Below are 56,302 nucleotides of genomic sequence, written 5' to 3' on the forward strand. Positions count from 1 at the left end.
CGCCGCAAATAAAGGGCGGACATTCACCCGTCGGGTCGGTCTGATTGACCGGATCATTCCCCACATACCCATAGAGGTTCATTCCCGCCTCATACCCCACGGGGTCGGTCTGCAGGAACCTTCCCAGGTCCGGCCGGTAGACTCGCGCCTTGTAGTGGTAGGCCGCAAAGTCCGGCATCCACATCTGGCCGGTGTACATCAGCCGGCCGCCGTTGCCGGGGCGGGGGTTGCCGTACTCGTCATAAGCCAGAGGCGTGGCGATTAGGGCACCCGACGCGTCGGTGATGGCGATTGAGGAGTTCTGGTGGTCTTGCAGGGTATAGTTCGGATTGGTCGTGCTCCCACCCACATACGCGGCCACAAGCTCGTCAGCCCAAGGGCCGCGCACCCAGCGCGTCAGGGCTGTCGCCCCGGTCGGAATGACGGTGACAATCTCCGACCCGCCGTCGTAGCCGTAGCGCGCGCCTTGCGTCCCGACCATCTGCGACAGCCGGTCTAGTGGGTCGTAGGTCAGGGTCGACGATCCCACGCCCGTCAGGCGATTGGCGGCGTCGTAGGCATAGGTGCGGGACCCGTCGCCAGTCAGGTTGCCCTGGGCGCTCCAGGTCAGGGTCGCGCCGCCCGCGGTGACCGACTGGTTCAGCCCGTTGTTCGCAAAGGTCGCCGAGCCCGTCGGACCGGCGTAGACATAGGCTGGGTTCGACCGGCCCAAGGACGTGATCTGGCTCGCCGGACTGTGGGAGTAGCCGAACGTCACGTCCGAGGCCGTGCCGGCCAAGTCTTGGCTGAGGCTCGTGAGGCGCGAGGCCGCGTCATAGCCGTAGAGGGTGGAGACCCCGTTGCCCCGACCGGTCGCGGTTCTCCGGCCCTGGTTGTCGTAGGCATAGGCGACGATGTCGGTGACCCCAGCCTGACGGATCAGGACCATCCGATCGTCGAGGTCGTAGCCGTAGGTGACGAAGAAGGCGTCGGGCCAGGTCAGCCGGGTCCGCCGGCCTGCCAGGTCGTAGCCGCTGGTCGTCGTCCCCAGCGACGCGGTCTCGGTCGTCTGGCGGCTCAGAGCGTCCCAGGTTGAGCAGACCGCCGTCGTCGAACAGCTGGGCACGCCCGATGCGTGTGATGCGGACAGGCGGCGGCCCAGGTTATCGTAGCGATACCAGACGTCGTTGGAGCCAGAGGGGGCGTCGATGCCGGTGATGCGGTTGAGGGTGTCGAACGCCGTCGTGAACAGAGTATTGGCGCGGGTCCGTTTCGATGTCGGATTGTCGTTGGCGTCGTAGCCGTACTCCTCGAAGTCGGAGCTGTTGGCGACGTGAGCGCCCACCGCCGTGACCGGGAAGTACAGACGATAGAGCCGGTCCATGCCGTCGTAGGCGTAAGCCGAACGGTTGCCGGCCCCATCCTCGATCCAGTCCGTCTTGGAGTTCGACGTCCAAGCCTGCACCCGCTCCGTTAGCACGGCCGGGGTGGCGTAGCCCGTCTGAACCTGAGCCAGACGAGCGGCGGCGTCATAGGTGTTGCGAACGATGCGATCCGGACCGTAAGCGCCGGCTGTCGTCAGAGAACAAGCGTTGGTGGCGGAAGTCCCGAAGTTGGCGGGATTCATCCGCTGCGCCGTGCAGATCAGGCGGCCAGCGGTGTCATAGGCGTAGTCTGTCAGGCTTGCGGCCGCCGTGCCGGGAGCGCCTTGCTCTCGCGACATGCGACCTTGGGCATCGTAGGTCGTGGTCGCCGTTTGCAAGGTGGAGAAGGCGGACCAATCGGGATCGGTCTGGCCGTTCGTCGTGCCCCGCTCGACAACAGTCGTCTGCCCATCGGCGTTGTAGGTGTTGCGGGTCGCCGGGAAGAGGCGACCGCCGCCCGCATCGGGGTCGGGACCGATGACCCCGACCGACTGGCGCATGACATCGTAGACGTAGCGGGTCGTGTCGGCGGTCCCGGCGAGAGGGCCGTTCACGCTCAGGACGTTGGAGGTCGCGTCGTAGGCCGTGGTGGTCGTGGCGGTGAGGGAGGCGTCCCCCGCCCCGCTCGACAGGGTCACCGGCAGCAGATTGGAGGCGGCGCCGCTGCCGCCTGCCTGGTAGCCGATGGTTGAAAGGATCTCATCGGCCGTCCCGTCGCACAGCGCCGGCGTCGATCCGACCTGACCCGGCAGCGTCGCGCACTGCGATTGTTCGACCCGAAGCCAGACCGGGCTGGTGTTCTGAGTGATCGAAGAGGAGCCGCCCTGTTTGTACCAGGCGTTCTGCTGTTGGTAGACGGATCGGGTCTGGGGCTGCACCGCGCCGGAGGTTGGCACCGGGCTTGTCTCGGTCAGGACGTTACCCGCTGCGTCATAAGTATAGGTCGTGACGTTGCCCCTCGCGTCGGAAACGCTGGTCGGGCGGCGGCACAGGATGGCGGTGGTCAGCCTGCAGTCCTGATAGTTGAACGTGGTCACGGCGTCTGCGATGCCCGAGCCCGGCTTCGCACTTTCAGTGATCGTTTCGACCGCGCTTGTGACGTAGCTGCGCGTGATCCTGACGCCATTGCCTTCCGGATAGGTCGCACCGACGAACCCTGAACCGTCGAAGCCCAACCCAGTGGTTTGACCGAGCTGATTGGTCACAGAAGCGAGGGACGACAGCACCTGCCCGTTGCTGAATTCGCCTTGGTAGTCCCAGCGGAAATTGTAGACGGTCGTCCCCGCGTTGGGATCGGTGATTGTCGTATCGAGATCGTAATTTTCCGTCGGGGGCGGGCAGGGGCCGGTTGGCGGACAGGGCCAGCCCTCGTAGCCATATGTCCACGTTCCTACGCCGTCCGAAGCGGCTGTCACGCGCCAGCCGAGTGGCGGCACGAAGATGTTGGTGTAGGTCACTGACGCGCCCGACGTCCGCGTAGGCCGCGCCATGCCGACAATCTTCGCCGTCGTTGGGGTAGTGCTGTCGAAGATAACGCGGGTGGTGCGGTTCAGGGCATCGGTGACCTGCTGTTCGACGCCGGACGTCGTGAAGGTCAGGCTTGGCCAGGCGACCGAGTAGGTGCAACTCGCGGCCGCCGGGTCGCAAGGATCGACAGCGTTGTTGAGCGCCGTGACCTTGGAGAGAACGCTACTGATATAGTCGAAATGGATCTGGTACCCGAGATTGTTAGAGACCGATTGCAGACCGCCAGAGGCGTAGGTGAAGGTGACGATCTCACCTGTCGGCTTGGCGATCGACACGATCTTGGTCTGATCTACCAGCGCACCTCCCACGACCACCCGGCTTGTGCCCTGATACGTCCCGATCGTTCCATCGGGCGCGGTGTATGTCCAAGTCCCGCTCGCCTCCGTCAGCGTCCCCAAGCCATCCATCAGGATGTAGGGGCCGGTGCAGGTGTCCCGCTGGAACTTGCTCGACTTCCCCATGAAGCTGACGGTGAGATAGTTGTAGCAATAGGGGTCTGAGCCGACCGGTTTGTTGACCGCGCCCCAGTTGCTGTAGCGCCAAGCGTGTACGCCCGTGTCCCACGTCGCGGCGAAGCTCAGCCCGCCGTCCGCAGGCCCCACGCTGATCGACGGCGAAGACACCTGAACCGTTCCGGACGACAACTCGACTCCGAACCGGTCAACCGCTTCGAAGGGCGCGGATGGTACAAGGCTCTCTTGGGCGACGGCGCCCGAAGAAGCCAAGCACACGCTGCTCAAAACAACCGACGCGGCCAGGGTATGCCCGAGCCGGCTATTATTCTGGCTACAATGCGAGAACGATAGAATCGCGCGCAAGGCCTTCGCCCAGAATGTCAGCATGATGGGTTCTCAGCAGTATACATAGGTGGCCCAGAGCGGCGTCGATCCGAGGTAGACGACGAGATTCCCGTCGTCCTGGAGACGCAGGAAGGCTCCCGCGTTGCCTGAGGTGGTGGTGTTGAACAGCGCGGTCGCCGGCGACATTACGGAGGTGTACAGGACCAGATTGCCGTCGCCCTGCATGACCAGCTGCGCGGCTTGGCCGTTGGCGCCCGCCAGGACGACGTGTGGAACGCCGTTGCAAGTCACGGTCAAAGAGCCGTCCTCGGCCAGCGCCAGACGGGAGCGCCCGTCCACCGACACCAGAGCCTGCTCGGGGATGATGAACTCGCCTGGATAGAGGATGCTGCTATCCATGCGAGGCGCGATCGGCGTCGATTGACGCTGGGTCCGATTATTAGCGCTGTCGTAAACGTATGTTGAGAGAGTCCTGTTTCCGCTGGCCGCCGCCGTTGCGTTGGCCAGCAGTCGCCCATGCTCGTCGTAGCGATAGGTGGACGTTTGCTGGGCTTCTGCAGAAGACGCCAACAGCCCGAAGGCAAAAAAAATCAGACCCACGACCCGCATGCATCCCCCACCCGCCAGCCAAGGTTGTAGTCGGCACGCAATAGGCGAGGAGGTCAACCCATCAAAGATCGCCGGATGGTAAAAGCCGAGGTGTAAAGCGGTGTGACCATCTGCTGACCGCCTCGAGCGTTTTACACGCCTGGTCCACTAAGTCGTCGATCCAGTATGCGCTCGGACCCGCCTACGAATCTGAGGCTCGACGTCCGTCGGCGCACATGTCCGACCTGGTCGCGAATAGCGATCGGAGCCCGCAGAAGCTGTCCGACTTCACCCGCGACTTATCCCAGAAGTCGGACCGGCCGTCTGGAAAAAGCCAAGGAAAATCAGGCGGCGTGATCACGCCATCACTAACAGCCCCTTAACCCCGAGCCTGCGACACTGGCCTGCAAGTCCGTCCGGAGCCCCTGCATGTCCGCAGCCCTCGCCATCAGCCAGCGCGCCATTCTGGGCGCTCTCATGATCTGGGAAGCCCCCTTCATGGTGCGGTTTCGCGGCGTGCTGCAGGCCCTGCTGGCGACTCTGCTGGTCGCCGCCCTGGTGTCCTGGAACCCCGCCGATCCCAGCCTGAACGCCGCGTCATCGATCGCCCCCACCAACTGGCTGGGAGCCAACGGCGCCCTGTTCGCCGATCTGTTCATGCAGTCGCTGGGCCTCGCCGCCTGGCCGGCCGCCGCCCTGACCGTCGCCTTCGGCCTGGCCTCCGCCATCGGCGACGCGATCCAGCAACGCCTCAAACCCACGCCGCTCAAGACTCTGGCCGCCTCGGGCGGGGTCCTCAGCCTGTCCGCCGCCCTGTCGGCCCTGGCCGCGCCGACCGCCTGGCCGCTGGCGGCGGGGCTCGGCGGGCTGTGGGGCGACGGGGTCATCGGCCTCGTCGATGCCGGCTTCCGCGCCCTCGGCGTTCCCGGCGGAGAGATCATCGGCGGCGTCGCCTTCGTCACCTTCGGCTTGTGGGCCTGCGGATACGCCGTGGGCCTGCGCCTGAACGATTTTGCCGAAGGGGCCGCCTGGGTCTCGGGCCTGCGCCGTTCCGCGGAGCCCGCGCCGCCTTCGCGCAGGCGTCCCGTCCGGCCCGCGCCGGACGCGGAGGCCGCGCCGGTCCGCGCCCCGCGCCGCGCGCCCAGGCTCGAGCTGCCCGACGACGACGAGGCTGAGACCGGGACGCCCCTGCCCTGGGACGAGCCGGTCCACGCGCCCGCCTCCGCCGCGCCGGCCTCGCGCACGTCCGGGAACGAGATCAAGGTCGCGGCGCCCAAGCCGGCCAAATCCTCGAAGAAGACCGTCGACGACGACCAGACCGCCTTCGACTTCGTCCGGCCCGAAGGCGACTTTTCCCTGCCCCCGCTCGGCATGCTGGCCAAGCCCCAGGCCCGCGCCGGCATGGTCGACGAGGACGCGCTGAAACAGAACGCCAAGATGCTGGAAGGCGTCCTGGCGGAGTTCGGGGTCAAGGGGGTGATCGATCAGATCCGCCCCGGCCCGGTGGTCACCCTGTACGAACTGGTCCCGGCGCCGGGCGTGAAGCACGGCCGCGTCGTGGCCCTGTCCGACGACATCGCCCGCAGCATGTCCGCCCGCGCCTGCCGCATCTCGGTCGTGCCGAACCGCAACGCCATCGGCATCGAACTGCCCAATCTGAAGCGCGAGACCGTCTATCTGAGGGACCTGCTGGCCTCGTCCGAATACGGCAAGCCGGCCCACATCCTGCCGCTGGCCCTGGGCGAGACCATCGGCGGCGACCCTTACGTGGCCGATCTGGCGCGCATGCCCCACCTGCTGATCGCGGGCACGACCGGCTCGGGCAAGTCGGTCGGGGTCAACGCCATGATCCTGTCGATCCTGTACCGGCTGTCGCCGGCCGAATGCCGCTTCATCATGATCGACCCCAAGATGCTGGAGCTGTCGGTCTATGACGGCATCCCGCACCTGCTGGCCCCTGTGGTCACCGATCCGAAGAAGGCCGTCGTCGCCCTGAAATGGACGGTGCGCGAGATGGAGGACCGCTATCGCCGCATGTCCAAGCTCGGCGTGCGCAACGTCGCGAGCTACAACGAGCGCGCCCGCGAGGCCCAGGCCAAGGGCGAGCATTTCGAACGCACGGTCCAGACCGGCTTCGACGATCAGGGTCGCCCGGTGTTCGAGAGCGAAAAGATCCGCCCCGAGCCCATGCCCTATCTGGTCGTGGTCATGGACGAGATGGCCGACCTGATGCTGGTCGCCGGCAAGGACGTGGAGGGCGCGGTCCAGCGTCTGGCCCAGATGGCCCGCGCCGCCGGCATCCATTTGATCATGGCGACACAGCGCCCGTCGGTCGACGTCATCACCGGCACGATCAAGGCCAACTTCCCGACCCGAATCTCCTTCCAGGTCACCTCCAAGATCGACAGCCGCACCATCCTGGGCGAGCAGGGCGCCGAACAGCTGCTAGGTCAGGGCGACATGCTCTACATGGCCGGCGGCGGCCGTATCACCCGTCTGCACGGGCCGTTCGTGACGGACCAGGAGGTCGAGGAAGTCTGCAAACACCTGCGCGCCCAGGCCGAGCCCGACTATCTCGACCTGATCACCGACGATCCCGACGGCGACGAGGACAACGCCATGGAGGACGGCGGCAATGCATCGTCGGGCGACGACCTTTACGACCGCGCCGTGGCCGTGGTCACCCGCGACCGCAAGGCCTCGACCTCCTACGTCCAGCGCCGGCTGCAGATCGGCTACAACCGCGCCGCCTCACTGATCGAGCGGATGGAGCAGGAGGGCGTCGTCAGCCAGGCCAACCACGCGGGCAAGCGCGACATCCTCGCCGGTCCGCCGCCGATGGCCTGATCGTGCTCTCTCCCCATAAAGGGGGCGGGAGACGGCTTTCGGGAACCTTTCGACCTGAACAGGGCTTCATCCCGCCGCCTGAATAAGGTCTAGCTGCCGTCATCGCCGCGCCGCGCTGGACCGGCACAACGGCAGCCTCGAAAACCATCCCGTCCTCCGGTCAAGCCGGGGGATGACGAAGGGAGAAAGACGACCATGACCCTGTCCCGCAGAGACCTCGGCTTCGGCCTCGCCGCCATCGCCAGCCTGTCCGGCATGGGGGCCGCCCTGCCCGCCAGCGCCCAGACGGCGCTGTCGGCGGAGGACCGCGCCACCCTGGCCACGGCCCAGACCTATCTGCAGAACCTGACCTCGGCCCAGGGCAACTTCGTCGAGACCGGCGCGGGAGGCCAGCGCCGCGAAGGCCGCTTCTATCTGCAGCGCCCCGGCAAGATGCGGTTCGAATACACCAATCCGGCGGGCCTGCTGGTCGTGTCGGACGGCGACAACGTCAAACGCTACGACCCTCGCCTGAACGTCTTCCGCCAGGTGCCTCTGGGCGTGACGCCGCTGTCGACCTTCCTCGCCCGCAACGTCCGTCTGGACCAGGGCGTGCGGATCGATCGCGTCACCCGGATGCAGTCCGGTGCCTTCGCCATCACCGCCCGCGATCAGAGGAACCCGAACGAGGGTTCGGTCATCCTGGCCTTCTCCGGCACGCCGCTGCGGCTGCAGGAATGGACCATCACGGATTCGCAGGGCGGGCGCACCCGGACCCAGTTGACCACTCTGACGCCCGCCCCGAACCTCGCTTCCAGCCTGTTCCGCCTGACCGATCCGACCCGCCGACCCGGTCGCAACTGACGGATCCACGAATCGTGGACCGTGTTCGGCAGAACACAGGCAATCGCCCTCTCTTTGGATTTGACTATTTCTATGAGGCGTGACACTTTGAGCACAGAGCGGCGGCGGCCGTTCTTGCGCCTTCGGACCTCATCCCCTCCCGATGGCGGCGAGAGAGAAACAACCTTCACCCCCGGCGTCCGCGCCGGGGGTTTTCTTTTCAGTGCCCGATCGCGAGCCCCCGGGTCGGATCTTCAATCTGCCCGAGGCTGAACTTTGCGGTCGCTCACGGCTTGAGCGCGGCCCGGCTTGCGCTAGACGGGGTCCATGCTTCGCGTCGCCACCTGGAACATCAACTCCGTCCGCCTGCGCATCGACCAGGTCGCGCGGTTCGTTGTTGAGGCAAACGTCGATGTCCTGTGCCTGCAGGAGATCAAATGCCTGGAGGACCAGTTCCCCCGGAACGCCTTCGTCGACATGGGGATGCCGCACCTGAAGATCGCGGGCCAGAAGGGCTGGCATGGCGTCGCCATCGCCTCGCGCCTGCCGATCGAACGTTCGGACACCTTCCAGGCCTGCAAACTGGGCCACGCCCGCTGCGTCTCAGCCAGGGTCGCCGGCGTCGACATCCAGAATTTCTACATCCCGGCCGGCGGCGACGTGCCGGACCGCGCGCTGAACCCGAAATTCGATCACAAGATGGACTTCTACGAACAGCTGACCGCGACGATCGCGGGTCAGGACCGTTCGTCGCGCCTGCTGATGTGCGGCGACTTCAACATCGCCCCGAGCGAGTTCGACGTCTGGAACCACCGCTATATGTCGAAGATCGTCAGCCACACCCCGCTGGAGGTCGAGACCCTGAACCGGCTGCAGTCGGCAGGCGGCTTCCACGACGTGGTCCGCGACGCCTGGCCGGAACCGCAGAAGCTGGCCTCATGGTGGAGCTATCGCGCCGAGGACTTCCGCAAGTCGGCGCGCGGCCTGCGCCTGGACCACATCTGGACCTCCCCGGGCCTGACGCCGTCGGTCGTAGCCGGCTCGGCGATCATCCACGAGCCCGTCCGTGCCTGGACCCAGCCCAGCGACCACTGCCCGATCACGGTCGATCTGGACGTCTAGCGCCGGCCTCCAGACTCTAGAACGGGAAGAAGATCGGGATGGCGACCATGGCCGCGACCCAGGTCACCAGGTTCAACGGCAAGCCGACGCGGACGAAGTCCATGTAGCTGTACCCGCCCATGTTGAAGACCAGCACATTGGTCTGATAGCCGAACGGCGTGGCGAAGGCGGCCGAAGCGGCCATCATGACGCAGACGAGGAAGGGGCGCGGATCCACGCCCAGGCTCTCCGCCAGCGCCACGGCGATCGGGGTGATCAGCACCGCCACCGTAGCGTTTGACAGCAGTTCGGTCGCGAACAGGGTCACGCCGTAGAGGACGATGAGGGCGCCCAGCGGCCCCATCGGACGAATCACATGGATCAGGGCGTCGGCCCCTGCGGCCGCCAGTCCGGTGACCTCGATGGCCGTGCCGACCACGACCATCCCCGCGATCAACAGCAGGATTTCCGGTCTCAGCCCGGCATAGGCCTCCTCGGGTGTGATGACCCGGCACAGGATCAGGGCGACCGCCCCGGCGAAGGCGGAGGCCGCGATGGGCGCCCATCCCAACGCCGCAGAAGCGATGACGAGGGCGAAGATCGCCAGCGAAATCATAGCCGGTCTCAGGCGAAACGGCTGGTCCGCCGCCCCGTACAGGGCCACGTCTCCCAGATGGGCGTCGCCCGAGCCGTCCGGCTGGTTGCGGGATTCCCCGAAGCGCGGCAGCCCGAAGGGCAGGAGCCGACGGCGCTGGCGGTTTCTCGCCTCAGCCTCGGCGCGCCGGCGGCTCTCCTCGATCATCGCGATCCGTGCAGCCTCGGCCTCGTCTTCGGCCACCGCACGGCCCAGCTGACGCGCGCCGACGAAATAGAGCCAGAGCCCCCCGGCCACGGCGATGACCAGCCCCACCGGCGTGATCTCGAACAGGCTGAAGACCGGCTGGCCCGCGTTCCGCGCCATGTCGTTGACCAGCAGGTTGGTCGATGTCCCGATCAGCGTCAGCAGCCCCCCAAGGACTGTCACATGGCTGAGGGGCATGAGGAATCGCTTGGGCGACAGATGCAGGCACTTGGCGACGTCGCGGATTACGGGCGCGGCCAGGACGACGACCGGGGTGTTGTTCAGAAAGCCGCCGACGGCGCCGCACAGGCCGATGACGATCCAGATTCCCGTCGCTCCGATCCTCGCCGCCAGTTGCGTCGCCTGGCGGATCAGCAAGCCCAGAAGCCCCGACAGCTCGATGGCGTAGGCGATGACGAACAGACCGGCGAGGGCGATGACCGCCGGGCTGGCGAAGGCGCCCTGCACCTCGACCGGCCGCACGACCCCGAACAACAGCAGGACGGCGGCGGCAGTCAGGGCGACGACGTCGGCGCGAACCTTGCCATGGATCAAGACGCCGACGACGCCGACAAGCACCGCGAGGGCGGCGATCTGATCGAAGGTCATGAGCCCGTGCAGATCGCTCCGGGGCGCTTGCGTCAACCTTTTTCAGGCGCCGGACCCCGAAACGCCCCGCGCGTGCTAGACTTGGTCATGCTCGAACCGACCGCGCTGCTTCGCCCGTCGGCCGTCGCGCTCGCGGCGACCGCTCTCCTTCTCTCGGGATGTCAGCGGGAGGCGGCCGTGACTGCTCCGCCGATCGCGCCCCCGCCGGCCGAAACGGCTGAACCGCCCGTGCCGCCCGCCCCGACCCTGAATCGCGCCGGATTGTTGCAGGCGATGGACGCAGCGGCCTCGGCCTATGCGGCGGGCCAGACCGCCGGGGGCTCGCTGACCGGACGTCGGTTCGTCGTCCGCCAGGCCTTCGGCTGCGCGGGTGGGAGCCCGCCCGTCGGGGCGGCGCCCGGCGACGGGCTGGCGGCCTGGTCGTGGGGACCCCGGCGCAAGAGCCTGAGACTGACCCTGACCCCCGGCGACTGGACGGATTCGCCGCTGCTGGCGGGGAGCGCCGACCGCTGGGAAGCGGCCGAGGGCTTCTGGATATCCCGGCCATGGCTGCGAGCCGACGGTTGTCCGGGCGTCGAGGGCCATCCCCTCGCGAGCGGCCCGGTGGCGGCGCCGTCGCCCCAGTCCGTCGGTCTTGCGGCGGTGTTCGAGGAAGACGGCTCCCGACTGGGTCGCCGCAACGGTCGCGCCTACGAATTCACCGTGCGCGGCGAGGGCGACCAGGCCCCGGCCGCGCCCGTCGGCGGCTATCGGCTGGTGCTGGAAGGTCGCCTGGCTGCATTCGCGGACGGGCGCGCGCTTCGTTGCCGAAGCGCTTCCTCCGACCAAAGGCCGGTCTGTATCGGCGCCGTTCACCTGGATCGGGTGGCTTTTGAGACCGCCGACGGCAGGATCCTGTCGGAGTGGCGGGTTGGAGGCTGACGCCTAGGGCTGCAGCCGGTACCCGCCCGCGTCGGTCAGCAGAAGGCGCGCCTGGCCGGGCTCGGGCTCGATCTTCTGGCGCAGGCGATAGATGTGGGTCTCCAGGGTGTGGGTCGTGACCCCGGCGTTGTAGCCCCAGACCTCGGTCAGCAGCTCCTCGCGCGACACCGGCTTGGCCCCGGCGCGATAGAGGTATTTCAGGATGTTGGTTTCCTTCTCCGTCAGCCGGATCTTCTTGCCCTTGGGATCGACCAGAATCTTGCCGGCGGGGCGGAAGGAATAGGGGCCGATCTGGAAGACGGCGTCCTCGGACTGTTCGTGGCTGCGCAGATGGGCGCGGATGCGGGCCAGAAGGACGGCGAAGCGGAAAGGCTTGGTCACATAGTCGTTGGCCCCGCTGTCGAGACCCAGAACCGTGTCGGCGTCCGAATCCTGCCCGGTCAGCATGATGACGGGGGTCGAGACGCCGTCCTTGCGCAACAGGCGGCAGGCCTCCCGGCCGTCCATGTCGGGCAGGTCGACGTCGAGCAGGATCAGGTCGGCGCGGATCTCTCGACCCAGGCGCAGACCCTCAGTGGCGGTCGAGGCCTGGACGGTCTTGAACTCCTCATGCAGCGCCAGTTGCTCGGCCAGGGCCTCGCGCAGGTCGTCGTCGTCGTCGATGATGAGCAGGGTCTTGGCTGGGGGCATCTGTCTAGAATGGCGAGGCTGGAGCCAAACGCCAAGGCGGCGGCTGAATTTGGCGTGGAATCAGCAACTAGAGGGCGCGAAAGCCGGGTTTCGTTCCCCGAACAACGCCGATCCGACCCGCACGTGAGTCGCACCCAGCCGGATCGCGGCCTCGTAATCGGCGCTCATCCCCATGGACAGGACGCCCAGGCCGTTGCGGCCGGCGATCCGGGCCAGCAATGCGAAATGCAGGATCGGTTCCTCGTCGGCGGGCGGAATGGCCATCAGTCCCTCGACGATCAATCCCTGGGCGCGGGCGGCGGCGATCAGGGCATCGGCGTCGCGGGGGGCCACTCCCGCCTTCTGGTCCTCCTCGCCGGTGTTGATCTGGACCAGCAGCCGGGGTGAGCGGCCGATCTTCTGCGAGGCCGAGGCCAGGGCGCAGATCAGTTTCGGCCGGTCCAGGGTCTCGATGACGTCGAACAGGGCGACGGCGTCGTCGGCCTTGTTGGACTGGAGGGGGCCGATCAGGCGAAGCTCAAGGTCGGGCCGAGCCGTCCGGCGATCGGTCCAGCGGCCCTGCGCCTCCTGCACCCGGTTCTCGCCGAAGACCCGCAGCCCCGAGTCGAGGGCGGCCTTGATGGCCTCGTCCGGCTGGGTCTTGGACACGGCGGTCAGGGTGATCGCGGCCGGATCGCGGCCCGCAGCGCTGGCGGCCGCCGCCATGCGCGCCCGGATCGTCGCCAGACGCGCGGCAAAGGTGTCGTCTGTAGACGGGGGCGTCGAAGCGGGGGATGAGGCGACCATGGACGTGCCGGATATGACGGAAGACGGAGCCCGATTGTGGGCCATGGCTCAGGCTCTAGCCCGCGACGCCGACATTGTCAGGAGCGGCGGGCGGTCGCGTGTCCCGCCGATGCTGCTGTTCACCGACCCGGAACGGACGCCGAGGCCCTGGGAGATCGCGGCGCGAATGCCGGCGGGATCGGGCGTCGTCTATCGGTCGTTCGGCGCGGCGGACGCGATCGCGACCGCGGAGCGGCTGCGCATCGCCACGCGGGAGCGCGGCATGAGCCTGCTGATCGGACTGGACGCCGGGCTGGCGGACCGGGTCGACGCCGACGGCCTGCATCTGCCGGAACGGGCGATCCCGGCGGCCTATCCCCTGTCGGGACGGCGGCCGGACTGGATTCTGACCGGTGCGGTGCATTCAGTCCAGGCGGCGCTGGCCGCGCGGGATCTGGACGCGGTGGTGCTGTCGCCGATCTTCCCGGCGGGCGGGGAGTCCTCTGCGAAACCCTCTCTCGGCAGGAATTCCCTGGCTCGCGCCTCGGAGGGCCGGACGCGCGTCATCGCGCTCGGCGGGATCACGGCCGGAAATGCAGGCGGATTGCAGGGATCGGGCGTCTTCGGACTGGCGGCGATCGGCGGCATCGCCGGGCCGTTCGGGCCCTAGAAGCGGAACAGGGTTTCCAGTCGCACGCGCGGCTGGGCGCGGCGGTCGGTCTCGGGCGCACGGGCCGGATCCTGCTCGGGCGTGGCCAGGCCGGCGGCGGCGCCGACGCGCAGGCGCGGCGACAGGCGATAGTAGGCGCCGGCTTCGACGTCGCCCCATTCGGCTTCGCGGCCGACTGGCTGGTTCAGGTTGAAGTCGAGGCCCCAGCGGCCGTTCTCGTTCCAGCGCAGGCCGCGACGCGGTGCGGCGGGGGTCGAACGCTGGGCATTGGACGCTTCGGCCAGGGTCACGGCCGGCGCGCGCGACCGCGATTGCGCGGACGCTTCGCCCGCGACGCCGAGAAGGGCGACGAGACCGACAGAGGCAGCGATGACCGCGGCGAGACGCATTTCCAACCCTTCGACCCGGCGTTTCTCGCCGGACCCTTGTTCGTGAACCCGGCATTTCCACCGTGGACGTGCCGATTAGACACCGGTAGTCCGCCCGGTCAACGCAACGAGGCCGAAGCAACCCGGTTCCACCGACTCTTGCACCCGCCTGTGGCGCAAGCGTCACGGGAAGACGACGGGAAGGTGTTCGCCGGGCTGGGGAAATCGTCTTCCGAGCCCGATGCGGATCGTGGCCGCCGGATACGGAGGGCCTCGGCTGTGGATTGCCTTGTCATCGCCCCTTTTGGGCGTGTTATAGAGCCGCGCTTGGCGAACGGTCGGGACCGTCGCGCCTTTGCGCCCGCCACCCGCATCGGGACCGGCGGGTCAGCACCCGAAGGAGACGACGTTCGATGGGTTTTGTTCGCGGCAAGACGGTCCTGGCGACCACACTGGTTGTCACCGGCGGTCTGCTCCTCTCCGCCTGCGGCGGTCTGCCCTTCTCGGGCGGCTCGGCCCCCCGCGCCACGACGGCGCAGCAGGGCATCGGCGTCAATGCCTATCTGTGGCGCGCCACTCTCGACACCCTCAGCTTCATGCCGCTGCTGACCGCCGATCCGTGGGGCGGCGTCGTGAACTATGACTGGTACGTCAATCCGCAGACGCCGAACGAGCGTTTCAAGGCGACCGTCTTCATCCTCGACACCCGCCTGCGCGCCGACGCCCTGAACGTCACGGTGACCAAGGAGGTCCGCACTGCCGGCGGCGACTGGACCGCCTCGCCCGTGGCCGCCCAGACCGAGGCCGACCTGGAGAACGCGATCCTGACCAAGGCGCGCCAGCTCAACCTTTCGAACGCGGGCTAAAAGCCGCTAGCACACCGCCCTCCTTCGGGTCCTCCGACAGGAGCCGCCCGAAGGAATCCCGTGTCCGCCTCTCCGACCCGCTACGACCCCAAGACCGCCGAGCCGCGCCAGCAGGCGCGCTGGGCCGATGCTGACGCCTTCGTCACGAAGGATACGGGCCGTCCGAAATACTATGTCCTTGAAATGTTTCCCTATCCGTCTGGGAACATCCACATGGGCCACGCCCGGAACTATGTGATGGGCGACGTGGTGGCGCGTCACAAACGCGCCCAGGGCTTCGATGTCCTGCACCCGATGGGCTGGGACGCCTTCGGCATGCCGGCCGAGAACGCGGCCATGGAGCGCGGCATCCATCCCAAGGGCTGGACCTACGACAACATCGCCTCGATGCGCGCCCAGCTGAAGCTGCTGGGCCTGTCGCTGGACTGGTCGCGCGAATTCGCCACCTGCGACCCGGAATATTACGGCAAGCAGCAGGCCTGGTTCCTGGAACTGTATCGGCGCGGCCTGGTCTATCGCAAGGACGGCGTCGTCAACTGGGACCCCGTCGACAACACTGTCCTGGCCAATGAACAGGTCATCGACGGCAAGGGGTGGCGCTCGGGCGCGGTGGTCGAAAAGCGCAAGCTGAACCAGTGGTTCCTGCGCATCACCGACTATGCCGACGACCTGATCGACGGGCTCAAGGACCTCGACCGCTGGCCCGACAAGGTCCGGCTGATGCAGGAGAACTGGATCGGCCGGTCCAAGGGCCTGCAGATGACCTGGACATGGGCCGGGGAGGCTCCGGCCGCCTCGCCGGACGGTCTGGAAATCTACACCACCCGCCCCGACACCCTGTTCGGCGCCTCCTTCATGGGCATCGCGCCCGACCATCCGATCGCCAGGGCCATGGCCGAGGCCGATCCGAAGGTCGCCGCCTTCGTCGCCGAGTGCCGCGCGGGCGGAACCTCCACCGCCGACATCGAACAGGCCGAAAAGATCGGCTGGGACACCGGGCTGAAGGTCCTCCACCCGTTCGACGGGCATGAGGTCAGCGTCTGGATCGCCAACTTCATCCTGTCGGAATACGGCACGGGCGCCATCTTCGGCTGCCCCGCCCACGACCAGCGCGACCTGGATTTCGCCCGCAAATATCTGCTGCCTGTCCTGGCCGTGGTGAAACCGGACGGCGCGGGCGATGATTTCGCGGTCGAGACCGAGGCCTATACGGGCCCGGGCGCCCTGTTCCACTCCGACTTCCTGGATGGCCTGTCGATCGAGGACGCCAAGGCGGCCGCCATCGCCCGGATCGAGGCGGCCGGCATGGGCAAGGGCGCGACCATCTATCGCCTGCGCGACTGGGGCGTCTCGCGTCAGCGCTACTGGGGCTGCCCCATCCCCATCGTCCATTGCCCGTCCTGCGGCGTGGTCGAGGTTCCCGCCGATCAGCTGCCGGTGGTCCTGCCCGACGACGTGACCTTCGACGTGCCCGGCAACCCGCTGGATCGCCACCCGACCTGGAAACACGTCCAATGCCCATCCTGCGGCGCCCAGGCGACGCGCGAGACCGACACGCTCGACACCTTCGTCGATTCCAGCTGGTATTTCGCCCGCTTCACCGACCCGACGGCGGACGAGCCGATCAACAAGGACGCCGCCGATCGCTGGCTGGCCGTCGACCAGTATATCGGCGGGGTCGAGCATGCGGTCCTGCACCTGCTCTACGCCCGGTTCATCACCCGCGCCCTGTCCGACGCCGGCATGCTGTCGGTGAAGGAGCCCTTCGCCGGCCTGTTCACCCAGGGGATGGTCGTCCACGAGACCTACCGCCGGGCCGACGGCGCCTGGGTCGAGCCGACCGACGTCGACCTGACCAACGACGCCGGCGTGCGCTCCGCTCTCCAGAGGTCGACCGGCGAGACCCTAGTCATCGGCGACATTGAGAAGATGTCGAAGTCGAAGAAGAACGTCGTCGCACCCCAGGAAATCCTGGACTCGCACGGCGTGGACGCCGGCCGCCTGTTCGTCCTGTCCGACAGCCCGCCCGAGCGCGACGTGCAGTGGACCCCCGGAGGCGTCGAGGGCGCCAGCCGCTTCGTCCAGCGGGTCTGGACCCTGTTCGACAGCTTCGAGGCCGACACAGCCGGTGATCCGGCCGCCGACGCCCTGCTGCTCAAGGAAACACACAAGGCCATCAAGGCCGTATCCGAGGGCGTCGAAGGCTTCCGCTTCAACTCCGCCATCGCCAAGCTCTACGCCTTCGTGGCCACGATCCGCGACCACGACGGCGCGTCAGGCCGGGCGCGGCGCGAGGCTCTGTCGGCCCTGGCCCGTCTCGTCGCCCCCTTCACCCCGCACGTCGCCGAGGAAGGCTGGACCCGTCTGGGCGAGACCGGCATGGTTCTCGACTCCCCCTGGCCTGTGTTCGATCCGGCCCTGGCCGCCGACGACGAGGTCGTGCTGCCCATCCAGATCAACGGCAAGCGCCGCGGCGAGATCACGATGCCGCGCGGGGCCGACGCCAGCGCGGTCGAGGCCCGGGCGCTCGCCAATCCGGCTGTTCAGGCCTATCTGGAAGCCAACTCGCAATCGATCCGCAAGGTGATCGTCGTGCCCGATCGCATCGTCAACCTGGTGGCCGGCTAGATGTCGGTCCGCAGCCTGTCAGCGCTGGCGGCCGCCTCCCTGCTCCTGGCCGGGTGCGGATTCACGCCGCTGTACGGGGATGCGGGCGGATCGCCGTCGCTGAGCCGGATCGCCGTGACGACCCAGGACGACCGGCTGGGATACCGCCTGCGCGAGCAACTGGAGGACGCTCTCGGCTGGAACAGCAACGCCGCGCCGCTGTATCGGCTGGAGACGGTCGTTCAGCAGAACCGTCGTCCGCTGGGCCGCCGGATCGACGACACCGCCACCCGTTATGAGCTGACCGTGCGCGGGGCCTGGACCCTGACGCCCGTCGCGGGCGGCGCGGCCCTGACCGGGACCGAGGCCGTCACCACCACCTACGCCGCCGCCGACCAGCCCTATGCCGCCATCGCGGCCCAGCAGGACGGCGAGGACCGCGCCGCCTCCGAACTGGCCCGGCTGATCCGCGTCGACCTGATGCGGGCTCTCTCCGCCCCATGATCCTTGCCAAGCGGCCCGAGGTCGACCGCTTCCTGGCGAAGCCGGACGCCGGAATCCGCGCCGCCGTCATCCACGGCAAGGACCGCTCCGGCGTCGCCGAGCGGGCCGAAATCCTGTGCAGGGCCGTCACCCCCGATCTGAACGACCCGTTCAACGTCACCCTGCTGACCGACAGCGACATCGACGGCGACGAGGCCCGGCTGGAAGAGGCCCTGACCGCCCTGTCGATGATCGGCGGACGCAGGCTGGTCCGCGTGCGGCTGGGGTCGGAGAAGACCTCGATCGACAAGATGCTGGCGGCGGCGCTCAAGATCCATGCCGACGGCGGCTACAATCCCGACTGCATGCTGGTGATCGAGGCCGGGGCCCTCGGCCGCGATTCCGCCCTGCGCAAGGCGGCCGAGGCCGGCAAGGGCTCGGTCGGCATCGCCGTCTACGAGGATGAGGCTGGCGACATCGCCCGCATGACGCGCGAGGCCCTGGCCGTTGACAAGGTCGGCCTGACCACCGACGCCCTGGCCGCCTTCGTCGCCCGCCTGCCCCGCGAGCGCGGGCTGATGCGCCAGGAGATCGAGCGGCTGGCCTTGTATGTGGGTCCGGGATCGGGACGGACCATCGATGTCGAGGAGCTGGAGGCGCATCTGGGCGTGGAAGCAGACGCTTCGCTCGCCGATGCGGCGCTGCAGGCCTTCGGCGGACGCCCCGCTCCGGCGCAAGGCGGGCTGAGACGCGCCCTGGCCGAAGGCGAAAGCGCCGTCATGGCGGTACGCTCCGCCTCGATCCATCTCGGCAAGCTGCGCCGGATCAATGTGCTTCAGGGCTCGGGCGCCGGGGCCAAGGAGGCCGCCAAGGCCGCCGGCGTGTTCTGGAAACAGGAGGCCGAGATGCTGCGTCAGGCCCGCGCCTGGCGGCTGGAAGAGCTCGACGTGGTCCAAAACAGCGTCAATACGGCCGATGTCGCGACGAAGACGACAGGGATGCCGGAGCACCTGATTGCAGAGCGTTTGCTGCTGGAGATTGCCGCACGGGCGCGACGACTGGGGCTTTGAATCAGTCCCTTCTCCCCTTGCGGGAGAAGGTGGCAGCCGAAGGCTGACGGATGAGGGGTCGTACCAGTGGTCGGAGTGAGTGGATCGAGCGCTAATCTTCGACCTGAGCGTGACCCCTCATCCGACCTCGCTTCGCTCGGCCACCTTCTCCCGCAAGGGGAGATGGGAAATCATCAGCCCCGCTTCGACGCCTTGCGGAAGGCGGGCTTGGCCAGGGCGGCGCTCTTGGCGGCGGCGGCGCGTTCCTCGCCCTTGCCGCCGTTCATGGCGGCGTGGCCGGGCGTAGCGGCCTTCTTGGCGGCGAGGACGCGTTTCAGGGCTTCGGAGGCGGTTTCAGGCGTGTCGGTCATGACCGCACCCTAGCACGCTCGGGCACTCAGGCGCGCATCAACCGGCGACAGAGGTCGTCCAGCTGTTCCAGGCTGGCGTAGGACAGGGTCAGTTCGCCCTTCCCGCCCCTGTCGGCCAGCGCGATCCTGACGCCCAGGGCATCGGCCAGATCTTGCTCCAGAGCCGCGATGTCGGGCGATACAGACGCCTGGTCGGCGGAGCTCTTGCCGAGCTTCGGTTTCTGCTCGTCCTGCGACTTGCGGGCCAGAGCCTCGGTCTGGCGGACGTTCAGCCCCTGGGCGACGACCTGGTCGGCCAGCGTATCCGGGTCCCTGGCCGTCAGCAGGGCGCGGGCGTGACCGGCGGACAGGCGGCCCTCCAGCACATGCTCACGTGCGCCGGGGCTCAACTGGGTCAGGCGAAGGGTGTTGGCCACATGGCTGCGCGACTTGCCGACGATGCCGGCGACCGCGTCCTGGGTACGACCGAACCGCTCCATCAGCACGCCATAGGCCGCAGCCTCCTCCAGCGGGTTGAGGTCGGCGCGCTGAACGTTCTCGATAATGGCGACTTCCAGCACCTCGAGGTCGTCCATTTCGCGGATGATGACCGGCACCTCGGTCAGTCGCGCGCCCTGGGCCGCGCGCCAGCGGCGCTCGCCGGCAATAATCTGCCAGACGCCGTCCTCGCCGGGCTGCTGACGCACCAGAATCGGCTGCAGCACGCCCTTGTCGCGGATCGACTGGGTCAGTTCGTCGTGGTCCGCCTTGGTAAACTGCTTGCGCGGTTGATCGGGGTTGGGCTTCAGGCTCTCGATCGGGACCGACAGCACGCCGGTCGGCAGAACCGCGCCCAACGCGACCGGCACAGGCTCGTTGATCGACTCGCCCATCAGGGCGGACAGGCCGCGGCCCAGACCTCTTTGACGTTCAGACAAACTCTTGATTCCGTATGATGATCAGGCGGCGAGGCGGCGGCGTTCGCGACCGACGACTTCTTTGGCGAGCTTCAGATAGGCTTGGCTGCCCGTGCATTTCAGATCGTAGATCAGAACGGGTTTTCCGAAGGAGGGCGCCTCGGACACCCGCACGTTCCGGGGGATGACCGCGTCATAGACCCTGTCCCCGAAGTGGCTCCGAACGTCCGCGGCCACTTGTCCCGACAGGGCGTTGCGGCGGTCATACATGGTCAGGACCAGACCCTGGATTTCGAGCGTCGGATTCAATGATTGACGGACCATCTCGATCGTCTTCATCAACTGAGTCAACCCTTCGAGTGCGAAGAACTCGCACTGCAGCGGGACCAGAACCCCGTCGGCCGCGGCCATGGCGTTGAGCGTCAACAGGTTCAACGACGGCGGGCAGTCGATCAGCACATAGTCATACCCGGTATGGCCTTCCCCGCCCTGTCCCGCGAGCGCGTCGCGCAGGCGGTAGGAGCGGCGATCGGCCTGGCTGAGCTCGATCTCGACACCCGACATGTCGGCGTCGGCAGGAATGATGTGCAGGCCCGGCACGGCCGTTGGTACGGCCGCATCGTGGACGGACCGACCATCGACGATCACGTCATAGATGGTGATCCGGCGTGTTTCACGTGGAACACCCAGACCCGTGGAGGCATTGCCCTGGGGATCCATGTCGACGATCAGCACTTTCTCGCCAATGGCGGCCAGCGCCGTGCCGAGGTTGATCGCTGTCGTCGTCTTCCCCACCCCGCCCTTCTGGTTGGACACGGCGAGGACGCGCGGCGCCTTCTTCGGGCCAGAGCCTGGGACTGACTTGGTCAAACTAACCACGTTGCTGATTTCCACGGGGGCGAAGGCTCCGAACGGTAACGATGCGGCCCCCCGGATCACTGCGCGAGACCGAAAGCCCAGCGTCGACTTGCCAGGATTTCGAGGCCTCCCGCAACTCCGCCTCGGCCTTCTCTCCCTTGAGAAACAAACCTTGTGCACCGCGAGCCAGATAGGGCTGTGCATAACCCAGCAGCTTTTCCATCGGCGCCACGGCGCGCGCGGTGACGACATCGACCTTAAGCGCCTGTTCCTCGGCCCGCCCCCAGACGACGGTCGCCGGCAGGGCCAGCTCATCCACGATGGTCTGCAGGAAGCGGCAGCGTTTCTGGAGGGAATCGATCAGCCAGATGTGGGCGCCCGGCCGCCCCTTCAAGAGGATGGCCAGCACGACGCCGGGAAACCCTGCGCCCGCACCCAGATCCGCCCAGGTCCGCGCGAAACCAGCGAGATCCAGGAGTTGGGCCGAGTCCCAGGCGTGCCGGTTCCAGAAGTCCGGCAGACTGTCCGGCCCGACCAGGTTCATGACCGCGTTGGCCTCAGTCAGCATGACCCGAAACCGTTCGAGGTCGGCCATCCGTTCCGGCCAGGCGCCGGTCGCCTTCTGGAATTCCTCGGCGGTCATCAGGCCGCGACCGCCGCTTTTTTCACATGGGACAGCAGGGCCGTGAGCGCACCGGGGGTCACCCCCTCAATGCGACCGGCCTGGCCGAGGGTGCGCGGCAGGACCAGCGACAGCTTTTCGCGGACCTCGTGCGACAGGCCGCCGATCGCCGCATAGTCGAGGTTGGCCGGAAGCATCAGGGCCTCCTCGCGGCGCAGGGCCTCGGCGTCGGCGGTCTGACGATCCAGATAGCCGGCATAGCCCGCGTCGATCTCGACCTGTTCGCGCACGGCCGGGCTCCAGTCGCCGATGGCGGGGTATGCCGCCGCGAAGGCGGACAGATCGACTCCCGGATAGGCCAGCAGATCGCGCATCGATCGGCGCTGGCCGTCCGCATTCACCGCGATGCCGAGCGCCTGGGCCTCGTTGGGCGTGAACCGGGTGTCGCGAACGAGCCGCGTGGCATCGGCCAGGGCCGCCGCCTTGATCCCGAAGGCGCGCAGGCGCTCCGAAGAGACGATTCCGGCCTCAATGCCGAGCGGGGTCAACCGTTGATCGGCGTTGTCGGCGCGGAGAGTCAACCTATACTCGGCGCGGCTGGTGAACATCCGGTATGGCTCGGTCACACCACGCGTGACCAGATCGTCGATCATCACGCCGATATAGGCCTGGTCCCGCCCCAGCACGATTTCCGGGGATCCGGCGGCGGCGCGGGCGGCGTTGAGGCCGGCAATCAACCCTTGAGCGCCCGCCTCCTCATAGCCGGTCGTACCGTTGATCTGACCCGCCAGGTAGAGGCCCGGACGGCCCTTGACCTCCAGCGCCGGGGTCAGTTCGCGCGGATCGACATAGTCGTACTCGATCGCATAGCCGAAGCGGAACACCTCGACCTTTTCCAGCCCCGGCATGGTGCGAAGGAAGGCGGTCTGCGTCTCCGGCGAGACCGAGGTGGAGATACCGTTGGGATAGACGGTCGGATCGTCCAGACCCTCTGGCTCCAGGAAGACCTGGTGAGAGGTCTTGTCGGCGAAACGGACGACCTTGTCCTCGATCGAGGGGCAATAGCGCGGGCCGACGCCGGTCAGCTTGCCGCCATAGACGGCGCTTTCCCCGAGGTTGGCGGCGATGATGGCGTGGGTCTCTTCGGTCGTATGGGTTATGCCGCAGGCGATCTGGGGCACGTCGATCTTGTCGGTCAGGAAGCTGAAGGGCACGGGCACGGCGTCGGCGGCCTGCATCTTCAGCCGGTCCCAGGCGATGGTGCGGCCGTCGAGGCGTGCAGGGGTTCCGGTCTTCAGCCGCCCCATCTGCAGTCCGGCGCCACAGAGGTCGGCGGCAAGACCCGTCGAGGGCGCCTCGCCATGACGGCCGGCGGGAATCCGCTCGTCGCCGCGATGGATGACGCCGTTGAGGAAGGTGCCGGTCGTCAGGACCAAGGCGCCCGCGCGGAGCGAGAGAGCCTCCCCGGTCGTGACGCCCACGACGCGCGACCCGTCGAGGATCAGGGCCTCGGCCGTGCCGGCCATCAGGGTCAGGTTGGGGTAGTCGGCCAGCTCGGCCTGCATGGCCTGGCGGTACAGGCGCCGGTCGATCTGGCTGCGAGGGCCGCGCACGGCGGCGCCCTTGGAGCGGTTCAGCAGACGGAACTGGATGCCGGCCTTGTCACCGAGCCGACCCATCAAGCCGTCGAGGGCGTCGATCTCGCGCACCAAATGGCCTTTGCCCAGGCCGCCGATGGCCGGGTTGCAGCTCATCTCGCCGATCGTCTCGAGCGTCTGGGTCAGCAGCAGGGTGCGGGCGCCGGCGCGCGCGGACGCCGCGGCGGCTTCGCAGCCGGCATGGCCGCCGCCGATCACGATGACGTCGAAGGAAGAGGGGGAGCTCATGGGCCGGGACATAGGCGAAACGGGCCGGAAACGCCACTGATCCGATGTTTCACGTGAAACAGAGGCGCCAGGGGGCCTGCGTCACTTGCCGATGCAGAAGGTCGAAAAGACCTCGCCGAGAATGTCCTCGACGCCGATGGTGCCGGTGACCCGGCCCAGGGCCTCGGCGGCGCGGCGAAGGTCGTCCCCGGCCAATTCGGGCGCGGTCGCCAGATGGGCGCGCGCCGCCTGCACGGCGCCAGTCGCCTCCGAGAGACGCCGCCTGTGGCGCTCGCGTGTCACCGCGGGGAAATCCGCGCCGGACAGATCCCGAGCCAGCCGGGCGGCGAGTGCATCGTGCAGGTCGCGCAGACCCTGGCCTGTCACAGCGCTGACCGCGAAACCCTCCCCCGGGGCGGCCGCCAGATCGGCCTTGGTCCAGACCGTGAAGTCGTCAGGTCGGGCGAAGCCGGCGGCGTCCCCGTCGGGATCCCCGGGCGCCCGGACCCAGAGACGGAGGTCCGCGGCCTGCGCCCGGCCGCGCGCTCGGCGGACGCCCTCGGCCTCGACCGGGTCATCGCTGTCCCGCAGGCCCGCCGTGTCGGACAGGGTCACCGCATAGCCGCCGATGACGAGGTCAGCGTCGAGCACGTCGCGCGTCGTGCCTGCGATGGGGGTGACGATGGCGGCCTCCCGCTCGATCAGGGCGTTGAACAGGGCCGACTTGCCGGCGTTGGTCTCGCCGATCAGGACGATGCGATAGCCCTCACGCACGCGCCGTCCCCGTTCAGCGTCCGCCAGGGCGCCGTTCAGGTCGGCGGTCAGGCGATCAAGCACCGGACCGGCGGATGAGGCCAGATGGTCGGGTACGTCCTCGTCCGGGAAGTCGATCTCGGCCTCGACGAGGGCGAGGGCCGTCAGCAGGTCGCGGCGGAAACCAGCGTAGGTCTGGCTGAGGGCCCCGTCGAGCTGACCCAGGGCCTGGGCCGCCTGGGCTGAGGTCTCCGCGTCGATCAGGTCGGCGACCGCCTCGGCCTGGGCCAGATCCATGCGGCCGTTCTCGAAGGCGCGGCGGGTGAACTCTCCTGGATCGGCAGGACGCAGGCCCAGATCGATCAGGGCGGTGGAGACGGCGTCGATGACGGCGCGGCCGCCGTGCAGGTGGAGTTCGGCGCAGTCCTCGCCGGTGTAGGAGTTCGGGCCGGGAAAGCGGAGGACGAGGGCCTGGTCGAGGATCGCGCCACCATGTTGCAGACTGCGCAGGGCGGCGAGGCGGGGCTTCAGGCCGGGCGCGCCGAGGCCCGCGAGCGCCGCGTTCGTCTCCGGGCCGGACAGGCGCAGGATGGCGATCGCCCCCCGGCCCGGAGGGGTGGCGAGGGCGAAGACGGTGTCGGTCATTATGTTTCTCCTCCCCCGTTGGGGGAGGTGGTTCGAAGCGAAGCGGAGAGACGGAGGAGGTCCGCCCCGGTGTCGGTGGCTGCGGCCTGCCCCCTCCACCACTTCGTGGTCCCCCTCCCCCGACGGGGGAGGAGACGTTTGTTCACTTCGGCGTCGTGACCGCGGCCTGCATGAGCTGACGGAACTGGTCCTGGGCCTGGAGGCCGAAGCTGGTCCAGGTCTTCATCAGCTCTTCGGGCTGCATGGCCGACATGTTGGCATCCATCCGCTTCTGCATCTCGGCGACGAGATGGTCGTTCAGCGGCTGGACGTCGGGCAGGCCGAGGAAATGGCGCGCCTCCGCCGGCGTGCATTCGACTTCGACATTCACCTTCATCACGGTCTCCTTGTTTCACGTGAAACATAGGCCAGACCCGACCGTTCGTCAGGTGTTCATCGACTGGAAGAAGTCGGCGTTGTTCTTGGACTGGCGCAGCTTGTCGAGCAGGAACTCGATCGCGTCCTGCGGGCCCATCGGGTTCAGGATGCGGCGCAGCACATAGGTCTTGGTCAGCTGGTCCTTCGGCGTGATCAGCTCTTCCTTGCGGGTGCCGGATTTCAGCACGTCGATGGCCGGGAAGATGCGTTTGTCGGCGACCTTGCGGTCCAGCACGATTTCCGAGTTGCCAGTGCCCTTGAACTCTTCGAAGATGACCTCGTCCATGCGCGACCCGGTGTCGATCAGGGCGGTGGCGATGATGGTCAGCGATCCGCCCTCCTCCACGTTCCGCGCCGCGCCGAAGAACCGTTTGGGCCGCTGCAGGGCGTTGGCGTCGACGCCGCCGGTCAGGACCTTGCCCGACGACGGGACGGTCGCATTGTAGGCCCGGCCCAGACGGGTGACCGAATCCAGCAGGATGACGACGTCCTTCTTGTGCTCGACCAGGCGCTTGGCTTTTTCAATCACCATCTCGGCGACGGCGACGTGGCGGGTGGCCGGCTCGTCAAAGGTCGACGCCACGACCTCGCCCTTCACCGTCCGCTGCATGTCAGTGACTTCCTCGGGGCGTTCGTCGATCAGGAGGACGATCAGCGACACTTCGGGGTGGTTGGCCTCGATCGACTTGGCGATATTCTGCAGCATCACCGTCTTGCCGACGCGGGGCGGAGCGACGATCAGGCAGCGTTGGCCCTTGCCCAGCGGCGCGACGATGTCGATGACGCGGCCAGAGCGGTCCCGCAGGGTCGGGTCCTGGATTTCCATGATCAGCCGCTCATTGGGATACAGCGGCGTCAGGTTGTCGAAATTGACCTTGGTGCGGACCGTCTCCGGGTCCTCGTAGTTGATCGTGTCGACCTTGAGCAGAGCGAAGTAGCGTTCGCCTTCGCGGGGGCCGCGCACGGCGCCGTGAACCGTGTCGCCCGAGCGCAGGCCGAAGCGGCGAATCTGGGACGGAGACACATAAATATCATCCGGACCCGGAAGATAGTTGGCGTCCGGCGAGCGCAGGAAGCCGAAGCCGTCGGGCAGCATTTCCAGCGTGCCAGAGGCGATGATCTCCACCTCTTCGTCGGCCAGAGTCTTGAGGATGGCGAACAGGAGATCCTGCTTGCGCAGATTGGACGCGTTCTCGATCTCCAACTGTTCGGCGAAGGCGACCAGCTCGACCGGGGTCTTGTCGTTCAGCTCCTGGAGCGTGATCCGGCCGGACGGCACGACGGGTTCGCCGTCCTCTTCCGCGTCATCGCCGATGTCGGCGGCTACGTCGGCGTCATTGGCCCCATCCGCCTGCGAGGTGTCGTCGGTGGTTTCAGGCGTCAGGCCCTCGAGCGCTTCGGCTTCAGGGGCTGTGGTGTCGGTGTCGCGGACGTCGGTCATGTCGGAGCTCTGGATTCACGCCGTCACGGCCCGGCGTCGAGGACGTCAGGCGGGGACAGATGGTCCTCCGGGCTGGCCGGAGGATGACGAAGGCCTTGCGGCCGGGTGGGAGAGCGTCGGGTCCGAAGGCGGCGAGTTCGCCAGCGATCGGTCGGCGCGAAGAGAAGGGCAGCGCCGCGAACGACGCCTCACCGCCAGCGGAACCACATTCCGGGCCCGTGGGTCAAGCGTCGCGGCTCAGAACGTCCACTCGGTTGTCACCGACAGGACCATGATGATGGCCAGCACGAACGGGATCTCATTGGTCATGCGCCAGAATCTGCCCGCTTTCGTCGAGGTCCCGGCAGCGATCCGCTTGCGTTCGGTCGACAGGAAACCGTGCCAGCCGGCCAGCAGGAAGACGCCGGCCAGTTTGGTCACCATCCACGGCTCGGCCAGAAAGGCCCAGCCCCGCATCTCGACGTCCAGATAGATGAGCCAGCCGCCAAACACGAAGGCCAGGATCATGGCCGGGTTGACGATGATGCGCAGCAGTCGTGCCTGCCACAGCCGCAGCAGGGTCTGCATCTCGGACTTCAGCGGTTCGGCCTTGCCGTTCTGTTCCGCGTCGTAGGCATACAGTCGGGGCAGGAAGAGCATCCCGGCCATCCAGGCGATGACCGCCAGGATGTGGAGGCCTCGGGCGAGGTCATAGAGGTTCACGCTGCGGCCCGTTCAGCCTGGAACGGACAGGCCTTCCGCCGCGCCTGACAGCCGGGTCCGAACGGCGCCGTACCGGTGCGGTCGAGGCTGTCGGTCACGGCCTGGGCCAGGGCGCCGATGAAGGATTCGGCCACGCCGACGGCGGGCGCCCGGAGGTAGGGATGCAGACCGGCTTCGTGGGCCAGTTCGCCGTATTCGATGTCGAGCTCAACCAGGGTCTCGATGTGTTCCGAGACGAAGGCGATGGGGGTGACGACAACGCCGACACCGTCGGCTGCGGCCTGTTTGATCGCATCCGGGGTCGAGGGGCCCAGCCATTTCATCGGCCCGACCCGGCTCTGGTAGCACAGGGCCCAGTCCTGCAATCCGGCAGCCTTGACAACAGCAGACACCGTCGATTCGATCTGTTCCTGATAGGGATCGCCTTGAGCCACCAGCTTCTCGGGAATGCCGTGGGCGGAGAACAGGACCCGCATCGGGCGGCCCGGATGGTCGCGGGCGGCCTCGGCCAACTTGCCGCAAATGCCTTCCGCCTGGGCCTCGACCCAGCCGGTGGCCCGGGGATAGCAGCAGATCGCGCGTGACCGGCCCGAGCCCGCGTAGGCGGCCTTCCAGGCCTTAAGCGACGACTGGGTCGTGGTGGTCGAGAACTGCGGATAGAGGGGCAGCAGGACCACCTCGTCAGGGCCGAAAGCGGCGACGTCGACGGCCGTTTCCTCGCTCAAGGGATGCCAGTAGCGCATGGCGACGAAACTCTTGACCTCGTCGCCGGGCAACAGGGTCGCCAGCCGGGCGTCGAGCGCCGCCATCTGTTTCCGCGTTTCGGCCTTCAGGGGCGAGCCGCCGCCGGCGTCCATCATCGCATAATTGGCCTGGGCGCTCTTCTCGCGGCGCGAGGAAATCAGCTTCGCCAGAGGCGTCCGCGCGAACCCGGGCAGGCCGATGATGGCCGAATCGTTGAACAGGTTGAACAGGAAGGGCCGCACAGAAGCGGCGTCGTCCGGGCCGCCGAGATTGAACAGGACGACTGCGATCCGTCTGCCGGTCATTTGTCGGTCCTTACTGGGCGCCCAGGCGCCTGAGCACCTGTTCGACATGGGCGATCGGCACGTCCGGCAGAATCCCGTGGCCGAGGTTGAAGATCCATGGACCCGCACCCCAGGCCTCGACAAGCTCATCCACCCTGCGGTCCAGAGCCGCACCACCGGCGCGGAGCAACAGGGGATCGAGGGCGCCCTGGATCGGCTTGATCGCCTGCACCTGTCTGCCGCGCTCCAGCGAACAGGCCGTGTCGAGCGCCACGCCCTGGACATCGACCTCGCGGGCATAACGTTCGGCATGCAGGGCTGAACCGCGCGGGAAACCGATCAGGGGGACGGTGACGCCCAGTTCTCGCACCCTGGCGACCAGCTTCTTGTGCGGCCGCATCACCAGCCGTTCGAACAGATCGTCCGGCAGGCCCTCGGCCCAGCTCTCGAATATCTTCAAGGCATCCGCGCCGGCGTCGGCCTGCATCTTCAGATAGCGGGCGGTGGCCTCGATTAGGACGTCCAGAACCGCATCGACCTTGTCCGGGTCGGAATAGGCGTAGGACCGCGCCTGGGCCCGCTCGCCCTTGCCCATCGTATTGTGGTGGCCGTCGAGCATATAGGTGGCCACGGTCCAGGGCGCGCCGGCGAACCCGATCAGGGCCCGCTCCGGCTCCAGCTCGGCCCGCACCCGGCTGAGGGTCTCCCCGACCTGATGCAGATACTCCCCGGCGCCATCGGCCAGTTCAGCCATCCGACCCGGCGACGGCATGAGACCCAGTTTCGGTCCCTCGCCGGTCTCGAACCAGACGTCCTGACCCAGGGCCTGAGGGATCAGCAGGATGTCGGCGAAGACGATGGCCGCGTCAAAACCGAACCGGCGCATCGGCTGCATGGTCGCCTCGGCGGCCATCTCAGGGTTCAGACAGAAGGCGATGAAGTCCGGGGCCTGGGCGCGCAGGGCGCGATACTCGGGCAGGTAACGACCGGCCTGACGCATGAACCAGACGGGCGGGCGCTCAAGGGTTTCACCCTGGAGGACCCGGATCAACGAAGGCGTGGTGCTCATGACCCCGGCTCTACGGTGATGAGCGCATCCCCTCAACCCCACGGCCTTCCTCTTATCCTGATCAGAATCTTAGAAATAACTGAGGAAGCAGGTAGGGCGCGGGACGGCGGGGACAGATTCGCTCTCGTCCCCACGCCGGACGGCTTTGTCCCGGGTCCCGGAAAGACTGGTCGGGGGCTGTGTGCGCGCCCGTGGAAACCGGGCAAAACCCTTAACAAAGCCTTAATGCCGGGGGCCCGGCCGGGCGTTTGACCTGAGGGGGCACTGGGGGCCGTTTACCTTTCGTTAAGCATTTCCCCAGCCGAACCGATGTCGGATCCGGGCGCGGGGATGATCCGTTGCCGGACGAGAGTGAGCTCCACCTCTGTCCCCGCTCGCCGGGCGGCGAGGCCCGCGCTATAGGTTTCGGCGCCCCGACCGAGGTTGGCGGCGCCCAGTCCGGTCCACAGGAATCCTCGCCATTCGCACCCCCTCTGATGTGGTTTTCCCTCGCCGGGGTCCGGCGCGCCCGTCGCGGGGTCCGCGATGAGCCCGGCGCGGCCCGCGGGGTCGTCGCGGCTGGCGACCTATTTCCATGTCCATCTGGTCTCGGACTCGACCGGCGAGACGCTGAACGCGATGGCCAAGGCGGTCACGGCCCGGTTCGACGGCGTCATCCCGATCGAGCACATCTATGCGCTCGTCCGGTCCGAAAAGCAGATGGAGCGAGTTCTGGCCGAGGTGGCGGCGGCGCCCGGCGTCGTCCTGCACACCATCGTCGATCGCGACCTGCGCGCTCAGCTGGAGGAGGGCTGCCGGGCGCTCGACATGCCGCATATCGGGGCGCTGGATCCTTTGGTCGGAGCCCTGTCACGGTATCTCGGCGCGGCCCTGTCGACGCGGGTCGGGGCGCAGCACGCCCTGGACCACGACTATTTCAACCGGATCGGGGCGCTGGACTACGCTATGGCCCACGACGACGGTCAGGGCACGGCCGAACAGCTGGAGGGCGCTGACGTCGTCTTGGTGGGGGTCAGCCGGACGTCCAAGACCCCGACCTGCATCTATCTCGCCCATCGAGGCGTCCGCGCGGCGAACGTGCCTCTGGTTCCGGGGCAGGAGGACGGCGAGCGGCTGGTCGGATTGAAGAATCCGCTGATCGTCGGTCTGACCGTCTCACCCGACCGGCTGGTGCAGATCCGCCGGAACCGGCTGGACGGGCTGAACGCCACCCATGCCTCGTCCTACGTTGAGCCGGACGCGGTCCGCGAGGAGACGATCAAGGCGAGGCGGGCCTTCGAAAAGCGGGGCTGGCCCACCATCGACGTGACCCGCCGTTCGGTCGAGGAGACGGCGGCGGCGATCCTGAACCTGCTGACCGACCGCCGCACCCGCCGTCTGGGAGCGTCCTGGTGACCGCCTCCCCGGAGCGGCTGATCCTGGCGTCTAAAAGCGCGGCCCGGCGGGCGATGCTGTCCGGCGCCGGCGTGCCGTTCTCGGTCCAGGTCGCCGATGTGGACGAGGATGCGGTCAAGGCGGCCCATGATCCGGCTGACCCCGCCGGGCTGGCGGTCGAGCTGGCGCGGGTCAAGGCTTTGGCGGTGTCGCGCCATGACGCCGACGCCTGGGTGCTGGGGGCGGACCAGACCCTGGCCTTCGAGGGCGGGCTGGTGTCGAAAGCGGGTTCACTGGAGGCGGCGCGGGACCGGCTGAAGGCGATGCGGGGCAAGGTACATGAGCTTCATTCGGGCGCGGCCCTCGCCCGGAACGGGCAGGTGGTCTGGTCGGGAGACGACACGGCGACGATGCGGGTGCGGAATTTTTCGGACGCCTTTCTGGACGCCTATCTGAAGGCCGAGGGCGACAGCCTGCTGGCCTGCGTTGGTTCCTACCGGCTGGAGGGGATGGGGTCGCAGCTGTTCGAGGTGGTCGAAGGCGATTATTTCACTGTGCTGGGCCTGCCGTTGTGGCCGGTTCTGGAAGAACTGCGGCGGGCGGGAGTGCTCAGGTCATGACCACCATGCGGGCGGGCCTCACGGGATGGCCTATCACCCAATCCCTCAGCCCGGTGATCCACGGCGCATGGATCGGCGCCGCTTGCCTGGACGCTACCTACCAGCCATTTCCGGCGATAGATGAGTCCGCTTTTGACGCCGTGATCGCCCGGGGACGGCAGGGCGAGTTTCTCGGCCTGAACGTGACGGCGCCTTTCAAGGAGCGTGCGCTGCAGATCGCCGACACCGCCACGCCGGTGGCGACACGGGCCGGCTCGGCCAATGTGCTGCTCTTCGAGAACGGTCAGGTCCGGGCGGACAGCGTGGATGGCGAAGGGCTGCTGATGGCGCTCGCCGGACAGGCGCCCCTCCTTCACCTCGCCGGAGCGCCGGTGGTTGTCGTGGGCGCCGGGGGCGCAGCGCGCGCGGCGGTCTCGGCCTTGGTGGATTCCGGCGCCGAGGTCGCCATTCTGAACCGGACCGTGTCACGTGCCGAGGCCCTGGCCGGAACGCTCGGCGCACGCATGGCGAAACCGGGGGATCTGGAGAGAGCCGCTGTGGTCATCAACGCTATCAGCGGGCCCTCTGACCTGGATGTCTCGCAACTGGCCGATCACGCCGTGGTCATGGATATGGGCTACCGGCCCCGGATAACGCCGCTGTTGTCGCGCGCTCGCGATCGGGGCCTGACGGTCGTCGACGGCCTGGGGATGCTGATCGGGCAAGCGCGACCGTCGTTCCGGGCCTTTTTCGGCCACGATCCGGCGCCGATCAACATTCGTCGCGTTGCCTTGGCCGTGCTGGGGGAGGATGGATGATCGTGCTCGGCCTCACCGGCTCGATCGGCATGGGCAAGTCGACCACCACCGCCCTGTTCGCCGAGCACGGCGCCCTGATCTGGAACGCCGACGACGCGGTTCACGCCCTCTATGCCCGCGGCGGGGCGGCGGTCGAGCCGGTCGGCGAGGCCTTTCCGGGTGTGGTCGTTGACGGCGCCGTGGATCGCGGGCGGCTGGCCGAGGCGCTTGGCCGCGACGAGACGGCCTTCCGACGACTGGAGACCCTCGTCCACCCGCTCGTCGCCGCCGGCCGCATGACCGATCTGGAGGCGGCGCGGGCGGCGGGCGTGAAGCTGGCCGTCCTCGACATTCCCCTGCTGTTCGAGACTCGCGGCGACCGGGCCGTGGATGCGGTGGTCGTGGTCAGCGCCGACGCAGCCACCCAGCGTCGCCGGGTTCTGGCCCGGCCCGGAATGACGGCGGAGCGGCTCGAGGCCATTCTGGCGCGTCAGATTCCGGACGGAGAAAAGCGCCGTCGCGCCGACTTCGTGATCGACACCGGCCGGGGCCTCGACGCCGCCCGGACCCGGGTCGCCGAAATCGTGGGGATCGTTCTGGCGCCGGACTGGAAACCACCCCGCCGGACTCTTTCGGGCGCCGCCGAAACACCCCATTAGAAGGGCATGTCCCGCGAAATCGTCCTCGACACCGAAACCACCGGCTTCGACCCTCGCACGGGCGACCGGCTGATCGAGGTCGGCTGTATCGAGATCGAGGACCTGCTGCCGACCGGCCGGACCTTCCACCGGTTCGTCAATCCGGAGCGGCTGATCCCCGCCGACGCCATCCGGGTGCACGGCATTACCGACGACAAGGTCAGGGACGCGCCGAAATTCGCCGAGATCGTCATCGATCTGATGGCGTTCATCGGCGAGGCCCCGGTCATCGCCCACAACGCCCAGTTCGACCGCAATTTCATCGATCATGAGTGCGGTCGCTGCGGTCACGCCCTGCTGCACGAGACCCGCTGGATCGACACCCTGCAGCTGGCCCAGAAACGCTGGCCGGGCATGCCCAACTCGCTGGACGCCCTGTGCAAACGCTACAAGGTCAGCCTCGTCGACCGTGCGTTCCACGGCGCCCTGATCGACGCCCGCCTTCTGGCCGAGGTCTATCTGGAGCTGAAAGGCGGCAAGGAGCGTGTGCTGGACCTGTCCAGCCGTCGCGAGAGCCAGGCCGCCGCAGCCCATGCGGCCGCCGGCGGCTATCAGCCACGATCACGGCCGCTCACGCCGCGCATTCACCCCGAGGAGGCCGAGGCGCACCGCGCCTTCCTTCTGGCGACGCTTAAAGACCAGTCGCTGTGGGCCGGTTACGGGCTCGATGTCGTCGAGCCCGCTGCCTGACCTCAGGCCTGGCCGGTCGCGTCCGGCTGGGCGGCGATCTGTTGCTGGCGCGCCGCATAGATGCCGGCGAAGTCGATCGGATCCAGCATGAAGGGCGGATAGAAGCCGCCGTCCGCGGTCGCCCCGGCCACGATCTCACGGGCGAAGGGGAACAGATAGCGCGGGCATTCGATCAGCAGCATCGCCTCGATCGCGTCTTCCGGCACGCCTTCGAGCTGGAACAGGCCGCCGTACAGCAGCTCGACCTGGAAGACCGGCATCGTGTCGGTCGAGGCCTTGATCGACAGCTTGACGTCGACTTCGAACAGGCCGTCGGGACGACCTTGGGCGTTGAGCTCGACGCCCATGTCGATCTGGGGCTTGCCTTCGAGGCGCAGGCTGTCGGGGGCCCTGGGGTTCTCGAACGACAGGTCGCGGACGTACTGCGCCAGGATGCGGAAGCCCAAGGTGGCGGGGCGTTCGGTCGGGTTGGCGCCGTTGGCGTCGGGGGGCGAAACGTCGGTCATGGAGGCGAAGCCGTTCAATATGGCGGAAAAGCGAGGCGCCGCGACTAGCATCCGCCCGGACGTCCCGCAACTTTCCCTGTCCGAGGGGCGCTATCGCACCGCCGTGCGGCGGTTCGCAGCCTGAGCGCGTTCGGGGCGCGCTGCGGGGTAGCGGCGGCATGTCACAACTCGCCGGGGGTGCGTCGCGGCTTGCGCACGCCCATATCAGCCCGTAATCGTCCTGTCCGACGCGCCCGGCCCTCATGGCCGGGATCAGGACGCCATCCCAGGGATACCCCGTGCCGGTACAGTTCCAGCTCGTCATCTTCGCCGTTATCGCCGCGGTCGTCCTGTTCCAGCTCTACAATGTGCTGGGCAAGAAGGTCGGCCGTCAGCCTCAGGAGGACGCCAAGACGCCAGCCCTGCCCGCTACGGGCGCGACGGGTCCCGAAGCCCAGGCCCGCGTGCCCGCGCTCGACGCCGCCACCCTGGCGGCCGCCGCCTTGCTGCGCGCCCGCGACCCGGCCTTCGATCCGGCCAAGTTCATCGACGGCGCCCGTCAGGCCTATGAAACCATCGTGCGGGGCTACGCCTCCGGCGACCGCGCGGCTCTGAAGCCGCTGCTGACCCCCGAGGTCCTCGCCTCGTTCGAGACCGGCATCGCCGCCCGCGAGATCCGGGGCGAAACCGAACAGGTCGAATTCCTGCATGCGCCGCGCGCCGACCTGGAACTGGCCTCGGCCGAGGGCGACCGCGCTGTCGCCAAGGTCCGCTTCCTGGCCGAGATCCGCTCCAAGGTCCTCCTGCCCGAGGCCGAGGCGACTCCGGGCGCTCCGGCCGAGCCCCGCATCGAAGAGCGCCGCACGGCCGAGCACTGGACCTTCGAACGCTCCCTGGGCGCTGCAGACCCCAACTGGGTCCTCGCCCGCGTCGAACCCGCCAACGCCTAGGGCCGGCCGCGCCTTGGGACTCGACCTGAGGCTTGTAATTGCGGGCGCGCTCCTGCTCCTGGCGGGGTGTGCGACGCCCCGGCCCGGGCCTCCGGTCCCGCCGACGGGTCCCACGCCCACCGCTCCGCCGCAGGTTCCCAGCCTGCCGGGGCCGCAGAGCCTTCCCGGCTGGGCCGATGAAGACCACCTCGCCGCCTTCCAGGCCTATGCCGAGACCTGTCGCGTCGCGCGTGAGCCGGCTGCCGTGCGTCAGTGCGAGCGAGCCCAGCACATCAGGTGGACATCACGCCCGGTGACGCCTTCCATGGCCAGGGCCTTCTTCGAGGACGGCTTCGGGATCGTGGCAGCCCCACCCGCCGAGGGCCGGTCACCCCTGCTGACCGCCTATTTCGCTCCCGAGTATCCGGCCCGGCGCACCCCGGACCGGGAGTTCGACAGCCCCGTTCTCGGCCGCCCCTCCGGCTGGTCGCGGGGCCAGGTTCTGGACGAGCGCGCCGTGATCGAGGCCGGGCCCGCGCCCTCGCCGCCCCTGGCCTGGATGCGCGCCGAGGACCTGTTCTTCCTCCAGATCCAAGGGTCCGGCTATCTGACGTTCGAGGACGGATCGAAGGCGCGCGCCGCCTATGCCGCCGACAACGGGCGGAACTTCGTCGGCATCGCCCGGCCGATGGCGGAGCGCGGCCTCCTGCCGACGAACGGAACCTCGGGCGACGCGATCCGCGCCTGGCTGGCGGCCCATCGCGGGCCCGAGGCGCGGGCGATCACGGCCCTGAACCCACGCTACATCTATTTCTCGCTGGACCCCGACGACGGCGGACACCCGGCGGGCGCGGCCGGTGTTCCCCTGCAGGCCCGGCGGGCCATCGCGGTGGATCCGGCCAGCTGGACCTATGGCGATCTGGTGTGGATCTCGGCCGGCGCCGGAAACCTGGTCGGGGCGCGGCATGACTACACCGGCCTGGTCATGGCGCTGGACACCGGCTCGGCCATTCGCGGCCCGGTGCGCGCCGATCTCTACATGGGCCGGGGCGAGGCGGCGGGGGCGGAGGCCGGGGCGGTGCGGCATCCCTTGCGCATGTGGCGGCTGGTTCCGAGACCCTGAGCCTCCCCGCTGAATTCCCGCGCCGTTAGGGTTTCTGGTGAAAAGCGCCTAGATGGGCGGCGGATTCGCCGCCTGGCCATCCTCCCATGACATCCCCGACCGTTCGCACGCCGCAGCCCCTTACGGAGCGCGTGCTCGAACGCCTCGTGTATCGCAGCGACGCTGTGGGCGCAGCCGACGGTCCGATGGACCTGTCCGAGATCGTGGCGACCTCGGTGCGCAACAATGGCCGACGCCGGATCACCGGCGCCCTGGCATATCAGGCAGGAACCTTCGTCCAGGTGCTGGAGGGTGATCCCGAAGCGCTGACCGCCCTGATGGCGGACATCGAGGCCGACGCGCGGCATCGCAATGTGCGCGTCCTGGCCCGCTGGCCGGTTCAGGCCCAGCTGTTCCTCGGCTGGGCCATGGTGCTGGTCGACACCCGCAAGCTGTCGCCCCACCTGTCCAAACTCCTGTCCCAGACGGGGTCGGGCGCCCAGGTCACTGGCGTGATCGCTGATCTCGCCAACGCCCGTTTGGGCTCGATGGTCTAGGCGGCGGGCTGTGGCTCAGGCTTTGGCGGCTGCTTCCGAAGAAGGTCGTTACGCCTAGGGGACGCGTTCGACGCGGAGAAGTTGTTCAATCGTACCGTCAGGTTGCCGGCCGAACATCCCTTCCACCCGCGCCGTGGATACCGTGTCGTCCGCAAAGCGAGCGCTCGGGCTGAAGGTGCACGCAATATGGCCTTCCGACGGGCCACAATCGACGGCTTCCACAGACAACAGCGTCGAGGGTTGCCCCTGCTTGCCAACCAGATAGGCCAATCGAAACTGGAAATTTGTCCAGTGCTCCGTGACGTAAGCCTGAATCTCATGTTCGCTGGCCATGTTGGTGGAGAGCGATAACGGACTGCTGACGCAGGCCGAGAGCGCTGCGGCCGTAGTCGCCGACGCAATCCTGATGATGAGCTTTTTCATCGCCTCAATCCGCCCAGAATGCCCCGCAACAACTCCCGCGTCAGGGTCGACCCTGCCGTGCGCAGGACCGACTTGGTCAGGGCCTCCATCGGCGTTTGACGGTTCGATTTGCGCGGCGCCCTGGGTGCGGGCGGCGCCTTCGGAGCCGCCGGAGCCCGACCCTGCGGCGCGGGTTTTCCGGCCGGCGCGGTCGCGGCCTCGGTTTGCGCGTGGCGGGCGGTGAGGATTTCCTCGGCGGACTCGCGGTCCGTGACGGTGTCATAGACCCCCTTCACCGGGCTGGCCGCCATGACGGCGGCGCGTTCGACATCGGTCGCCGGCCCCAGACGGCTGTCCGGCGGCCGGATCAGTGTGCGGGCCACGACGCGGGGCGCCCCCTTCTCGTCCAGCGTTGAGACCAGGGCCTCGCCGGTGCCCAGCGCCTGGATGGCGTCGGCCGTATCGAAGGCCGGATTGACCCGGAAACTGTCCGAGGCCGCCTTCAGGCCGCGCTGATCGGACGGGGTGTAGGCGCGCAGCGCATGCTGGATGCGGTTGCCGAGCTGGGCGAGGACGCTGTCGGGGATATCCGCCGGGTTCTGGGTGATGAAATAGACCCCGACCCCCTTGGACCGGATCAGGCGCACGACCTGTTCGACCTTTTCCAGCAGGGGTTTGGGCGCGTCCCTGAACAGCAGGTGGGCCTCGTCGAAGAAGAAGACGAGACGAGGTTTCTCGGGGTCGCCGATCTCTGGCAGCTGTTCGAACAGCTCGGACATCAGCCACAGCAGGAAGGCGCCGTACAGGCGCGGGCTGTTCATCAGCCGCGTCGAGTCCAGCACATTGACCTGACCCAAAACACGACCTTGGCCGTCCAGCGACGTCCGCATCATGTCGGTCAGTTTCAGAGCGGGTTCGCCGAAGAAGGCGTCGCCGCCGTCCTGTTCCAGCTGCAGCAGGGCGCGCTGGATCGAGGCGATCGAGGCGGGGGCTACATTGCCGACCTCGCGACCGATGCGGGCGGCGTTCTCGGCGACATAGGTCAGCATCGACCTGAGATCGTCGAGGTCGAGCAGCAGCAGGCCTTCCTTGTCGGCGACGTGGAAGGCGACCGTCAGCACCCCCTCCTGCACGTCGTTGAGGTCCAGCATCCGGGCCATCAGCAGCGGTCCGATTTCCGATACGGTCGCCCGGACCGGGTGCCCCTTCTGCCCGTACAGATCCCAGAACACCGTCGGCGCGGCCTTCGGCGCCAGGGTCAGGTTCATCCCGGCGGCGCGGGCCAGTAGCTTCTCATTGGGGGTTCCGACCTGGCTGATGCCCGAAAGGTCTCCCTTCACGTCGGCGCAGAAGACCGGGACGCCCATCTCGGAAAAGCCCTGGGCCATGATCTGCAGCGTGACAGTCTTGCCGGTGCCGGTCGCACCCGCGATCACCCCGTGCCGGTTGGCCCGATTCCACAGCAGGATCTCGCGCTGGGGCGTCTCCCCATCGGCGGACTGGCCCAGGAACAGGCCGGGGTTGGCGGCGGCGTCGGTCATGCAAATCTCCTTGTCCGATGCTTAGCCGTGGCCGGCTCGCGCGCCAATCGGCGATTGACCGGCGCCGCGACGCCCCCGAAAAGATTAGTCATGAAACCACCGATCGCCGTTCCGACATCGACTGTGGCCCGCAACGCCCTGGTGACCCTGGCCGTGGTGGCTGGGGGCGCGGCGCTTTACTGGCTGCGGGACATCCTGACGCCGCTGGCGATGGCGATCTTCCTGTTGATCATGATCGACGGGGTGAAGCGCTTCATCGAGGACCGGACTCGTCTGCCCCGTCACTTGGCCGGGACGGCGGCCCTGGCTGTGGTGGTCCTGGCTTTCCTGGCCTCCATCGCCTTCATCGTGAACGGGGCGGCCGGGTTCTTCACCGACGCCTCGGGGGTGTCCAGCGGCATCGGGCCCCGGATCGACGCCATCATCGCCGACGGCGGGCGGCTGTTCGGCATGGCGACGCCCCCGACGGCCCATGAGTTGTTCGCCGGGCTGGATATCCGCGGCTACCTGACCACCCTGGCCTTCCAGGTGCAGGGGGTTGTCTCCGGCGCCTTCTTCGTCATGGTCTATCTGGCCTTCCTGCTGGCGGCCCAGACGGGCTTCCGGCGCAAGCTGGTCAATCTGTTCCCCAACCGGGAGGCGCGTCAGGAGGCCAGCGAGGTATTCGAACGCGTGCGAAGCGGGGTCGAGGGCTATCTGTGGGTCCAGACCGTGACCGGGGGCATCATCTGCGTCGCCGCCTGGATCCTGATGCGTCTGGTAGGCCTGCAGAACGCCGAGTTCTGGACCTTCGTGATCTTCGTGGTCGGCTTCATTCCGGTGCTGGGCGGGGCGATCGCCGGTCTCGCGCCGCCCCTGTTCGCCCTGGTCCAGTTTCCCACCTACTGGCCGGCCCTGATCCTGCTGGTGGGGCTGCAGCTGATCCTGTTCGTGGTCGGCAACGCGATCCAGCCGCGCATGCAGGGCGAAAACCAGAACATCGACCCCGTCGCGGTTCTTCTGGCCCTGGCCCTGTGGGGCAAGATGTGGGGCGTGGTCGGCATGTTCCTGTCGACCCCCCTTGCGGTCATGGCCATGGCGATCCTGGCCGAGTTCAAAGGATCGATGTGGATCGCGATCCTCCTGTCGGGGGACGGCAGGCCCTTTGCCGACGAGGCGGAGGAAGAGCGGACGCACAGGCCGCCGGCCCGCCGTCCGGCCCGCGTCAAACCGCCGCGCGCCGGAGCCGCAGAACCCTGAAACCCGACCCCTTGCGAGCCGGTTCGGTCGATCCCATCTGCTATCCAGACGTCGCGGCCCCCTCCCCTCCCCCAAGGCCGCGGCGGCATCGACCGGCGCCCGTTCCCCCCTCCAGCGCCGGTCCAAGAGAGGCCGTCGGACGCCCGTCCGACGGCCTTTTTCTTTGCCGAATCAGCGATTCGGTGAGCACCCCGCCCTCCTTGAAATCCACGCGCGCACCGCATCTGTGAGGAACGCGCCGACGTCCCTGTCGTTAGGCTCGCCGGAAGGGTTGCCTCGCCGCGCTTCTGCGTCGCGTTCGACCAAGGACGGAAAAACATGATCAAAATCATCTCCACGGCCGCCACGGCGCTGCTTCTCACGGGTGTCGCCGCACCGGCCATGGCGCAAAGCTGGATGCCGAACGGGACCGCCACGCGCGACTGGTCGGGCCCCTATGTCGGCGTCTACGGCAGCGCCACAAAGGCCAACGACCAGGACGACGAGCGTCTCCGGTTCGACCGAAACCTGGACGGAAACTTCGGCGATACGGTCGTCACTACGGCCGGCGCCGACGCCTTCAGCGCCGGTTCGTGCGGCGGCTCGGCCAACGGCAATGTGCCGACCGCCGGCTGTGATGACGACGCCAGCGGCTCCGAAGGCGGCATTCGCGCGGGCTGGGACTTCCAGTTCGGCTCTTTCGTGGTCGGAGCCGTGGCGGAATACTCGGGCTTTGCGGGCGCTGAAGACAGCCTGACTTCCTATTCGACCACGCCGGCCGCCTACACCTTCGAGCGCAAGCTGCAGAACCTGGCCGCCCTGCGCGCCCGGGTCGGCTACGCCTTGGGTCCGGCCTTGATCTACGGCACGGCAGGCGGCGCGACCGGCGAGATGTCGAACCAGTTCTACTCGTCGAACACCCAGAACAGCTTCACCGCCACTACCGATGACGACCAGGCCGACGGCTACCAGGCCGGCGGCGGCGTTGAATACATGCTGGCTCCAAAACTCAGCGTGACCGGCGAGTATCTCTACACCTCGCTGGAAGCGCCCGATTTCGACATCCGCGTCGGGCGGGGCAATGCAATCGCAACCAATCCCTTCGTCCTGACCCCCAACACCACGGGTACGGACATGCGACGTTCCAACGGCCGCTTCGGCCTGCATGCCGTCCGGATCGGCATGAACTACCGTTTCTGATCTTCCCCTCGATCAGTGAACGGTGATCAGACGCCGGGTTCTCGAAAGAGGACCCGGCGTTTGTCGTTTCCGGCCTTCCCCGGCCGCGCGGACCAGCCTATCCAGCCATCAGGGACGGGACGCGTCGTCTTGGTGACACCGCAGTAACAGTCGATCGATAGCGTCCGGTCCAGATCCTGGCGGCCCTGCCGCGCCTTTCGAGACCCTGCCCATGCCCGGCGACCTCCGCACCTCCTCCCAGCCCTCCAGCCCGGAGGCGCTGCAACGGGCCTTCGCGGAGGCTCTGGGAGGCGGAGGGACCCTCGACGGGCTGGAGCAGTCCTTCGTCATCCAGGCCTGGGAAGACTACGCCGAGGACGAGACGCCGGAGCTGGCGGGAGAAGACGTCGGCGCCGTTCTGGCCGACGCCTGGCGCTGGGCTGAACGCAGGACGCCGGGCGAATCCCGGGTCCTGGTCCAGCCGTTGTCCGCCGCCGGGGGCCGCGCGACCCCCTATGACGTCCTTCGCATCGTCCAGGACGACAGGCCCTTCCTGGTCGACAGCGTCATGGGCGAACTGGCGGACACCGGCGTTTCGGTCCGCGCTTTGTTCCACCCGGTCCTGAATCTGGCCCGACAGGCCGACGGCACGCGCAAGGCTGCCGCCGACGCCCGTGAATCCCTGATCGTCCTTGTCATCGATCCCCTGCCGCCCGAACGCCGCGAGGCGCTCAAGGCCGGCGTCGAACAGACCCTGGCCGACGTGCACACGGCCGTCGCCGACTACCCGGCCATGAACGAACTGATGGCGCGCTCGATCGCCCATCTGGAAGCCTGCCCCGGCGGCATCGACCCGGAGATCGTGGCCGAGAACCTGGAGTTCCTGCGCTCGCTCAACGACGACGCCTTCGTCTTCCTGGGCGCCCGCGACTACGACTATCCGCGCACCTCGGACGGCGGCTATGCGGCCGAGGCCCCGCTGGACCAGTCCGCCGCCGGCGTCGGCGTCCTGCGCGATCCCCAGCGGACGGTTCTGAGGCGCACCTCGGAGCCCGCCGTCCTGACCGCCCAGATGAAGCGCCAGATCGACCTGTCGGACCCGGTCACCGTGGCCAAGGCCAATCTGCGCAGCCGCGTCCATCGCCGCGCCTATATGGATTACGTCGGGGTCAAACGGTACGGCGACGACGGCCGTCCCTCGGGCGAGACCCGCTTCGTCGGCCTGTTCACCGCCGAGGCCTATGACCGGCCGCCGTCACAGGTGCCGCTGATCCGCAGGAAGGTCGCCAAGGTCCTCGACCGCGCCGGAAAGGCGCCCGGCAGTCACAACGAGAAGCGGTTGAAGAACATTCTGGAGAACTATCCCCGGGACGAACTCTTCCAGATTTCGGAAGACGAGTTGCTGACGACGGCTCTGGGCATCCTGCACCTGTTCGACCGGCCCCGGATCAAGATCTTCACCCGCAAGGACCCGTTCGACCGGTTCGTCTCGGTCCTGGCCTTCGTGCCACGCGAGCGCTACGACGCCGGGGTGCGCGAGCGGATCGGCCGCATCCTGGCCCGGGCCTGGGGCGGACGTCTGTCGGCCTGGTATCCGCAGCTGTCGGACGCGCCCCTGGTGCGCATCCACTATATCATCGGCGTGACCCCGGGCGGACACCCGACGCCGGACGCGCGGGCTCTGGACGCCGAGATCATCGAGACCGGCCGCAGCTGGGTCGATCGCTTCGAAGGCGCACTCCGCGCCGCCGAGGTCGACGACAGCCAGATCGGCGCCATGAGCGCCCGCTGGGCCGAAGCTTTCGGACCGGGCTACCGGGAGCGCTACGACGCCGCGGAGGCGGTCAATGACCTGCAGGAAATCGATCGCCTGAACGAGACCGGCGACACGACCGTCGGCGAACCTGTCGCCGTGCGCGCCTTCCGCCATGCCGACGACAGCCCGCTGCAATTCCGTTTCAAACTCTATCGTCGCGGCGCGGCGGTGCCCTTGTCCGACGTCCTGCCGGTCCTGGCCGACATGGGCTTGAAGACGCTGGAGGAATTCGGCCACGCCATCCGGCCCGCCGGCCAGACCGGCTCGGCTCAGGAAATCCACGTCCACGAATTCCTGCTGGAGGATCCGCGCGGCGCAGCGCTCGAGTTCGGCGACATCAAGGGCCCGTTCGAAGTGGCCTTCTCGGCCGTCTGGTCCGGCCAGACCGAGAGCGACGGTTTCAACCGTCTGGTGCTCGAACTCGGCGTCGGCTGGCGCGAGGCGGCCCTGATCCGCACCCTGGCCCGTTATCGCCAGCAGACGGGTTTAGATCCCTCCCAGGCGGTGCAGGAAGAGGCGCTGCGCGACTATCCCGCCATCGCCCGCGCCCTTCTGTCCTTCTTCGCCTGCAAATTCGACCCGGCCCACGGGGGTCCGGCCGATGATCGTGCGTCCGCGTGCACCGAACTGACGGACAAGATCAACGCCCTGCTGATGGACGTAAAGTCGCTGGACCATGACCGGGCGCTGCGCCGGATGATGGCCCTGGTCGGGGCGATCAAGCGCACCAACTATTACCAGGCGACAGCCGACGGCGGCTTCAAGCCGCACATTTCGATCAAGATCGCCTCGCGCGAACTCGACGACCTGCCCCTGCCCAAACCCTATCGCGAGATCTTCGTCTGGGCGCCGCACATCGAGGGCGTCCACCTGCGCTTCGGCCCGGTCGCGCGCGGGGGCCTGCGCTGGTCTGACCGCCGCGACGATTTCCGCACCGAGGTCCTGGGTCTGGTGAAGGCCCAGCAGGTCAAGAACGCCGTCATCGTGCCGGTCGGCTCCAAGGGCGGCTTCTTCCCGAAATACCTGTCCGGCATCGTGCGCGCCGGCGGCGATCGCGACGCCCAGCAGGCCGAGGCCATCCGCGCCTACAAGACCTTCCTGTCGGGCCTTCTGGACATCACCGACAACATCGCCGCCGACGGCCTGGTCACCCATCCGTCCAGTGTCGTCGCCTTCGAGGGGGATGATCCCTATCTGGTCGTGGCCGCCGACAAGGGCACGGCGACCTTCTCCGACATCGCCAACGGGGTCTCGGCCGACTACGGCTTCTGGCTCGACGACGCCTTCGCCTCGGGCGGGTCGGTCGGTTACGACCACAAGGCCATGGGCATCACGGCGCGCGGCGCCTGGGAGGCGGTCAAGCGCCACTTCCGCGAAATCGGCAAGGACATCCAGACCGAGCCCTTCACCGTGGTCGGCGTCGGCGACATGTCGGGCGACGTGTTCGGCAACGGCCTGTTGCTGTCGAAGGCGTCAAAACTGGTCGCCGCCTTCGACCACCGCGACATCTTCATCGACCCGACGCCCGACCCGGCCTCGTCCTGGGTCGAGCGCGACCGCCTGTTCGCCCTGCCGCGCTCGTCCTGGCAGGACTATGACAAGACGCTGATCTCGGCAGGCGGCGGAGTCTTCTCGCGCTCGGCCAAGTCGATCGAACTGACCCCGGAGATCCGCGCCGCCCTCGACATCACCGATACAGCCCTGGACCCCGTCAGCCTGATCCGCGCCATCCTCAAGGCGCCGGCGGAGCTGCTCTATCTCGGCGGCATCGGCACCTATGTGAAGTCCGCGCTCGAGACGGACGCCCAGGTCGGGGACAAGGGCACCGACGCCCTGCGGATCAATGCCGACGAACTGAGGGTCAAGGTGGTGGGAGAGGGGGCCAACCTCGGCTTCACCCAGGCGGGGCGGATCGCCTTCGCGGCCGGTGGCGGACGCATCAATACCGACGCCATCGACAACTCCGCCGGGGTCGACACCTCCGACCACGAGGTCAACATCAAGATCCTGATCGGCTCGGCGGTCACCAACGGCGTCCTGCCGCTGGCGGAGCGCGTGCCCCTTCTGGCCTCGATGACCGAAGAGGTCGGGCTGAAGGTCCTGGCCCACAACTACGACCAGACCCTGGCCCTGACCCTGCAGCAGGCTGAGGGGGCCGGCGCGCTCGACACCCAGCAGCGCTTCATGCAGGCGCTGACCGCGCGCGGCAAACTGGACCGCAAGGTCGAGGGTCTCCCGGGTGACGTCCGCATCGGCGAGATGAAGATGGCGGGCCTGGCCCTGACCCGGCCCGAGCTGGCCGTGCTGATGGCCTATTCCAAGCTCGAACTCGCCGATGAGATCGTGGCCTCGAAGGCGCCGGAGGATCCGTTCTTCGAGGAGACCCTGGTCCGCTACTTCCCCGAACCGCTGGCCCGTTTCGAGGAGCAGATGCGCGGCCACCGGCTGCGGCGCGAGATCGTGGCGACGGTTCTCTGCAACGAGATCGTCAACATGACGGGTCCGACCTTCCCCGATCGCCTGCGGGCGGCGGCCGGGTGCGACACGACGGCCCTGGTCATCGCCTTCGAGGCCGCGCGGCGGGTCTTCCGCCTCGACGAGGCTTGGGACGCGGTCAGTGCGCTGGACCTCAAGGTTCCGGCCGAGACCCAGACAGCCCTCTATCTGGAAATCTCCACCGTGCTGCGGCGCCAGACCTTCTGGCTGGCGCGCCGCGCGGGCAAGGCGGGGGCGACGGTCCAGGGACTGATCGAGGCCTATCGCCCGGCGGCCGATGCTCTGCGAGGCGCGGGCGGTGATGTCCTGTCGCGCTTCGAACAGGGGCGTCTGGCCGATCGGCTGAAGTCGTTCGCCGGCATGGGGGTGGGCGAAGACCTTGCCCAGACCATCTCCATGCTGCGTCCCCTGGTCGCCACGGCCGACGTCGGTGATCTGGCGAAGGACGCCGGCTGGTCCGAGCCCCGGATGGCGCGCCTCTATCACCAGGTGGGCGCGGCCTTCGACTTCGACCGCCTGCGCGCCGCCGCCGGCGCCGTGCCGTCGGGCGATCATTTCGACCGCCTGGCCGTGCGTCGCCTGATCGAGGACCTGATGGCCGAACAGGTCGCCCTGACCCGCGCGGTGGCGCTGTCCTCCGAACCGGCGGTGGGCGACACCGAGGCGAACGCCGAAGCGGCCGTGGACGCCTGGATCGGATCGCGTCAGGCCGTGGTCGAAGGCGTTCGCGCCGCTGTGGACGAGATCGAGGCCTCGGGCACGGGCTGGACCTTCGCCAAACTGACCATCGCCAATGGCCAGATCCGCCAGGTCGTGGGCGCGCTTTGATGGCCCGCAAATTCCTCGTTGTCGTCGACGACAGCCCCGAGTTCGAGGCGGCCCTGCGCTATGCCTCGCGCCGGGCGCGGTCGACCGGCGGCAGGGTAGCCTTGCTGCGGATCATTCCGGGGGGGTCGGACGAGCACTGGGCCGGGGTGCGCGACGAAATCCAGCGCCAGCAGCGGGCCGAGGCCGAAGCGCTTCTGAACCGGCTGGGCGAAGAGGCGCAGGAACGCTCGGGCGCCCAGCCGGTCTTCCTGATCGAGGAGGGCGAGCCCCAGGCGGCCATCCGCAAGGTCTGCGGCGACGATCCTGAGATCAAGATCCTGGTCCTGGCCGCCGGAACCGGCAGCCGGGGTCCGGGTCCGCTGGTGTCGGCGGTGCTGAAACAGGGCGCCGCTTTCGGCGGGCGCAAACTGCCGGTGACCATCGTGCCGGGAGAGCTGACCGACGCCGAGATCGAGGATCTGGCGTAAGGTCTTCCTTCTCCCCTTGCGGGAGAAGGTGGCCGGAGCGCAGCGGAGGTCGGATGAGGGGTCACGTCGGCCTTGAAAGTCGTTCCCTCCAGCCCCCATTCCAGCTTTCGGTGTGACCCCTCATCCGTCGGGCTTCGCCCGCCACCTTCTCCCGCAGGGGGAGAAGGGAATTTGGCTTGATACCCATCAACGGATCCCCTGAATTCGCCAGGGATTTCAACGTCCGGCTCTGACGAGAGCCCTTTTGCCCATCACTCTCTGAAACGGCCTCATACTGGTTCTTCACGTGTGGAGACCCTCATCATGGGCGAACGCATCGGACGCATCGGACGCTTCGAACGGTGTTTTGAAGGCCGGACCGACGGGACTCTATGGACTATCTGGACTCCAATTCCGGAGTCTGACCCGCACCGCGACGCTCTTGCGAACCACCCCATCCAGGCGCATCTCCAGCTCATGTTCATCCAGACCGAACCGACCCCGAACCCGAACGCACTGAAGTTCCTGCCCGGCCGCGATGTGGCCCCCGGCGGTTCGCGCGAGTTCCTGTCGATCGACCAGGCGACGGCCTCGCCGCTCGCCGAGGCCCTGTTCACGCTGGAGGACGTCTCCGGCGTCTTCTTCGGGGCCGACTATGTCTCGGTGACCAAGGTCGAACACGGCCGCGACTGGTCGGAGATGAAGCCGGAGATCCTGTCTGCGATCATGGATCATTTCGTCTCCGGCGCGCCCCTGTTGCGCGACGGCGAGACGAGCGTCAATGACGGCGCCGAGGACACCGAGATTGTGGCCGAGATCAAGGCTCTGCTCGACAGCCGCATCCGCCCGGCTGTGGCCCAGGACGGCGGCGACATCCTGTTTGATGCCTTCGACGAGGAGAGCGGGATCCTGCGCCTGCGCATGCGCGGCGCCTGCGCCGGCTGCCCCTCCTCGGCCATGACGCTGAAGGCCGGGGTCGAGCAGATGATGAAACACTACGTCCCCGAAGTGACCAGCGTCGAACAGGTCATCTAGGGGCGCTGCCGATCGCCCGTTTCTGACCGCTATCGCTTGCGACACGGTCATTTGCTGCTTGAGCACGTGAAACGTTTCCGTCTCGCCTGACACTGGCGTCTGAGGCACAATCCGGCATGGCCCGCTTCGCATCCGACCCGGACGCCGCCGCCCTCGGCGAGGGACTGGCCACCCTGCGCCGCGCCGTCGGCCTGAGCCAGGCGGAGGCCGGCGCCCGCATCGGCATGACCAGCCAGGGCTGGGGTCTCTATGAGAGCGGCAAACGGCCGGGCCTGTTTCGCCCCGATGTCCAGCGCCGCCTGACCGGCGCCCTGAACGCGACACCCGAGGATCTCGCCCTGATCCTGGCGCGGGAAGGGCCGGCGACCGCACCGCCAGCGACCGGCGTAGAAAGCCTCGGCCGTGCCTTCAGTCCGCCGCCCGAGCGGCATGCGAACGCGACCGAGCGGATGCAGCTTTCCAATGACGACCTTGCGCCCTGGGCCGCGTCCGGGGTGGTGCTGGAGTTCGATCCGGGCCGCTGGCCGCGCCGGGACCAGGGCTGCGTCATCGACCTGGCGGACGGGACCCGACTGGTCCGGCTGTACCAGAGCGCCGACGGCGACCGCCTGTATGTGAAGGGCGGTCCGGCCGGACTGGGGGCCGAGACCAGTCTGGATCGCAACGCGGTCGCCCGGGTGGCGGCTGTCCGCGCGAGGCTGGACGAATGAAACGAAAAGGTTGTATTTTGCGTGGCGATATGAAACGATCCGGTCAGCAGCAAAGCCGGAGCCGCCCGCATGCCCCGTTCGCCCGCCGCCATCGACGCCCTGGTCGGACACCGCATTGCGGAGCGGCGTGCGGCCATGGGTCTGTCGCAGACGGCCCTGTCTCAACGGCTCGGCGTCAGCCCGCAACAGGTCCAGAATTACGAGTCGGGGGCCAATCGGGTCTCGGCGTCGCGTCTGAACGACATCGCAGTCGCCCTGGGGGTCGCGCCGGGCGCGCTGTTTCCGGCTCTCTCGTCGGGGGAGGCTTCGGAGAGCGACGACCTGTCACGTCTGCGTATCATGACCGCGACGCCCGAAGGGCGAGTCGTGGCCGCCGCCTTCCCGCTGATCCGCGATCGAAACCTGAGACAGGCTTTGGCGCGGATCACCGAGGCCCTGGCGCCCGCGTCCTGACCGGGTCCGCCCGATGAGGGTGCTGGTCATCGACACGGCGCTGGACGCCTGCACCGCTGCAGTGTTCGAGGAGGGCCGCGCCTTGGGCCTGCGGTCCGAGGTCATGGCCCGCGGTCACTCCGAACGGCTGGGCGGTTTCGTCCGCGACGCGGTCGCGGAGGCCGGCGGCGGGTTCGAGGCGCTGGACCGGATCGGCGTCACCGTCGGCCCGGGCTCCTTCACCGGCCTGCGGGTCGGACTGGCCTTCGCCCAGGGACTGGGCGCGGCGCTCGGTCTGCCGGTTGTCGGCGTATCGACCCTCGCGGCCCTGGCCCGGTCCGCCGATGGCGGACAGGGAACGATGGCGGCTGTGATCGATGCGCGCCGGGGGCAGGTCTATCTGCAGCTGTTCGAGACCGGTCACCCGGCGTCGGCGCCGGAGGCCGTGTCGCTGGAAGACGCCATCGCGCGCCTCGCCGACCGGTCCTGGCGCATCACAGGGTCGGGTGCGACCCTGGTCGGAGGCGAGGTTTCGACAGTGACCGCTCCCGACCCCGCCGCGCTCGCCGCCCTGACCGTTGCGCTCGACCCCGCGAACCATCCGCCGAGACCCCTCTATCTGCGCGCGCCCGACGCGACCCCGCCGACCCGCCTGCCCGGTCAGGCGCGCCCCGTCGTTTCGGGCGCGTGACGACCGTGGCCGATCCGGGCGATCTGGTCCGAGGGCTCGCCGACCTGCACGCGGCAGCGTTCGACGCGCCGTGGTCCGCGACGGCCTTCGCCGACCTTCTGGGTCAGGCCGGCGTCTTTCTGGAAGGCGACGCGGACGGTTTCGTTCTGATCCGCACCGTCGCCGACGAGGCGGAGATTCTGACCCTGGCCGTCCGGCCGCCCGCCCGCCGGAAGGGCCTGGGCGCCCGTCTGCTCCGCGCCGCGACGGTTCGCGCGGCCGCGATCGGCGCGACGCGAATGTTCCTGGAGGTGGCCGAGGATAACGCTCCAGCCCGCGCCCTCTACCGCGCGCTCGGCTTCGAGGCGGCGGGACGACGACCACGCTATTATCTGCGTGCGGACGGCCCGGCCGTGGACGCCCTGCTTCTGGTTCTTAACTTGGTCTGAACGGCTTCCCACGAGGGGTTGGCCCCTCTATCTTCACAGCCATGGACCGGATCGAAAAACTCTGCGCCGAGCGCGGCATGCGCATGACCGAACAGCGCCGGGTGATCGCCCGCGTTCTCGGCAGCGCCGAGGATCACCCCGATGTGGAGGAGTTGTACCGCCGCGCCTCCGCCATCGATCCGCACATCTCGATCGCCACCGTCTATCGCACCGTGCGCCTGTTCGAAGAGGCGGGCGTGGTCGAAAAGCATGACTTCGGCGACGGCCGCAGCCGCTATGAAGAGGCGGGCGACGATCACCACGATCACCTGATCGACACCAGGACCGGCGAAGTCATCGAATTCTTCGACGCCGAGATCGAACGGCTGAAGACCGAGATCGCCGAACGCCTCGGCTTCGAACTGGTCGGGCACAAGCTGGAGCTCTACGGCAAGGCCATTGAAGGCGCCGAGCCGTCCAAGCGCGAGGGCCTGATCTACACGCGCAACGCCGCTCGCGTCGATCCTGGCCAGCTGTCCTGATCCTTGCCGGCTTCGTGATCTTGCAGGCCTTTGGCGCGACACTCAGGAGTGCGTCATGTCCGCGACCCTGACTGCTCCGGAGGTTGAGACGTCCGCCGCCCCGATCCCGGGGCCCAAGCGGCTGTTCATCAAGACCTACGGCTGCCAGATGAACGTCTATGACTCGGAACGAATGGCCGATGTCCTGCGCCCTCTGGGCTACGCCACGACCGACGAGGTCGAAGCCGCCGATTTCGTCATCCTGAATACCTGCCACATCCGCGAGAAGGCGGCCGAGAAGATCTATTCCGAGCTCGGCAAGATGCGGGAACTGCGTGAGCGCAAGATCGCACGCGGCGAGGCGCGGATGACCATCGCCGTCGCCGGCTGCGTCGCCCAGGCCGAGGGTGAGGAGATCATGCTGCGCCAGCCGGCGGTCGACATCGTCGTCGGACCCCAGGCCTATCACCAGCTTCCTGAACTGCTGACGCGCACTGCGCGGTCGCGCGGTGAGCGGATCGGCGCGGACTTCGCGCCCAACGAAAAGTTCGACGCCCTGAACGCGGGTAGCCCGTCGATGCGCGGGGTCAAGGGCTACACCGCCTTCCTGACGGTGCAGGAAGGGTGCGACAAGTTCTGCAGCTTCTGCGTCGTCCACTATACGCGCGGCGCTGAATGGTCGCGGCCGGTCACCGACGTTCTGGCTGAGGAGCGCGGTCTGGCGGACCAGGGCGTGCGCGAGGTCACCCTGCTGGGCCAGAACGTCAACGCCTATGACGGGGAGGGCGCGGACGGAAAGGTCTGGACCCTCGCGAAGCTGGCGCGGATGCTGGCGGACATCCCCGGCCTCGATCGCATTCGCTATACGACCAGCCACCCCAACGACATGTCCGACGACCTGATCGCCGCGCACGCCGAGGTCGAGGCCCTGATGCCCTATTTGCATCTGCCGGTGCAGGCGGGGTCGGACCGGATCCTGCGGTTGATGAACCGGAGGCACGGGCGCCAGAAATACGTCGACCTGATCGGGCGCATCCGCGAGGCGCGGCCAGACCTTGCGCTCGCCGGCGACATGATCGTCGGCTTTCCCGGCGAAACAGACCGGGAGTTTGAGGACACCCTCGATCTGGTGCGACAGGTAAATTACGCGGCCTGTTTCTCCTTCATTTATTCGGCGCGGCCGGGCACTCCGGCCTCGACCATGCCGGGGCAGGTGCCTTCCGAGGTGATGAAGGACCGGCTCAAGGCGCTGCAGGACCTCCTGATCGAACAGCAGGTGGCCTTCAACGAAGCCCAGACGGGGCGGACGCTGAACGTCCTGTTCGACCGCAAGGGCCGCTATCCTGGGCAGGCGGTCGGGCGATCCCCATATCTGCAATCCGTGCATGTCTCCGGCGCGGATCATCTGCTCGGCCGGATCGTTCCGGTGAAGATCGAGCAGGGTAGCCAGAACAGTCTGAAAGGTGTCCTTATTGGCGCGTGAATCCGAGTTTCTTGCGTTGGACGACGCGTCGCTGCGGGCGGTGATCGGGCCGAACAGCCGCCACGTCGCCCTGATCGAGGATGCCTTCAAGGTGTTGATCGAGGCGCCCGGCGGCGGAGTCTCGATCAACGGCGGGGCTCGCGACCGGGCCAGCGCCAGACAGGTGATCGAGGGTCTGGCCCTGCGCGCAGCGAAGGGCGCCGAGGTCAACGAGGCGGACGTGCGCGCCGGCATCGGCTCGGCCCGCACCGGGGTCACCGGCGGCGGGCGCCGCGTCGATCCCATGGCCCTGCCTATCGGCAAGCGCGGCGCCATCGTCCCCAAGACGGACGCCCAGGCGCGCTATCTGGACACCCTGGCCAACCACGAACTGAGCTTCGGCGTCGGTCCGGCGGGGACAGGCAAAACCTTCCTCGCGGCCGCCTACGGGGCGTCGCTTCTGCGTCGGGGACAGGTGGACCGGCTGGTCATCACCCGGCCAGCGGTCGAGGCGGGCGAAAAGCTGGGCTTCCTGCCCGGCGACCTGAACGAAAAGGTCGATCCCTATCTGGCTCCGATCTGGGAGGCGCTGAACGACATTCTCGGCGCCGAGGACGTGCAGCGTCGGCGCGACAAGGGCGAGATCGAGGCCGCCCCGATCGCCTTCATGCGAGGCCGCACCCTCAGCCATGCCTTCGTCATCGTCGACGAGGCGCAGAACACCAGTCGTCTGCAGATGAAGATGGTCCTGACTCGTCTGGGGGAGGGGGCGCGGATGGTGGTCACCGGCGATCCGTCGCAGATCGACCTCCTGAACCCACGCGACTCGGGCCTCGCCCATGCGTTGCGCATCCTGCGCGACGTGAAGGGGGTGGGGGTGCTGGAATTCGAGGCCCAGGACGTGGTGCGTCATGCCATGGTCGAGCGGATCGTGCGCGCCTATGACGCCGATGCGGCGACGGGTCGGCCGACGCCCGACCTGGAAGACCCGGCGCGATGATCGAGGTCGAGGTCGACGCCGGGGACTGGACCGACGCCATCGACGATGTCGAGGCCGTGGTCGAACGGGCGGCGGTGGCGGCTCTGGGCGATAGAGAGGGTGGCATCGTCATCCTGCTGACCGACGACGAAACGGTGCGCGACCTGAACGACCGGTTCCGCGGGAAGGACAGGCCGACCAACGTCCTGTCCTTCCCGGCCGCCGAAATGCCCTGCGTCGCCGGTCAGACGCCGCTGGGCGACATCGTCCTGGCTTACGGCGTCTGCGCGGCTGAGGCCGAGGAACAGTCCAAGACCCTGCGCAATCATCTGACCCATCTGGTGGTGCACGGCGTGCTTCACCTGCTGGGGCGCGACCACGAGGTCGACGTGGAGGCCGAGGCCATGGAGGGCGAGGAGCGCGTGATCCTTGCCAGCCTTGGCGTATCCGACCCATACACGCTCCCGTATGACGACTGAGCTTTTCCAGAAATCCGGCGATGCCCTGAACCGGGCCCTGGACGGGCGTCTGGCCCGTATCGGCCTGGCGCTGATCGCCGGCATCGGGGCGGCCCTGGCGCATCCGCCGTTCGGGATCTTGCCTGGCCTGCTGGGCTATCCGCTTCTGATGCTGCTGGCCGAACGGTCGGGGTCGGTGCGCGGCGCCTTCTGGATGGGTTGGCTGGCCGGGTTCGGCTATTTCGGCGTCGGCTGCTGGTGGGTCGCCGAGGCCTTCCTTGTCGACCCGGCCCAGGCCTGGATGGCGCCGTTCGCCGCCAGCCTGTTGCCTGCCGGTATCGGCCTGTTCTGGGGGACGGCGACGGCCTTGTATCGCCGGTTCGCGCCCGATGGCTTGCTCCGCGTCCTGTTTTTCGCGGCATGTTTCGCCCTGCTGGAATGGCTGCGCGGCCATGTGTTGACCGGCTTCCCGTGGAACCCAGCGGGGGCCGGCTGGGCCGCCGGATCGGCGGGCTCCCAGTTTGCGGCAGTGGTCGGGGTCTACGGGCTGGGGTTCGTGACGGTCGCGGCGACCTGCGCTTTTGCCCCCCTGTTCTCGCCGGGATCCCGCAAGGCGCGGGCGGGCGTCGCCCTGACCGGCACCGTCATCCTGTCCGCCCTCGTCATCGGCGGTACGGTCCGGCTGGCCGGAGCCCAGGTGCGCGACACCGACACCCTGATCCGCATCGTCCAGGCCGACGTGCAGCAGGAGTCCAAATGGTCGCCGGAGACCTATCGGTCCATCGTCGATCGTTACGTCAATCTGACCGCTCGCGCGGGCGCGGCCCAGCCCGATGTGATCGTCTGGCCCGAAGGCGCTCTTCCGGCCCGTTTCAACGACGTCTTCGCACCCAACTCACCCGACGGCTCGGCCATCGCGCGGGCCGTCCAGCCGGGCCAGACCCTGCTGATGGGATTGCCTCGGGGCGAGAGGGGGCCCGATGGGCGGGCGCGCTACTACAACAGCCTGTTCGCCATGGCCGATGAAGGCGCGGCCGGGCTGAGAGTCACCGCCGTCTATGACAAATACCGGCTGGTCCCGTTCGGCGAGTTCCTGCCGCTGGGCGGTTTGATGGGCGCGATCGGCGTGCGCAGCCTGGTGCATATGCCCGCCGACTTCAGCCCGGGACCGCGCCCCGCGCCGATCGACCTGCCAAACGCGCCCAGGGTCCAGCCGCTGATCTGCTATGAAAGTTTGTATCCGGGGTTCACGCCGGGCGCGGGCGGCCGGCCTGAATGGATCGTCAACGTGTCCAACGACGCCTGGTTCGGGGCGACCTCGGGACCGATCCAGCACCTCAACCTCGCCAGCTATCGCGCCATCGAAACAGGTCTGCCGGTGGTGCGCGCGACGCCGACGGGGGTTTCGGCCATGATCGATCCCTGGGGCCGGGTCATCGACGGCCGGCGACTGGATCCCGGCGAGAGCGGGGTCATCGACGCCCTGTTGCCGCAACCGGTGGGGATCACCCCCTACGGCCGGGTCGGCGACCTGTTTTTCTGGCTGATGGTGCTTGGCGGACTGGCGCCGGCCGCGATCTTGTTCGTCAGGGCGCGCCGGGCGGTCCATGGATGAGAAGCGCTCCAACTTGACCACAGGTGGCGGGTTGGGCGCGCAAGGTCGCAGCCCTTGCGCGCCCTGCTTCAAAGCCGCCGAAGAGCGTCCCGAGAGAGCCGTCGAAGTGCTCAAGGCGTTGAGGTCAGGGGATGTCTCGTCGTGACCGACAATCGCAGTCGCGGCCGTGGCGGCGGTGTAATCTCCATTTCCCAGAAATCAGATGACAGCTAGGCCGGACGAGCGCATGAGGTCGCCGGTTTCAATCAAGGCATATGACGAGCAATGGTTAGAGGTGTCGGCGAGGATGGTCCCCACCCGGTGGACCGCCATGTGGGCAGACGGGTGTGCGAGAAGCGCATCAGCCTGGGTTATAATCAAAGCGATCTGGGTCGGGCGCTGGGACTGACCTTCCAGCAGATCCAGAAATACGAGAAGGGCGCCAATCGCATCTCGGCGTCCAAGCTCTGGGACATCGCTCGCTTCTTCAAGGTGGACGTCGGATACTTCTTCCAGGGGTTGAGTGCTCAACCGGGAATGGCGGAGGGGGAGGCTGGCGCGGCCGCCTTCGATCACGACTTCCCCTCGACCCGATACACCATCGAGATCGCGCGGCTGGCCCCGCAACTGTCCAGCCGTCAGCAGAAGTTGGCTCTGGACATGATCCGCGAGATGACCGGCAAGCCCGAAGAAGCCTAGGCTTCCGTTGAGGCCGCTATCGCCCGATGCGCCCCGACGCCCCGGCCGTCAGTTCTGAGATCGCCGCTGGCCGAAGGTCGGGGCCGCGGCTCTCTGGACGGCCCAATAGGTCGGACCGTCGTTGGGCTTGAACATGGTGCGTGCTGTACCGTCCCGCGCCACGACGGCGAAGGTGTTGGTCGAGGCCTGATACAGCAGGATGTCACCGTTCGGACGCGTCGCCGTGTCCGTACCGGCAGGCGGCCGCGACGTGAAAGCGGTGATCTTGTCCAGAAAGTCCTCGGCCGACCGCGAGCCAAAGTCCGCGCCGTTGCGTTCGTAGAGGCGCTGGATCTTCTCATCGACCGTCTCACGGCGATTTGCGGTCAGGACCGTCGTCCCGGCTCCGTCCGTGTCCGACGACGTCATTCCGGTCGAAGACCCCGCGCCCGATGTCAGGGTAACGTCGGCCCCCCGGGCCGTTCGATCCCGCGTTTCGACCGCTGAATCCCCGTTGCCGCAAGCCGTCAAGGTCAGCATCGCTGCGAAGGCGA

Annotated in this window: 53 protein-coding genes (1 of these 53 cut by a window edge); 32 read left to right on the plus strand and 21 right to left on the minus strand. The window is 67.9% G+C overall.

Annotated elements, in window-relative coordinates; genetic code table 11:
- Positions 1-3,574 (minus strand): RHS repeat-associated core domain-containing protein (locus ACP7A5_RS11815; RefSeq protein ID WP_426042105.1); only part of this gene is annotated, 3,574 nt, incomplete at its 3' end.
- Positions 3,575-3,781: 207 nt separating this feature from the next.
- Positions 3,782-4,330 (minus strand): hypothetical protein, encoded by a 549-nt coding sequence (locus tag ACP7A5_RS11820; protein ID WP_426042106.1) that lies wholly within the window; start codon positions 4,328-4,330, stop codon positions 3,782-3,784.
- A 417-nt stretch (positions 4,331-4,747) separates the two neighbouring features.
- Here ACP7A5_RS11820 and ACP7A5_RS11825 point away from each other — a divergent pair, with 417 nt between their 5' ends.
- From ACP7A5_RS11825 to ACP7A5_RS11835, 3 genes are all read left to right on the plus strand, one after another.
- Complete coding sequence (locus ACP7A5_RS11825) at positions 4,748-7,165, plus strand: DNA translocase FtsK 4TM domain-containing protein (RefSeq protein WP_426042107.1); 2,418 nt, start codon at positions 4,748-4,750, stop codon at positions 7,163-7,165.
- Positions 7,166-7,360: 195 nt separating this feature from the next.
- Positions 7,361-8,008: a LolA family protein gene (locus ACP7A5_RS11830; protein WP_426042108.1), complete on the plus strand. Its 648-nt coding sequence runs from the start codon at positions 7,361-7,363 to the stop codon at positions 8,006-8,008.
- Positions 8,009-8,314: 306 nt separating this feature from the next.
- On the plus strand, positions 8,315-9,109 hold the full coding sequence (locus ACP7A5_RS11835; protein ID WP_426042109.1) for an exodeoxyribonuclease III: 795 nt from the start codon (positions 8,315-8,317) through the stop codon (positions 9,107-9,109).
- A gap of 16 nt (positions 9,110-9,125) precedes the next feature.
- Here the strand turns inward: ACP7A5_RS11835 and ACP7A5_RS11840 are convergent, their stop codons facing one another.
- The gene (locus tag ACP7A5_RS11840; protein WP_426042110.1) at positions 9,126-10,538 is read right to left on the minus strand and encodes an SLC13 family permease; all 1,413 of its coding nucleotides are present in this window, start codon (positions 10,536-10,538) and stop codon (positions 9,126-9,128) included.
- Positions 10,539-10,715: 177 nt separating this feature from the next.
- Here ACP7A5_RS11840 and ACP7A5_RS11845 point away from each other — a divergent pair, with 177 nt between their 5' ends.
- A complete protein-coding gene (locus ACP7A5_RS11845) occupies positions 10,716-11,459 on the plus strand; it encodes a hypothetical protein (protein WP_426042111.1) in 744 nt (247 codons plus the stop codon).
- Positions 11,460-11,462: 3 nt separating this feature from the next.
- Here ACP7A5_RS11845 and ACP7A5_RS11850 read toward each other — a convergent pair whose 3' ends face one another.
- Both ACP7A5_RS11850 and ACP7A5_RS11855 read right to left on the minus strand, forming a co-directional pair.
- Positions 11,463-12,149, minus strand: a complete 687-nt coding sequence (locus ACP7A5_RS11850) for a response regulator transcription factor (protein WP_303694776.1) — start codon at positions 12,147-12,149, stop codon at positions 11,463-11,465.
- Positions 12,150-12,209: 60 nt separating this feature from the next.
- A complete protein-coding gene (locus tag ACP7A5_RS11855) occupies positions 12,210-12,935 on the minus strand; it encodes a YggS family pyridoxal phosphate-dependent enzyme (protein ID WP_426042112.1) in 726 nt (241 codons plus the stop codon).
- Between ACP7A5_RS11855 and ACP7A5_RS11860 the strand changes: the two genes are divergently transcribed.
- A complete protein-coding gene (locus ACP7A5_RS11860) occupies positions 12,934-13,584 on the plus strand; it encodes a thiamine phosphate synthase (RefSeq protein ID WP_426042113.1) in 651 nt (216 codons plus the stop codon). The genes ACP7A5_RS11855 and ACP7A5_RS11860 overlap by 2 nt on opposite strands.
- On the opposite strand, the gene ACP7A5_RS11865 is transcribed toward ACP7A5_RS11860, so the two are convergent.
- On the minus strand, positions 13,581-13,973 hold the full coding sequence (locus tag ACP7A5_RS11865) for an NtrZ family periplasmic regulatory protein (RefSeq protein WP_426038539.1): 393 nt from the start codon (positions 13,971-13,973) through the stop codon (positions 13,581-13,583). The two genes, ACP7A5_RS11860 and ACP7A5_RS11865, sit on opposite strands and share 4 nt — an antisense overlap.
- Before the next feature lie 392 nt (positions 13,974-14,365).
- On the opposite strand from ACP7A5_RS11865, the gene ACP7A5_RS11870 reads away from it, so the two are divergent.
- From ACP7A5_RS11870 to holA, 4 genes are read left to right on the plus strand one after another with little or no spacing between them, the layout of a single operon-like run.
- Positions 14,366-14,818 carry a DUF3576 domain-containing protein gene (locus ACP7A5_RS11870; protein ID WP_426042114.1) on the plus strand — a complete coding sequence of 151 codons (453 nt, stop codon included), beginning with the start codon at positions 14,366-14,368 and terminating at the stop codon, positions 14,816-14,818.
- Between the two features lie 60 nt (positions 14,819-14,878).
- On the plus strand, positions 14,879-17,446 hold the full coding sequence (gene leuS, locus ACP7A5_RS11875; protein WP_426042115.1) for a leucine--tRNA ligase: 2,568 nt from the start codon (positions 14,879-14,881) through the stop codon (positions 17,444-17,446).
- On the plus strand, positions 17,447-17,929 hold the full coding sequence (gene lptE, locus ACP7A5_RS11880) for an LPS assembly lipoprotein LptE (RefSeq protein ID WP_426042116.1): 483 nt from the start codon (positions 17,447-17,449) through the stop codon (positions 17,927-17,929).
- Entirely contained in the window at positions 17,926-18,978 is a 1,053-nt protein-coding gene (gene holA, locus ACP7A5_RS11885; protein WP_426042117.1) for a DNA polymerase III subunit delta, read from the plus strand. Before lptE ends, holA begins: the two co-directional genes overlap by 4 nt.
- Positions 18,979-19,151: 173 nt before the next feature.
- Here holA and ACP7A5_RS11890 read toward each other — a convergent pair whose 3' ends face one another.
- From ACP7A5_RS11890 to hemE, 11 genes are all read right to left on the minus strand, one after another.
- A complete protein-coding gene (locus ACP7A5_RS11890) occupies positions 19,152-19,328 on the minus strand; it encodes a hypothetical protein (protein ID WP_425990349.1) in 177 nt (58 codons plus the stop codon).
- Positions 19,329-19,354: 26 nt separating this feature from the next.
- Entirely contained in the window at positions 19,355-20,245 is an 891-nt protein-coding gene (locus tag ACP7A5_RS11895) for a ParB/RepB/Spo0J family partition protein (RefSeq protein WP_426042118.1), read from the minus strand.
- A 21-nt stretch (positions 20,246-20,266) separates the two neighbouring features.
- Complete coding sequence (locus ACP7A5_RS11900) at positions 20,267-21,094, minus strand: ParA family protein (RefSeq protein ID WP_426042119.1); 828 nt, start codon at positions 21,092-21,094, stop codon at positions 20,267-20,269.
- A 1-nt stretch (position 21,095) separates the two neighbouring features.
- On the minus strand, positions 21,096-21,725 hold the full coding sequence (gene rsmG, locus ACP7A5_RS11905) for a 16S rRNA (guanine(527)-N(7))-methyltransferase RsmG (protein WP_426042120.1): 630 nt from the start codon (positions 21,723-21,725) through the stop codon (positions 21,096-21,098).
- Positions 21,725-23,590 carry a tRNA uridine-5-carboxymethylaminomethyl(34) synthesis enzyme MnmG gene (gene mnmG, locus ACP7A5_RS11910; RefSeq protein WP_426042121.1) on the minus strand — a complete coding sequence of 622 codons (1,866 nt, stop codon included), beginning with the start codon at positions 23,588-23,590 and terminating at the stop codon, positions 21,725-21,727. The genes rsmG and mnmG overlap by 1 nt, the downstream gene beginning before the upstream one ends.
- A gap of 81 nt (positions 23,591-23,671) precedes the next feature.
- On the minus strand, positions 23,672-24,967 hold the full coding sequence (gene mnmE, locus ACP7A5_RS11915; protein WP_426042122.1) for a tRNA uridine-5-carboxymethylaminomethyl(34) synthesis GTPase MnmE: 1,296 nt from the start codon (positions 24,965-24,967) through the stop codon (positions 23,672-23,674).
- Between the two features lie 142 nt (positions 24,968-25,109).
- Positions 25,110-25,343, minus strand: a complete 234-nt coding sequence (locus tag ACP7A5_RS11920) for a DUF6489 family protein (RefSeq protein ID WP_303694792.1) — start codon at positions 25,341-25,343, stop codon at positions 25,110-25,112.
- Positions 25,344-25,391: 48 nt separating this feature from the next.
- Positions 25,392-26,825, minus strand: coding sequence for a transcription termination factor Rho (gene rho / locus ACP7A5_RS11925; protein WP_426042123.1), 1,434 nt, complete (start codon positions 26,823-26,825; stop codon positions 25,392-25,394).
- A 237-nt stretch (positions 26,826-27,062) separates the two neighbouring features.
- Positions 27,063-27,527: a CopD family protein gene (locus ACP7A5_RS11930; protein WP_426042124.1), complete on the minus strand. Its 465-nt coding sequence runs from the start codon at positions 27,525-27,527 to the stop codon at positions 27,063-27,065.
- Positions 27,524-28,576, minus strand: a complete 1,053-nt coding sequence (gene hemH / locus ACP7A5_RS11935) for a ferrochelatase (protein ID WP_426042125.1) — start codon at positions 28,574-28,576, stop codon at positions 27,524-27,526. The genes ACP7A5_RS11930 and hemH overlap by 4 nt, the downstream gene beginning before the upstream one ends.
- A gap of 10 nt (positions 28,577-28,586) precedes the next feature.
- Complete coding sequence (gene hemE, locus ACP7A5_RS11940; protein WP_426042126.1) at positions 28,587-29,624, minus strand: uroporphyrinogen decarboxylase; 1,038 nt, start codon at positions 29,622-29,624, stop codon at positions 28,587-28,589.
- A gap of 525 nt (positions 29,625-30,149) precedes the next feature.
- Between hemE and ACP7A5_RS11945 the strand changes: the two genes are divergently transcribed.
- From ACP7A5_RS11945 to dnaQ, 5 genes are read left to right on the plus strand one after another with little or no spacing between them, the layout of a single operon-like run.
- Positions 30,150-31,019 carry a pyruvate, water dikinase regulatory protein gene (locus ACP7A5_RS11945; protein WP_426042127.1) on the plus strand — a complete coding sequence of 290 codons (870 nt, stop codon included), beginning with the start codon at positions 30,150-30,152 and terminating at the stop codon, positions 31,017-31,019.
- The gene (locus ACP7A5_RS11950; RefSeq protein WP_426042128.1) at positions 31,016-31,618 is read left to right on the plus strand and encodes a Maf family protein; all 603 of its coding nucleotides are present in this window, start codon (positions 31,016-31,018) and stop codon (positions 31,616-31,618) included. The genes ACP7A5_RS11945 and ACP7A5_RS11950 overlap by 4 nt, the downstream gene beginning before the upstream one ends.
- On the plus strand, positions 31,615-32,415 hold the full coding sequence (locus ACP7A5_RS11955) for a shikimate dehydrogenase family protein (protein ID WP_426042129.1): 801 nt from the start codon (positions 31,615-31,617) through the stop codon (positions 32,413-32,415). The genes ACP7A5_RS11950 and ACP7A5_RS11955 overlap by 4 nt, the downstream gene beginning before the upstream one ends.
- Entirely contained in the window at positions 32,412-33,053 is a 642-nt protein-coding gene (gene coaE / locus ACP7A5_RS11960) for a dephospho-CoA kinase (protein WP_426042130.1), read from the plus strand. The genes ACP7A5_RS11955 and coaE overlap by 4 nt, the downstream gene beginning before the upstream one ends.
- Positions 33,054-33,059: 6 nt before the next feature.
- Entirely contained in the window at positions 33,060-33,782 is a 723-nt protein-coding gene (gene dnaQ, locus ACP7A5_RS11965) for a DNA polymerase III subunit epsilon (RefSeq protein WP_426042131.1), read from the plus strand.
- Between the two features lie 2 nt (positions 33,783-33,784).
- Here the strand turns inward: dnaQ and secB are convergent, their stop codons facing one another.
- A complete protein-coding gene (secB, locus tag ACP7A5_RS11970; protein ID WP_303694803.1) occupies positions 33,785-34,288 on the minus strand; it encodes a protein-export chaperone SecB in 504 nt (167 codons plus the stop codon).
- Positions 34,289-34,566: 278 nt separating this feature from the next.
- Between secB and timA the strand changes: the two genes are divergently transcribed.
- The 3 genes from timA to ACP7A5_RS11985 all read left to right on the plus strand — a co-directional run bounded on the left by timA (position 34,567) and on the right by ACP7A5_RS11985 (position 36,855).
- A complete protein-coding gene (timA, locus tag ACP7A5_RS11975) occupies positions 34,567-35,217 on the plus strand; it encodes a TIM44-related membrane protein TimA (protein ID WP_426042132.1) in 651 nt (216 codons plus the stop codon).
- Positions 35,218-35,230: 13 nt separating this feature from the next.
- On the plus strand, positions 35,231-36,319 hold the full coding sequence (locus ACP7A5_RS11980; RefSeq protein ID WP_426042133.1) for an MltA domain-containing protein: 1,089 nt from the start codon (positions 35,231-35,233) through the stop codon (positions 36,317-36,319).
- A gap of 86 nt (positions 36,320-36,405) precedes the next feature.
- Positions 36,406-36,855, plus strand: coding sequence for a BLUF domain-containing protein (locus ACP7A5_RS11985; protein WP_426042134.1), 450 nt, complete (start codon positions 36,406-36,408; stop codon positions 36,853-36,855).
- Between the two features lie 54 nt (positions 36,856-36,909).
- On the opposite strand, the gene ACP7A5_RS11990 is transcribed toward ACP7A5_RS11985, so the two are convergent.
- Both ACP7A5_RS11990 and ACP7A5_RS11995 read right to left on the minus strand, forming a co-directional pair.
- Complete coding sequence (locus ACP7A5_RS11990; protein ID WP_426042135.1) at positions 36,910-37,278, minus strand: hypothetical protein; 369 nt, start codon at positions 37,276-37,278, stop codon at positions 36,910-36,912.
- Positions 37,275-38,798, minus strand: a complete 1,524-nt coding sequence (locus tag ACP7A5_RS11995; RefSeq protein ID WP_426042136.1) for a helicase HerA-like domain-containing protein — start codon at positions 38,796-38,798, stop codon at positions 37,275-37,277. Before ACP7A5_RS11995 ends, ACP7A5_RS11990 begins: the two co-directional genes overlap by 4 nt.
- A gap of 90 nt (positions 38,799-38,888) precedes the next feature.
- Here ACP7A5_RS11995 and ACP7A5_RS12000 point away from each other — a divergent pair, with 90 nt between their 5' ends.
- From ACP7A5_RS12000 to ACP7A5_RS12070, 15 genes are all read left to right on the plus strand, one after another.
- Positions 38,889-40,037 (plus strand): AI-2E family transporter, encoded by a 1,149-nt coding sequence (locus tag ACP7A5_RS12000; protein WP_426042137.1) that lies wholly within the window; start codon positions 38,889-38,891, stop codon positions 40,035-40,037.
- A 318-nt stretch (positions 40,038-40,355) separates the two neighbouring features.
- The gene (locus ACP7A5_RS12005; protein WP_426042138.1) at positions 40,356-41,216 is read left to right on the plus strand and encodes an outer membrane protein; all 861 of its coding nucleotides are present in this window, start codon (positions 40,356-40,358) and stop codon (positions 41,214-41,216) included.
- 211 nt (positions 41,217-41,427) lie between these two features.
- Positions 41,428-46,335 (plus strand): NAD-glutamate dehydrogenase, encoded by a 4,908-nt coding sequence (locus ACP7A5_RS12010; protein WP_426042139.1) that lies wholly within the window; start codon positions 41,428-41,430, stop codon positions 46,333-46,335.
- Positions 46,335-46,802, plus strand: a complete 468-nt coding sequence (locus tag ACP7A5_RS12015) for a universal stress protein (protein ID WP_426038510.1) — start codon at positions 46,335-46,337, stop codon at positions 46,800-46,802. The genes ACP7A5_RS12010 and ACP7A5_RS12015 overlap by 1 nt, the downstream gene beginning before the upstream one ends.
- Positions 46,803-47,258: 456 nt before the next feature.
- Positions 47,259-47,816, plus strand: a complete 558-nt coding sequence (locus tag ACP7A5_RS12020; protein ID WP_426042140.1) for a NifU family protein — start codon at positions 47,259-47,261, stop codon at positions 47,814-47,816.
- A gap of 116 nt (positions 47,817-47,932) precedes the next feature.
- Positions 47,933-48,526: a helix-turn-helix domain-containing protein gene (locus ACP7A5_RS12025; RefSeq protein ID WP_426042141.1), complete on the plus strand. Its 594-nt coding sequence runs from the start codon at positions 47,933-47,935 to the stop codon at positions 48,524-48,526.
- A gap of 69 nt (positions 48,527-48,595) precedes the next feature.
- The gene (locus ACP7A5_RS12030) at positions 48,596-48,979 is read left to right on the plus strand and encodes a helix-turn-helix domain-containing protein (protein WP_426042142.1); all 384 of its coding nucleotides are present in this window, start codon (positions 48,596-48,598) and stop codon (positions 48,977-48,979) included.
- A gap of 13 nt (positions 48,980-48,992) precedes the next feature.
- Complete coding sequence (gene tsaB / locus ACP7A5_RS12035) at positions 48,993-49,649, plus strand: tRNA (adenosine(37)-N6)-threonylcarbamoyltransferase complex dimerization subunit type 1 TsaB (protein WP_426042143.1); 657 nt, start codon at positions 48,993-48,995, stop codon at positions 49,647-49,649.
- A 5-nt stretch (positions 49,650-49,654) separates the two neighbouring features.
- Complete coding sequence (locus ACP7A5_RS12040) at positions 49,655-50,077, plus strand: GNAT family N-acetyltransferase (protein WP_426042144.1); 423 nt, start codon at positions 49,655-49,657, stop codon at positions 50,075-50,077.
- A gap of 41 nt (positions 50,078-50,118) precedes the next feature.
- Positions 50,119-50,598, plus strand: coding sequence for a Fur family transcriptional regulator (locus ACP7A5_RS12045; RefSeq protein WP_426038504.1), 480 nt, complete (start codon positions 50,119-50,121; stop codon positions 50,596-50,598).
- A 55-nt stretch (positions 50,599-50,653) separates the two neighbouring features.
- Complete coding sequence (gene miaB, locus ACP7A5_RS12050) at positions 50,654-52,060, plus strand: tRNA (N6-isopentenyl adenosine(37)-C2)-methylthiotransferase MiaB (protein WP_426042145.1); 1,407 nt, start codon at positions 50,654-50,656, stop codon at positions 52,058-52,060.
- Entirely contained in the window at positions 52,050-53,039 is a 990-nt protein-coding gene (locus ACP7A5_RS12055) for a PhoH family protein (protein ID WP_426042146.1), read from the plus strand. Before miaB ends, ACP7A5_RS12055 begins: the two co-directional genes overlap by 11 nt.
- Positions 53,036-53,497, plus strand: a complete 462-nt coding sequence (gene ybeY / locus ACP7A5_RS12060) for an rRNA maturation RNase YbeY (protein ID WP_426042147.1) — start codon at positions 53,036-53,038, stop codon at positions 53,495-53,497. Before ACP7A5_RS12055 ends, ybeY begins: the two co-directional genes overlap by 4 nt.
- The gene (gene lnt, locus ACP7A5_RS12065; protein WP_426042148.1) at positions 53,487-55,091 is read left to right on the plus strand and encodes an apolipoprotein N-acyltransferase; all 1,605 of its coding nucleotides are present in this window, start codon (positions 53,487-53,489) and stop codon (positions 55,089-55,091) included. Before ybeY ends, lnt begins: the two co-directional genes overlap by 11 nt.
- A 264-nt stretch (positions 55,092-55,355) precedes the next feature.
- Complete coding sequence (locus ACP7A5_RS12070; protein WP_425990409.1) at positions 55,356-55,769, plus strand: helix-turn-helix domain-containing protein; 414 nt, start codon at positions 55,356-55,358, stop codon at positions 55,767-55,769.
- Positions 55,770-55,817: 48 nt separating this feature from the next.
- On the opposite strand, the gene ACP7A5_RS12075 is transcribed toward ACP7A5_RS12070, so the two are convergent.
- Positions 55,818-56,302, minus strand: the 3' portion of a protein-coding gene (locus ACP7A5_RS12075) for an S-type pyocin family protein (RefSeq protein ID WP_426042149.1). It continues 13 nt past the right edge of the window; 485 of the gene's 498 nt are visible here — the last part of the coding sequence; the start codon falls outside the window, past its right edge — the gene reads right to left on this strand; the stop codon is at positions 55,818-55,820.

The organism is Brevundimonas sp. TWP2-3-4b1, assembly GCF_049897665.1.
Lineage (GTDB): Bacteria > Pseudomonadota > Alphaproteobacteria > Caulobacterales > Caulobacteraceae > Brevundimonas > Brevundimonas subvibrioides_B.

What these genes read in the sequence shown, in the direction of transcription:
- ACP7A5_RS12045 (WP_426038504.1), top strand. Translation starts at nt 50,119, where the DNA reads ATGGACCGGATCGAAAAACTCTGCGCCGAGCGCGGCATGCGCATGACC.
- ACP7A5_RS11985 (WP_426042134.1), top strand. Translation starts at nt 36,406, where the DNA reads ATGACATCCCCGACCGTTCGCACGCCGCAGCCCCTTACGGAGCGCGTG.
- ACP7A5_RS12010 (WP_426042139.1), top strand. Translation starts at nt 41,428, where the DNA reads ATGCCCGGCGACCTCCGCACCTCCTCCCAGCCCTCCAGCCCGGAGGCG.
- ACP7A5_RS11855 (WP_426042112.1), bottom strand. Translation starts at nt 12,935, where the DNA reads ATGGTCGCCTCATCCCCCGCTTCGACGCCCCCGTCTACAGACGACACC.
- ACP7A5_RS11945 (WP_426042127.1), top strand. Translation starts at nt 30,150, where the DNA reads ATGAGCCCGGCGCGGCCCGCGGGGTCGTCGCGGCTGGCGACCTATTTC.
- ACP7A5_RS11955 (WP_426042129.1), top strand. Translation starts at nt 31,615, where the DNA reads ATGACCACCATGCGGGCGGGCCTCACGGGATGGCCTATCACCCAATCC.
- ACP7A5_RS11890 (WP_425990349.1), bottom strand. Translation starts at nt 19,328, where the DNA reads ATGACCGACACGCCTGAAACCGCCTCCGAAGCCCTGAAACGCGTCCTC.
- tsaB (WP_426042143.1), top strand. Translation starts at nt 48,993, where the DNA reads ATGAGGGTGCTGGTCATCGACACGGCGCTGGACGCCTGCACCGCTGCA.
- ACP7A5_RS12070 (WP_425990409.1), top strand. Translation starts at nt 55,356, where the DNA reads ATGGTTAGAGGTGTCGGCGAGGATGGTCCCCACCCGGTGGACCGCCAT.
- rho (WP_426042123.1), bottom strand. Translation starts at nt 26,825, where the DNA reads ATGACCGACGTCCGCGACACCGACACCACAGCCCCTGAAGCCGAAGCG.
- ACP7A5_RS12030 (WP_426042142.1), top strand. Translation starts at nt 48,596, where the DNA reads ATGCCCCGTTCGCCCGCCGCCATCGACGCCCTGGTCGGACACCGCATT.
- coaE (WP_426042130.1), top strand. Translation starts at nt 32,412, where the DNA reads ATGATCGTGCTCGGCCTCACCGGCTCGATCGGCATGGGCAAGTCGACC.
- hemE (WP_426042126.1), bottom strand. Translation starts at nt 29,624, where the DNA reads ATGAGCACCACGCCTTCGTTGATCCGGGTCCTCCAGGGTGAAACCCTT.
- lptE (WP_426042116.1), top strand. Translation starts at nt 17,447, where the DNA reads ATGTCGGTCCGCAGCCTGTCAGCGCTGGCGGCCGCCTCCCTGCTCCTG.
- ACP7A5_RS12000 (WP_426042137.1), top strand. Translation starts at nt 38,889, where the DNA reads ATGAAACCACCGATCGCCGTTCCGACATCGACTGTGGCCCGCAACGCC.
- ybeY (WP_426042147.1), top strand. Translation starts at nt 53,036, where the DNA reads ATGATCGAGGTCGAGGTCGACGCCGGGGACTGGACCGACGCCATCGAC.
- ACP7A5_RS12015 (WP_426038510.1), top strand. Translation starts at nt 46,335, where the DNA reads ATGGCCCGCAAATTCCTCGTTGTCGTCGACGACAGCCCCGAGTTCGAG.
- ACP7A5_RS12020 (WP_426042140.1), top strand. Translation starts at nt 47,259, where the DNA reads ATGTTCATCCAGACCGAACCGACCCCGAACCCGAACGCACTGAAGTTC.
- ACP7A5_RS11920 (WP_303694792.1), bottom strand. Translation starts at nt 25,343, where the DNA reads ATGAAGGTGAATGTCGAAGTCGAATGCACGCCGGCGGAGGCGCGCCAT.
- holA (WP_426042117.1), top strand. Translation starts at nt 17,926, where the DNA reads ATGATCCTTGCCAAGCGGCCCGAGGTCGACCGCTTCCTGGCGAAGCCG.
- miaB (WP_426042145.1), top strand. Translation starts at nt 50,654, where the DNA reads ATGTCCGCGACCCTGACTGCTCCGGAGGTTGAGACGTCCGCCGCCCCG.
- ACP7A5_RS11835 (WP_426042109.1), top strand. Translation starts at nt 8,315, where the DNA reads ATGCTTCGCGTCGCCACCTGGAACATCAACTCCGTCCGCCTGCGCATC.
- ACP7A5_RS11865 (WP_426038539.1), bottom strand. Translation starts at nt 13,973, where the DNA reads ATGCGTCTCGCCGCGGTCATCGCTGCCTCTGTCGGTCTCGTCGCCCTT.
- secB (WP_303694803.1), bottom strand. Translation starts at nt 34,288, where the DNA reads ATGACCGACGTTTCGCCCCCCGACGCCAACGGCGCCAACCCGACCGAA.
- ACP7A5_RS11860 (WP_426042113.1), top strand. Translation starts at nt 12,934, where the DNA reads ATGGACGTGCCGGATATGACGGAAGACGGAGCCCGATTGTGGGCCATG.
- mnmE (WP_426042122.1), bottom strand. Translation starts at nt 24,967, where the DNA reads ATGACCGACACCGTCTTCGCCCTCGCCACCCCTCCGGGCCGGGGGGCG.
- dnaQ (WP_426042131.1), top strand. Translation starts at nt 33,060, where the DNA reads ATGTCCCGCGAAATCGTCCTCGACACCGAAACCACCGGCTTCGACCCT.
- ACP7A5_RS11995 (WP_426042136.1), bottom strand. Translation starts at nt 38,798, where the DNA reads ATGACCGACGCCGCCGCCAACCCCGGCCTGTTCCTGGGCCAGTCCGCC.
- ACP7A5_RS11870 (WP_426042114.1), top strand. Translation starts at nt 14,366, where the DNA reads ATGGGTTTTGTTCGCGGCAAGACGGTCCTGGCGACCACACTGGTTGTC.
- mnmG (WP_426042121.1), bottom strand. Translation starts at nt 23,590, where the DNA reads ATGAGCTCCCCCTCTTCCTTCGACGTCATCGTGATCGGCGGCGGCCAT.
- ACP7A5_RS12025 (WP_426042141.1), top strand. Translation starts at nt 47,933, where the DNA reads ATGGCCCGCTTCGCATCCGACCCGGACGCCGCCGCCCTCGGCGAGGGA.
- ACP7A5_RS11830 (WP_426042108.1), top strand. Translation starts at nt 7,361, where the DNA reads ATGACCCTGTCCCGCAGAGACCTCGGCTTCGGCCTCGCCGCCATCGCC.
- ACP7A5_RS12005 (WP_426042138.1), top strand. Translation starts at nt 40,356, where the DNA reads ATGATCAAAATCATCTCCACGGCCGCCACGGCGCTGCTTCTCACGGGT.
- ACP7A5_RS11825 (WP_426042107.1), top strand. Translation starts at nt 4,748, where the DNA reads ATGTCCGCAGCCCTCGCCATCAGCCAGCGCGCCATTCTGGGCGCTCTC.
- ACP7A5_RS11990 (WP_426042135.1), bottom strand. Translation starts at nt 37,278, where the DNA reads ATGAAAAAGCTCATCATCAGGATTGCGTCGGCGACTACGGCCGCAGCG.
- lnt (WP_426042148.1), top strand. Translation starts at nt 53,487, where the DNA reads ATGACGACTGAGCTTTTCCAGAAATCCGGCGATGCCCTGAACCGGGCC.
- ACP7A5_RS11850 (WP_303694776.1), bottom strand. Translation starts at nt 12,149, where the DNA reads ATGCCCCCAGCCAAGACCCTGCTCATCATCGACGACGACGACGACCTG.
- ACP7A5_RS11840 (WP_426042110.1), bottom strand. Translation starts at nt 10,538, where the DNA reads ATGACCTTCGATCAGATCGCCGCCCTCGCGGTGCTTGTCGGCGTCGTC.
- hemH (WP_426042125.1), bottom strand. Translation starts at nt 28,576, where the DNA reads ATGACCGGCAGACGGATCGCAGTCGTCCTGTTCAATCTCGGCGGCCCG.
- rsmG (WP_426042120.1), bottom strand. Translation starts at nt 21,725, where the DNA reads ATGACCGCCGAGGAATTCCAGAAGGCGACCGGCGCCTGGCCGGAACGG.